Source organism: Vreelandella zhuhanensis (assembly GCF_009793355.1).
GTDB classification, from domain to species: domain Bacteria; phylum Pseudomonadota; class Gammaproteobacteria; order Pseudomonadales; family Halomonadaceae; genus Vreelandella; species Vreelandella zhuhanensis.
In genome coordinates this window covers 55,376-112,397 of record NZ_WTKP01000005.1, presented here as the reverse complement: position 1 = coordinate 112,397, position 57,022 = coordinate 55,376, and the positions used below count along the sequence as shown (strand labels likewise).

The 57,022-nt window shown below is 55.1% G+C and carries 55 protein-coding genes (2 of these 55 cut by a window edge); 43 read left to right on the top strand and 12 right to left on the bottom strand.

Translation table 11 applies throughout. The features are described 5' to 3' along the window. Together GPM19_RS08425 and GPM19_RS08420 are read left to right on the top strand one after the other, a co-directional pair. A protein-coding gene (locus GPM19_RS08425; protein WP_160418601.1) for a peptide chain release factor 3 crosses the window boundary here: on the top strand, window positions 1–950 show its 3' portion. It extends 640 nt beyond the left edge of the window; the window shows 950 of its 1,590 coding nt (coding positions 641–1,590); its start codon lies beyond the left edge, outside the window; it ends in the stop codon at window positions 948–950. A gap of 49 nt (window positions 951–999) precedes the next feature. Beyond that, a complete protein-coding gene (locus GPM19_RS08420) occupies window positions 1,000–1,785 on the top strand; it encodes a TatD family hydrolase (protein ID WP_160418600.1) in 786 nt (261 codons plus the stop codon). 20 nt (window positions 1,786–1,805) lie between these two features. On the opposite strand, the gene GPM19_RS08415 is transcribed toward GPM19_RS08420, so the two are convergent. The 3 genes from GPM19_RS08415 to ygfZ all read right to left on the bottom strand — a co-directional run bounded on the left by GPM19_RS08415 (window position 1,806) and on the right by ygfZ (window position 3,963). Further along, window positions 1,806–2,486 carry an RES family NAD+ phosphorylase gene (locus GPM19_RS08415; RefSeq protein ID WP_160418599.1) on the bottom strand — a complete coding sequence of 227 codons (681 nt, stop codon included), beginning with the start codon at window positions 2,484–2,486 and terminating at the stop codon, window positions 1,806–1,808. After that, a complete protein-coding gene (locus GPM19_RS08410) occupies window positions 2,483–2,884 on the bottom strand; it encodes an MbcA/ParS/Xre antitoxin family protein (protein ID WP_160418598.1) in 402 nt (133 codons plus the stop codon). Before GPM19_RS08410 ends, GPM19_RS08415 begins: the two co-directional genes overlap by 4 nt. A 107-nt stretch (window positions 2,885–2,991) precedes the next feature. Beyond that, window positions 2,992–3,963 (bottom strand): CAF17-like 4Fe-4S cluster assembly/insertion protein YgfZ, encoded by a 972-nt coding sequence (gene ygfZ / locus GPM19_RS08405; RefSeq protein WP_160418597.1) that lies wholly within the window; start codon window positions 3,961–3,963, stop codon window positions 2,992–2,994. Window positions 3,964–4,132: 169 nt separating this feature from the next. On the opposite strand from ygfZ, the gene GPM19_RS08400 reads away from it, so the two are divergent. The 6 genes from GPM19_RS08400 (at window position 4,133) to GPM19_RS08375 (ending at window position 11,087) form a co-directional block, all read left to right on the top strand. Continuing rightward, window positions 4,133–4,330 carry a hypothetical protein gene (locus GPM19_RS08400; RefSeq protein ID WP_160418596.1) on the top strand — a complete coding sequence of 66 codons (198 nt, stop codon included), beginning with the start codon at window positions 4,133–4,135 and terminating at the stop codon, window positions 4,328–4,330. Further along, on the top strand, window positions 4,330–4,737 hold the full coding sequence (locus tag GPM19_RS08395) for an OsmC family protein (protein ID WP_160418595.1): 408 nt from the start codon (window positions 4,330–4,332) through the stop codon (window positions 4,735–4,737). Before GPM19_RS08400 ends, GPM19_RS08395 begins: the two co-directional genes overlap by 1 nt. Window positions 4,738–4,789: 52 nt before the next feature. Further along, window positions 4,790–6,811: an excinuclease ABC subunit UvrB gene (gene uvrB / locus GPM19_RS08390; protein ID WP_160418594.1), complete on the top strand. Its 2,022-nt coding sequence runs from the start codon at window positions 4,790–4,792 to the stop codon at window positions 6,809–6,811. A gap of 196 nt (window positions 6,812–7,007) precedes the next feature. Further along, window positions 7,008–8,513, top strand: a complete 1,506-nt coding sequence (locus GPM19_RS08385) for a fumarate hydratase (RefSeq protein WP_160418593.1) — start codon at window positions 7,008–7,010, stop codon at window positions 8,511–8,513. 157 nt (window positions 8,514–8,670) lie between these two features. Further along, window positions 8,671–10,092, top strand: a complete 1,422-nt coding sequence (gene cls / locus GPM19_RS08380) for a cardiolipin synthase (protein ID WP_160418592.1) — start codon at window positions 8,671–8,673, stop codon at window positions 10,090–10,092. A gap of 77 nt (window positions 10,093–10,169) precedes the next feature. After that, window positions 10,170–11,087, top strand: a complete 918-nt coding sequence (locus GPM19_RS08375; protein ID WP_160418591.1) for a LysR substrate-binding domain-containing protein — start codon at window positions 10,170–10,172, stop codon at window positions 11,085–11,087. 21 nt (window positions 11,088–11,108) lie between these two features. Here GPM19_RS08375 and GPM19_RS08370 read toward each other — a convergent pair whose 3' ends face one another. After that, the gene (locus tag GPM19_RS08370; RefSeq protein ID WP_160418590.1) at window positions 11,109–12,203 is read right to left on the bottom strand and encodes a bifunctional nicotinamide-nucleotide adenylyltransferase/Nudix hydroxylase; all 1,095 of its coding nucleotides are present in this window, start codon (window positions 12,201–12,203) and stop codon (window positions 11,109–11,111) included. Window positions 12,204–12,320: 117 nt separating this feature from the next. On the opposite strand from GPM19_RS08370, the gene GPM19_RS08365 reads away from it, so the two are divergent. Both GPM19_RS08365 and yccX read left to right on the top strand, forming a co-directional pair. Then, window positions 12,321–13,220 (top strand): YihY/virulence factor BrkB family protein, encoded by a 900-nt coding sequence (locus tag GPM19_RS08365; protein WP_160418589.1) that lies wholly within the window; start codon window positions 12,321–12,323, stop codon window positions 13,218–13,220. 50 nt (window positions 13,221–13,270) lie between these two features. Beyond that, window positions 13,271–13,576, top strand: coding sequence for an acylphosphatase (gene yccX, locus GPM19_RS08360; RefSeq protein WP_160418588.1), 306 nt, complete (start codon window positions 13,271–13,273; stop codon window positions 13,574–13,576). Here yccX and GPM19_RS08355 read toward each other — a convergent pair. Further along, window positions 13,573–14,517, bottom strand: a complete 945-nt coding sequence (locus tag GPM19_RS08355) for a D-2-hydroxyacid dehydrogenase (protein WP_160418587.1) — start codon at window positions 14,515–14,517, stop codon at window positions 13,573–13,575. The two genes, yccX and GPM19_RS08355, sit on opposite strands and share 4 nt — an antisense overlap. 184 nt (window positions 14,518–14,701) lie before the next feature. Here GPM19_RS08355 and GPM19_RS08350 point away from each other — a divergent pair, with 184 nt between their 5' ends. The 13 genes from GPM19_RS08350 to GPM19_RS08290 all read left to right on the top strand — a co-directional run bounded on the left by GPM19_RS08350 (window position 14,702) and on the right by GPM19_RS08290 (window position 25,664). Next, complete coding sequence (locus GPM19_RS08350; RefSeq protein WP_160418586.1) at window positions 14,702–15,031, top strand: FmdB family zinc ribbon protein; 330 nt, start codon at window positions 14,702–14,704, stop codon at window positions 15,029–15,031. Between the two features lie 65 nt (window positions 15,032–15,096). Continuing rightward, window positions 15,097–16,878, top strand: coding sequence for an aspartate--tRNA ligase (gene aspS / locus GPM19_RS08345; RefSeq protein ID WP_160418585.1), 1,782 nt, complete (start codon window positions 15,097–15,099; stop codon window positions 16,876–16,878). 100 nt (window positions 16,879–16,978) lie between these two features. Next, a complete protein-coding gene (gene ruvC, locus GPM19_RS08340) occupies window positions 16,979–17,509 on the top strand; it encodes a crossover junction endodeoxyribonuclease RuvC (RefSeq protein ID WP_114486679.1) in 531 nt (176 codons plus the stop codon). A gap of 90 nt (window positions 17,510–17,599) precedes the next feature. Beyond that, window positions 17,600–18,208 (top strand): Holliday junction branch migration protein RuvA, encoded by a 609-nt coding sequence (gene ruvA / locus GPM19_RS08335; RefSeq protein ID WP_160418584.1) that lies wholly within the window; start codon window positions 17,600–17,602, stop codon window positions 18,206–18,208. A 31-nt stretch (window positions 18,209–18,239) separates the two neighbouring features. Continuing rightward, window positions 18,240–19,277 (top strand): Holliday junction branch migration DNA helicase RuvB, encoded by a 1,038-nt coding sequence (ruvB, locus tag GPM19_RS08330; RefSeq protein ID WP_160418583.1) that lies wholly within the window; start codon window positions 18,240–18,242, stop codon window positions 19,275–19,277. Further along, window positions 19,274–19,690: a tol-pal system-associated acyl-CoA thioesterase gene (ybgC, locus tag GPM19_RS08325; RefSeq protein ID WP_160418582.1), complete on the top strand. Its 417-nt coding sequence runs from the start codon at window positions 19,274–19,276 to the stop codon at window positions 19,688–19,690. Before ruvB ends, ybgC begins: the two co-directional genes overlap by 4 nt. A gap of 112 nt (window positions 19,691–19,802) precedes the next feature. After that, on the top strand, window positions 19,803–20,492 hold the full coding sequence (gene tolQ, locus GPM19_RS08320) for a protein TolQ (RefSeq protein ID WP_160418581.1): 690 nt from the start codon (window positions 19,803–19,805) through the stop codon (window positions 20,490–20,492). Window positions 20,493–20,504: 12 nt separating this feature from the next. Beyond that, window positions 20,505–20,942 carry a protein TolR gene (tolR, locus tag GPM19_RS08315; protein WP_160418580.1) on the top strand — a complete coding sequence of 146 codons (438 nt, stop codon included), beginning with the start codon at window positions 20,505–20,507 and terminating at the stop codon, window positions 20,940–20,942. Continuing rightward, window positions 20,935–22,083 carry a cell envelope integrity protein TolA gene (tolA, locus tag GPM19_RS08310; protein ID WP_160418579.1) on the top strand — a complete coding sequence of 383 codons (1,149 nt, stop codon included), beginning with the start codon at window positions 20,935–20,937 and terminating at the stop codon, window positions 22,081–22,083. Before tolR ends, tolA begins: the two co-directional genes overlap by 8 nt. 101 nt (window positions 22,084–22,184) lie before the next feature. Further along, window positions 22,185–23,426 (top strand): Tol-Pal system beta propeller repeat protein TolB, encoded by a 1,242-nt coding sequence (gene tolB / locus GPM19_RS08305; protein ID WP_227842287.1) that lies wholly within the window; start codon window positions 22,185–22,187, stop codon window positions 23,424–23,426. A gap of 40 nt (window positions 23,427–23,466) precedes the next feature. After that, the gene (gene pal, locus GPM19_RS08300) at window positions 23,467–24,024 is read left to right on the top strand and encodes a peptidoglycan-associated lipoprotein Pal (RefSeq protein ID WP_160418578.1); all 558 of its coding nucleotides are present in this window, start codon (window positions 23,467–23,469) and stop codon (window positions 24,022–24,024) included. Between the two features lie 11 nt (window positions 24,025–24,035). Beyond that, entirely contained in the window at window positions 24,036–24,836 is an 801-nt protein-coding gene (ybgF, locus tag GPM19_RS08295; protein ID WP_160418577.1) for a tol-pal system protein YbgF, read from the top strand. Window positions 24,837–24,905: 69 nt separating this feature from the next. Continuing rightward, on the top strand, window positions 24,906–25,664 hold the full coding sequence (locus GPM19_RS08290; RefSeq protein ID WP_160418576.1) for a YciK family oxidoreductase: 759 nt from the start codon (window positions 24,906–24,908) through the stop codon (window positions 25,662–25,664). A gap of 13 nt (window positions 25,665–25,677) precedes the next feature. Here the strand turns inward: GPM19_RS08290 and GPM19_RS08285 are convergent, their stop codons facing one another. After that, window positions 25,678–26,361, bottom strand: a complete 684-nt coding sequence (locus tag GPM19_RS08285; protein WP_160418575.1) for an HAD-IA family hydrolase — start codon at window positions 26,359–26,361, stop codon at window positions 25,678–25,680. Further along, window positions 26,358–27,110, bottom strand: a complete 753-nt coding sequence (gene ubiG / locus GPM19_RS08280; RefSeq protein ID WP_160418574.1) for a bifunctional 2-polyprenyl-6-hydroxyphenol methylase/3-demethylubiquinol 3-O-methyltransferase UbiG — start codon at window positions 27,108–27,110, stop codon at window positions 26,358–26,360. Before ubiG ends, GPM19_RS08285 begins: the two co-directional genes overlap by 4 nt. Before the next feature lie 126 nt (window positions 27,111–27,236). Between ubiG and galU the strand changes: the two genes are divergently transcribed. The 6 genes from galU to msrA all read left to right on the top strand — a co-directional run bounded on the left by galU (window position 27,237) and on the right by msrA (window position 36,916). Further along, complete coding sequence (gene galU / locus GPM19_RS08275) at window positions 27,237–28,127, top strand: UTP--glucose-1-phosphate uridylyltransferase GalU (protein WP_160418573.1); 891 nt, start codon at window positions 27,237–27,239, stop codon at window positions 28,125–28,127. A 3-nt stretch (window positions 28,128–28,130) separates the two neighbouring features. Further along, window positions 28,131–29,420, top strand: a complete 1,290-nt coding sequence (locus GPM19_RS08270; protein WP_160418572.1) for a nucleotide sugar dehydrogenase — start codon at window positions 28,131–28,133, stop codon at window positions 29,418–29,420. Window positions 29,421–29,435: 15 nt separating this feature from the next. Then, complete coding sequence (locus GPM19_RS08265; protein WP_160418571.1) at window positions 29,436–30,233, top strand: hypothetical protein; 798 nt, start codon at window positions 29,436–29,438, stop codon at window positions 30,231–30,233. A gap of 51 nt (window positions 30,234–30,284) precedes the next feature. Continuing rightward, window positions 30,285–32,135, top strand: coding sequence for an autotransporter assembly complex protein TamA (tamA, locus tag GPM19_RS08260; protein ID WP_160418570.1), 1,851 nt, complete (start codon window positions 30,285–30,287; stop codon window positions 32,133–32,135). Window positions 32,136–32,216: 81 nt separating this feature from the next. Next, window positions 32,217–36,269, top strand: coding sequence for an autotransporter assembly complex protein TamB (gene tamB / locus GPM19_RS08255; protein WP_319928105.1), 4,053 nt, complete (start codon window positions 32,217–32,219; stop codon window positions 36,267–36,269). 77 nt (window positions 36,270–36,346) lie between these two features. Then, a complete protein-coding gene (msrA, locus tag GPM19_RS08250) occupies window positions 36,347–36,916 on the top strand; it encodes a peptide-methionine (S)-S-oxide reductase MsrA (RefSeq protein WP_160418569.1) in 570 nt (189 codons plus the stop codon). A 22-nt stretch (window positions 36,917–36,938) separates the two neighbouring features. Here msrA and GPM19_RS08245 read toward each other — a convergent pair whose 3' ends face one another. After that, window positions 36,939–37,475 (bottom strand): YaeQ family protein, encoded by a 537-nt coding sequence (locus GPM19_RS08245; protein ID WP_160418568.1) that lies wholly within the window; start codon window positions 37,473–37,475, stop codon window positions 36,939–36,941. Window positions 37,476–37,547: 72 nt separating this feature from the next. After that, complete coding sequence (gene can, locus GPM19_RS08240) at window positions 37,548–38,195, bottom strand: carbonate dehydratase (protein WP_160418567.1); 648 nt, start codon at window positions 38,193–38,195, stop codon at window positions 37,548–37,550. 150 nt (window positions 38,196–38,345) lie between these two features. Here can and gorA point away from each other — a divergent pair, with 150 nt between their 5' ends. The 10 genes from gorA to yidD all read left to right on the top strand — a co-directional run bounded on the left by gorA (window position 38,346) and on the right by yidD (window position 47,270). Continuing rightward, window positions 38,346–39,722 (top strand): glutathione-disulfide reductase, encoded by a 1,377-nt coding sequence (gene gorA, locus GPM19_RS08235; RefSeq protein WP_160418566.1) that lies wholly within the window; start codon window positions 38,346–38,348, stop codon window positions 39,720–39,722. A 173-nt stretch (window positions 39,723–39,895) separates the two neighbouring features. Then, window positions 39,896–40,474, top strand: coding sequence for a diaminobutyrate acetyltransferase (gene ectA / locus GPM19_RS08230; protein WP_114486700.1), 579 nt, complete (start codon window positions 39,896–39,898; stop codon window positions 40,472–40,474). Window positions 40,475–40,555: 81 nt separating this feature from the next. Beyond that, a complete protein-coding gene (gene ectB / locus GPM19_RS08225; RefSeq protein ID WP_160418565.1) occupies window positions 40,556–41,824 on the top strand; it encodes a diaminobutyrate--2-oxoglutarate transaminase in 1,269 nt (422 codons plus the stop codon). Window positions 41,825–41,909: 85 nt separating this feature from the next. Then, the gene (locus GPM19_RS08220; RefSeq protein WP_114486702.1) at window positions 41,910–42,320 is read left to right on the top strand and encodes an ectoine synthase; all 411 of its coding nucleotides are present in this window, start codon (window positions 41,910–41,912) and stop codon (window positions 42,318–42,320) included. Between the two features lie 295 nt (window positions 42,321–42,615). Then, window positions 42,616–43,455: an ATP-dependent zinc protease family protein gene (locus GPM19_RS08215; RefSeq protein ID WP_160418564.1), complete on the top strand. Its 840-nt coding sequence runs from the start codon at window positions 42,616–42,618 to the stop codon at window positions 43,453–43,455. Between the two features lie 37 nt (window positions 43,456–43,492). Next, complete coding sequence (locus tag GPM19_RS08210) at window positions 43,493–45,016, top strand: inactive transglutaminase family protein (protein ID WP_160418563.1); 1,524 nt, start codon at window positions 43,493–43,495, stop codon at window positions 45,014–45,016. Beyond that, window positions 45,013–46,008 (top strand): alpha-L-glutamate ligase-like protein, encoded by a 996-nt coding sequence (locus tag GPM19_RS08205; RefSeq protein ID WP_160418562.1) that lies wholly within the window; start codon window positions 45,013–45,015, stop codon window positions 46,006–46,008. The genes GPM19_RS08210 and GPM19_RS08205 overlap by 4 nt, the downstream gene beginning before the upstream one ends. 31 nt (window positions 46,009–46,039) lie before the next feature. Then, entirely contained in the window at window positions 46,040–46,495 is a 456-nt protein-coding gene (locus tag GPM19_RS08200) for a transcriptional repressor (RefSeq protein ID WP_160418561.1), read from the top strand. After that, window positions 46,492–46,959: a phosphoribosyl-AMP cyclohydrolase gene (gene hisI / locus GPM19_RS08195; protein ID WP_160418560.1), complete on the top strand. Its 468-nt coding sequence runs from the start codon at window positions 46,492–46,494 to the stop codon at window positions 46,957–46,959. Before GPM19_RS08200 ends, hisI begins: the two co-directional genes overlap by 4 nt. A 65-nt stretch (window positions 46,960–47,024) precedes the next feature. Next, entirely contained in the window at window positions 47,025–47,270 is a 246-nt protein-coding gene (gene yidD / locus GPM19_RS08190; protein ID WP_227842305.1) for a membrane protein insertion efficiency factor YidD, read from the top strand. Between the two features lie 17 nt (window positions 47,271–47,287). On the opposite strand, the gene GPM19_RS08185 is transcribed toward yidD, so the two are convergent. Together GPM19_RS08185 and GPM19_RS08180 are read right to left on the bottom strand one after the other, a co-directional pair. After that, window positions 47,288–47,707: a SufE family protein gene (locus GPM19_RS08185; RefSeq protein WP_160418558.1), complete on the bottom strand. Its 420-nt coding sequence runs from the start codon at window positions 47,705–47,707 to the stop codon at window positions 47,288–47,290. 88 nt (window positions 47,708–47,795) lie between these two features. Then, on the bottom strand, window positions 47,796–48,947 hold the full coding sequence (locus tag GPM19_RS08180) for a tyrosine-type recombinase/integrase (RefSeq protein WP_160418557.1): 1,152 nt from the start codon (window positions 48,945–48,947) through the stop codon (window positions 47,796–47,798). 197 nt (window positions 48,948–49,144) lie between these two features. Here GPM19_RS08180 and GPM19_RS08175 point away from each other — a divergent pair, with 197 nt between their 5' ends. Further along, window positions 49,145–50,212, top strand: a complete 1,068-nt coding sequence (locus GPM19_RS08175) for a DNA-binding protein (protein ID WP_160418556.1) — start codon at window positions 49,145–49,147, stop codon at window positions 50,210–50,212. Between the two features lie 45 nt (window positions 50,213–50,257). Here the strand turns inward: GPM19_RS08175 and nfuA are convergent, their stop codons facing one another. Further along, on the bottom strand, window positions 50,258–50,863 hold the full coding sequence (gene nfuA, locus GPM19_RS08170; RefSeq protein ID WP_160418555.1) for a Fe-S biogenesis protein NfuA: 606 nt from the start codon (window positions 50,861–50,863) through the stop codon (window positions 50,258–50,260). 331 nt (window positions 50,864–51,194) lie between these two features. Between nfuA and metH the strand changes: the two genes are divergently transcribed. The 3 genes from metH to GPM19_RS08155 form a co-directional block, all read left to right on the top strand. Continuing rightward, window positions 51,195–54,878: a methionine synthase gene (gene metH / locus GPM19_RS08165; protein ID WP_160418554.1), complete on the top strand. Its 3,684-nt coding sequence runs from the start codon at window positions 51,195–51,197 to the stop codon at window positions 54,876–54,878. Window positions 54,879–54,880: 2 nt separating this feature from the next. Continuing rightward, on the top strand, window positions 54,881–56,236 hold the full coding sequence (locus GPM19_RS08160) for an MATE family efflux transporter (protein WP_319928109.1): 1,356 nt from the start codon (window positions 54,881–54,883) through the stop codon (window positions 56,234–56,236). A 114-nt stretch (window positions 56,237–56,350) separates the two neighbouring features. Further along, on the top strand, window positions 56,351–57,022 hold the beginning of the coding sequence (locus GPM19_RS08155; RefSeq protein WP_160418553.1) for a nitrite/sulfite reductase. The gene runs 981 nt beyond the window's last position; the window shows 672 of its 1,653 coding nt (coding positions 1–672); its start codon is at window positions 56,351–56,353; the stop codon falls past the right edge of the window.

Sequence of the window (57,022 nt, the reverse complement as noted above, 5' to 3'; positions counted from 1 at the left end):
AGGTGGATGCCGTGCTCGGCGAAGACCAGGCGGAAGAGCTGCGCATAGAAGTGGAACTGGTGCGTGGCGCCGCTCATCGCTTCGATCACGATGCCTACCTGCGTGGCGACCTGAGCCCAGTGTATTTCGGTACCGCCATGGGTAACTTCGGGGTGCGTGAAATGCTCGATGGCTTTGTCGAGTATGCACCGGCACCTCAGCCCCATAAGACCGATGTGCGTGTCGTCGAGCCCGATGATGAGCGCTTCACCGGGTTTGTGTTCAAGATTCAGGCCAACATGGATCCCAATCACCGCGACCGCATTGCCTTCCTACGGGTCTGCTCGGGCAAGTACGACAAGAACATGAAGATGCGCCATGTGCGAATCAAGAAGGACGTCAAGATCGCCGATGCTCTGACGTTCATGGCGTCCGATCGTGCCCATGTGGAAGAAGCCTGGCCCGGCGATATTATCGGCCTGCATAACCATGGCACGATCCAGATCGGCGATACCTTTACCGTCGGCGAAGACATGCGCTTTACCGGTATTCCGCACTTTGCCCCTGAATTGTTCAAGCGTGTGCGGTTGAAAGATCCGCTCAAGATGAAAGCGCTGCACAAGGGCCTGCAACAGCTTTCCGAAGAAGGGGCGACGCAGGTCTTCATGCCGATAGATAATAACGACCTGATACTGGGCGCGGTCGGTACGCTGCAGTTCGATGTGGTGGCCCATCGGCTGAAAGAAGAATACAAGGTCGATTGTTTGTATGAAGGCATCAACGTCAATACTGCTCGTTGGGTGTATAGCGAGGATGCCAAGAAGCTTGAGGAATTCAAGCGCAAGGCGAGCACCAACCTGGCCATCGACGGTGGCGGCTACCTGACCTACATTGCCCCTACAAGGGTCAATCTGCAGATGACCCAGGAACGCTGGCCGGAAATACGCTTCCAGCCGACGCGGGAGCATTAAGCAAGCGTAAGCCAGAGAGCAACGCCAGAGAAAACAGAGGAGCGCGGAAATGATCGATGCCCACTGCCACCTGGATTTTCCCGATTTCGATAGCGACCGTGAGGCGATGTTCAAAAGGGCGAAAGCGGTGGGAGTAGTGCATTTCATGGTGCCTGGCACCACCAAGGCGCGCTGGGAGAAAGTGCTGGCATTGGGCAAGCGAGACGATGTCAGCATAAGTCTCGGATTACATCCTTATTTCATGGAGGAACACCGGAATGAGGATATCAAGGCGCTGGAACATGCTTTGGATGAGCATCTCGAAGGTCTGGCGCCTGAGGTTGTCGCGATAGGTGAGTGCGGAATCGATGCGCGTTTCAAGGAGAGCTGGGACGCGCAATGGGAGTATTTCAATGCCCAGTTACGCATCGCCAAGGACCGTGACCTGCCGATTGTGATTCACTGCGTGCATGCCAATGACCAAGTGGGAAAACGCCTGCGCGAGCTGAAACTCCCCGCCGGAGGGCTGATTCATGCCTTTGCCGGGTCGCCCGAGCAGGCAGCCAAGTTTGTGGACCTGGGATTTGTGCTGGGGTTAGGGGGTGCTACCACCTATGAACGCGCCAAACGCCTGCATCGAGCAGTGAAATCGCTTCCCGACGACGCCTATGTGCTGGAAACCGATAGCCCCGATATGCCGCTTTGCGGCTATCAAGGTAAGCGTAACGAGCCGGCACGGGTGGCCAAGGTGTGTCGGGCCGTCGCCGAGCTCAGAGGCCAGACGGTAGAGGAAGTGGCCAGTACTGCCACGACGACCACGAAAAAACTGTTTCGCCTTCAGGGACTCGCTGTTTGAGCGCTCTTGCTTTTGCTCGGTCAGCCAAGAATTGTCAGCTCGAAAACATTGCGTATGCATTCTCCATCCCACTCGTAGCCCAGATGCCGGCCCTGCCAGGTGGCGGAAAGAATCGGGGGTCGTAGCACGGCAGTACAGGTCCCGCCTGTGTCTCGCACACTCGGGTAGAGAATCCCGTCATGCCGGTCTTCCCGTGCCTGGCGGCCGAATGCCTGTGCAGCTGACCAGTCGTCGGGAGCCAACAGCGATTGAGCGTCTACTGCTTCATGCAGGTCGAGCAAATTGCCTGACAGGTTGGAAAGATAGACACGCTGCTGCAGCATCATGGGAGGCTCGCAAGATTCCCGCATGAAATGCTCGGCGTGATAACGGGTTTCCGCAATGGCCGTGGTTTCCGTCGAGGCACAGTAATAAGCCCCGAAAGTACCATCCGTGAACCGCGAGCCAGTCATGGGGAAATGACAAAATGCCGCCATCACCGGTGTCCAACCCTGGCCGTAGCGACGGTCTTTTTCGCGTACTAGGTGGATGGCTCCAGCTTCTTCGCGCAGTCGCGCTGAGGTCTCGCCTTCCAGCTCGTTGAGCAATACCCAGTCGTCAGGCGAGTCGTTGACCGACTCGAACAAGTCGATGGGAGGGAAGCGTGAGGCAATGATGCGGTAGCTGGGATGCCACTTGACCGCTCTCAGCGCAAAGCTCATGCATGGCCCCCACCGCGCGCTGCATCCAGGTGCTGGCGCACGATGTAAAGATCGGATACCTGGCCATTGAGCAAACGTTCGATAGGTGAGTGGTCCGCAAAGAGGGGATTGTGGTTGGGACGCTGTAGCCAGGTGTCGGCAGCTTGTTGATTGGGCAGCAAGATGTGCAGTGCTTTGTAAATACCCAGAATCAGCGACACGCGTTCAAGATGATTGACATCGAGCCGTGCGCTTTGAGGGTCGTTTTTCCAACGGCGGTAAGTGGAGTCAGGGACACCTAACAGAATGGCTGCCTCGTGCTCCTTGAGCCCCCAAGCCTTGGAAATGCCGGGGTAGGTGCGCATGGCCGCCGCCGCCATTCCCTTGCGTTTATCTGTGCTCATTTGTTGTAGAGACATGACCGAACCCTCCTCATCCATGAGGAAAGAATAGTTCAAATGAGCGACGATGTAAAAGTTACGTTCATTTGGTGGTTTTTAAAAGTACTTGTCAGGGTGAAGAGTAGTTATTCGTGAGCCACCAGCGTTTCCGGGTCGAGGCGTTCGATCGGGTAGGGCAAGGCAAGCAAGCTAACTGGATAGCCTTCAACGTTCAGAGAAAGCTCTTCTATCGCATTGGTGGCCAGTACGGCCAGGAACTCGATATTACCTTGAGCATCCGCTGCCGTGACCACAGCCTCGCCACGTGATTTACCTGCTTCATCGTATACAGGCGTACCCGGCTCGATAGAGGTGTTCGTGGTCACTTTGGCCCGGGCCAAGCGTTTTTTGACCTGACCACGAAAGTGCGCTCGAGCGACTACTTCCTGGCCCATGTAGCAGCCTTTCTTGAAACTGATGCCCCCAAGAGCTTCCCAATTGAGCATTTGTGGCAGGAACTGATCCTGCTGTGCTGAGGTGACCCAGGCAATACCGGCCTGGATATCCAGTAGCTTCCAAGGACTTTCATCTTGGGAAACACTCGCTTGGGGGATGGCGTCCAAAGTGGCGATACCCGTTTGAGGGATACAGGCCAGCCAGCGCGGTTGGGGACCAGGGTGGCGTAGCAATTGAGCATCCTGTGAAGCGGACTGCGCCTGATGCCAGGAAATGTCAGGTAGCGACACTTCGAGTGCTTGAGCCATTTGATGTCCGGCATGTTCACCGATCACGCCGATAAGAGAAATTTCTTGCGCAATGCGTAACTCCACTTTGTAGAAAGCGGCGAATTTCTTTAAATGGGCGAGTAAAGAATCCAGCAAATCATGGGAAAGCATCAGGCGATAATGATCTTCTGCCACTTTCCATAGCTGCGCATTTGCCAGTACACGGCCCTTGGCGGTGCAAAAGCAGGTCAGGGGAGCGAAGTTACCGTTGGCATGAGCCACTTGGGCACTTGTCTGCCCTTGGAGCAGCGTTTCGGCGCCCTTTCCTTTGAGCTCCAGAATGCCCAGATGGGAAAGGGAGACAAAGTCAGGCGGTGCGAGGGGATCAGACATGTACAAAAACTCCGAGTGATCATTGGCCATTCATCAGCACCTGAAAGGCAATCAAAAGGCGGCGAAATAGGCTGTTATCTCTCAAATGAGGGCGTGAGCGGCTAATTGCAAGGCATTGGACCCGTGCTAGACTCGGCGGTGCTTTTGCCAGTCTTGCACAGGAGGCGTGATGACGCATTACTCGTTGAGTTTTAACGGCGTAGAAACAACCGAGCAGGTCAACCGTATTACCACGGTATTGATGATGCTCGATGGGGTGGAGAGCGTCGAAGTTGGCCGTCATGGTGCAGAAGTAGAAGGCCGGGTGAATCCTCAGGCACTGATTGAGGCGATCAAATCTCTCAAACTAGGAATAGAGGTAACCTAATGCGCATGCCGATTGAAATCATCAGCGAACGTAACCATGTTTTTCGCCAACGTGTGGAACTTGAGGGCCTGGAAGACCTCTATGCGGATGTGCCTCAAGCATTCGGTGGTGAGGGAAGCGCCCCCGATCCGCATGATTACTTCGATATTGCCCTGGGGACCTGTAAGGCAATCACCGTGCAAATGTATGCCAAGCGCAAACGATGGCCGCTTGAAGGCATTAGCGTCAAGGTCAAACGTGATGACAGCCAGGAAACCAAGGGGCTTTATAAGCTGGATGTGGAGCTTTTCTTGCATGGCATTGAAGACCCGGATCAGCGCGCCAAGCTGGAAGACATCAGCCATCGCTGTCCCATTCAACGCCTGATGACACAAGCTGCCGTAGAAATAACCACTCGAGCAGTCTAGAGTTTTATACCGTTATTTTAATACCAAACACACTTTTCATAAAGGAGCCGGAATGAGCAAAGCGTTTCGTCTGCAATCGAAATTCCAGCCTGCGGGTGATCAGCCCAATGCTATCAGCAGCCTGGTCAGCGGGTTGGAGGCGGGGCTTGCCCACCAGACGTTGCTGGGGGTAACCGGCTCGGGCAAAACCTTTACCATGGCCAATGTCGTCGAACGCTTGCAGCGTCCGACCATTGTCATGGCGCCTAACAAGACGCTTGCCGCTCAACTGTACGGTGAGTTCAAGTCGTTTTTCCCGGATAACGCCGTAGAGTATTTCGTCTCTTACTACGACTACTATCAGCCTGAAGCCTATGTGCCTTCCTCGGATACTTTTATCGAAAAGGACGCTTCGATCAATGATCACATCGAGCAGATGCGCCTTTCCGCCACCAAGGCACTGTTGGAGCGGCGGGATGCGTTGATCGTGGTGTCGGTCTCGGCAATCTATGGGCTGGGTGACCCCGATCAGTACCTGAAGATGCGCTTGCATTTCAGCCGGGGTGAGTTGATTGATCAGCGCGCCTTCCTGCGCCGCTTGGCGGAATTGCAGTACACCCGCAATGACATGGATTTTCGCCGAGGCACCTACCGGGTGCGTGGCGATGTAATTGATATCTTCCCCGCTGATGCCGAGGAAGAAGCTGTGCGGGTAGAGCTTTTCGATAATGAAATCGACTCGATCCGGTTATTCGATCCCCTGACCGGCGAAGTACGGGGCCATGTGCCACGCATGACCGTCTATCCGAAATCTCACTACGTTACGCCGCGCGAAACCATTCTCGAGGCTATCGAGTCGATCAAGGCCGAGTTGGTGGAACGGCTCGACTGGCTGCGCAACCATGACCGTCTGGTGGAAGCTCAGCGGCTTGAGCAACGCACTCTGTACGATATCGAAATGATGCTGGAATTGGGCTATTGCAACGGCATTGAAAACTACTCACGCTATCTTTCCGGGCGCACGCCGGGCGATCCGCCACCCACCTTTTTCGACTATCTGCCGGATGATGCGCTGCTATTCATCGATGAATCGCATGTCAGCGTTCCCCAGGTAGGCGGGATGTACAAGGGCGATCGTTCGCGCAAGGAAACCCTAGTCGAGTATGGCTTTCGCTTACCTTCGGCACTGGATAACCGCCCGATGAAGTTCGAGGAATGGGAGTCGATCTGTCCTCAGGCAATATTCGTCTCGGCGACGCCGGGTAAATATGAAGCGGAACACGCAGGCCAAGTGGTTGAGCAGGTAGTGCGTCCCACCGGTTTGCTCGACCCGGAAATCGAAGTACGGCCGGCCAGCACCCAAGTGGATGACCTCTTGTCCCAGATAGGGTTGCGCACGGCGGTAGGCGAGCGCGTACTGGTGACCACCCTGACCAAGCGTATGTCGGAAGACCTGACCGAATACCTGGACGAGCATGGTATACGGGTACGCTATCTGCATTCGGACATCGATACCGTGGAGCGGGTCGAAATCATTCGAGACTTGCGTCTGGGCAAGTTCGATGTGCTGGTAGGCATCAACTTGTTGCGGGAAGGCCTGGATATCCCCGAAGTTTCACTGGTGGCGATTCTGGATGCCGACAAGGAAGGGTTTCTGCGCTCGGAACGCTCTTTGATCCAGACCATCGGTCGGGCAGCGCGGAATTCTCAAGGAAAAGCAATTCTGTACGGTGATCGGATCACCGATTCCATGCGCCGAGCGATGGACGAAACCGAGCGCCGGCGTGCCAAGCAGATCGAACATAACCTGGAACATGGCATTACGCCCACCACGGTGACGCGTTCGGTGGCCGACATCCTGGAATCGGCGCAAACACCGGGCAAGAAGGGGAGTCGGCGTAAAGGTGAGCGCAAAGTGGCGGAAAAAGCAGGGGCTTACGATATTGCCTCGATGCATGCGCCTGAGCTTAAAACTGCGATCAGCAAACTCGAAGATGAGATGTTCGAAGCGGCGCATAACCTGGAGTTCGAGGAAGCGGCACGTCTACGTGATCAGCTGAATCAACTCAAGGAGCGCCAGCTGGCGTTGGGCTGATGGACGACAAAAAGAGCAGCTTGTCCTGAATATTTATACCGTTATATTAATCATTAACTTCGACTAAAGGTAATCTTCATGAACAGGGACGAAGCTGCCGTCCAATCGGGTGATACGTTATACTCATCACCACGATTATAACGCTTGTGCTAGTTGATATTGGAGCACAGGACGATAACCCGGGAGCTTCTTGTTCATGACCGTGATCCACCAGGACGACTTGATTCAAAGTGTCGCCGACGCCTTGCAGTATATTTCCTATTACCATCCCAAAGACTTCATTGATGCCATGGCGGCTGCCTATGAGCGGGAAGAAAACCCGGCGGCTAAAGATGCCATCGCGCAGATCCTGATCAACTCGCGGATGTGCGCGATGGGGCACCGGCCGATTTGCCAGGACACCGGCATCGTCACCGTCTTCGTGCATGTGGGCATGAATGTGCGTTGGGAAACGCAAATGAGCCTGGACGACATGATCAACGAGGGCGTGCGCCGCGCCTACAAGTTACCGGATAACGTCCTGCGTGCCTCCGTTCTCGCCGACCCGGACGGCAAGCGCGAGAATACCAAGGACAATACGCCGGCCATCATTCATCACAAGATTGTACCGGGCGACACCGTCGAGGTTCATGTGGCCGCCAAGGGCGGTGGCAGTGAGGCCAAGTCCAAGTTCGCGATGCTCAATCCTTCAGATAGCGTGGTTGATTGGGTCATGGAACAGTTGCCCAAGATGGGCGCCGGCTGGTGTCCACCGGGTATGCTGGGTATCGGCATTGGCGGCACTGCCGAAAAAGCCATGCAGATCGCCAAGGAAGCGCTACTCGACCCGATCGACATTCAAGACCTTCAAGCCCGGGGGGCGAGCAATCGTACCGAAGAGCTACGTCTCGAGCTGTTCGACAAGGTTAACAAGAGTGGTATTGGCGCGCAGGGCCTGGGGGGCTTGACCACAGTGCTGGATATCAAGGTCAGGGACTACCCGACCCATGCGGCCAACAAGCCGGTAGCGATCATTCCCAATTGCGCGGCCACTCGACACGCCCATTTCACTCTGGACGGTTCCGGTGCCGCTTCATTGCCGGTGCCCAAACTGGAAGACTGGCCGGAAATTACCCGAGAAGCAGGAGAGAACGTCAAGCGCGTCAATCTGGACAGCGTGACACCGGAAGAGGTCAAGACCTGGCAGCCCGGCGATACCCTCCTGCTTAACGGTAAGCTGCTCACCGGGCGCGATGCGGCGCACAAGCGCATGGTCGACATGATCGCCAAGGGCGAACCCTTGCCGGTCGACATGAAAGGGCGTTTCATCTATTACGTGGGTCCGGTGGACCCCGTGAGAGATGAAGTGGTCGGCCCCGCAGGCCCCACTACGGCCACTCGCATGGACAAGTTCACCCGTACCATGCTGGAAGAAACCGGCTTGCTGGGCATGGTCGGCAAGGCGGAGCGCGGCCAGACGGCAATTGATGCCATTCGCGACAATGAAGCCGTCTATCTGATGGCGGTAGGCGGCTCCGCGTACCTGGTCGCCCAAGCGATCAAGAAATCTCGAGTAGTCGGATTTGAAGACTTGGGCATGGAGGCAATTTATGAGTTCGAGGTCGAAGACATGCCGGTGACCGTGGCGGTAGATAGCCAAGGCACCTCCGTGCACCAGACCGGCCCGGCCAAATGGAAGGAAATCATTGCACAGACCGCCTGAGGCAATAAACTCTGTTTATTAACCCGCCCTAATAACCAGAATGAATGACAAAGGCCCCGCCAAGAGCGGGGCCTTTGTGTAACTAAAGCTGATATAATCGAGCCTCGATTGTTCGAGGCATGACGCCTTATATTTTGAACGTTTACGTGGAGTTGCCATGACATCCTGGTTATTGGGGATGGGCATCATGCTGGTCTACCTGCTGGGCATTTTTTCCGCCTTGCTGGCCTTGATGTCGAGCCGCACGTCTCAAGGTGCTATTGCCTGGATTATTTCCTTGCTGACCATTCCTTACGTGGCAGTACCGGCATATTGGTTTTTTGGACGACCGCGTTTTTATGGCTATGTATCGGCACGCGGTGAGCGCGATACCATCCTGCGCCGTGTCCTGACACGCTACCGCAAGCATTCGACTCCCTACTTGGGATCTTCTACACATAGTCCTGCCATAAGCGTCGTTGAGCAATTGGCAATGATGCCTCTGACACGCGGCAACCGGGCGGAGTTGTTGATTGATGGAGATGCAACCTTCGCCAGCCTGTTCAGTGGTATCGATAATGCTCAGGATTATGTCTTGTTGCAGTTTTTTATCGTGCGTGATGATGCTTTGGGGCTCAAGCTCAAGCGCCATTTACAGAAAGCTGCCGAGCGTGGCGTGAGAGTTTATTTTCTCTACGACGAGGTCGGTAGTCATAAACTCAACGAAAGCTATCTGCGTGACCTGTCAGCCGCCGGAGTGGAAGTTAGTTCATTCCGGTCATCGCGGGGCTTCAAGCACCGTTTTCAGCTGAATTTTCGCAACCACCGCAAGATTGCCGTCATGGATGGCCGGCAGGGGTGGCTGGGAGGTTTCAATGTGGGCGTCGAATACCTGGGACAACATCACCGCCATGGAGCCTGGCGTGACACTCACCTTAAGCTGGAAGGGCCCAGTGTGCTCGGCTTGCAAGAAGCCTTCTGGGAGGATTGGCATTGGGCGAGAGGTGAGGTCATCAGCCTGGCTTGGCAGCCTAAATCGACCTGTGCAGAGAACCAGGACGTGGTGATCGTCCCCTCAGGGCCGGCGGACCCGCAGGAAACCGCCAGTCTGCTGGTACAGCATGCTATTCATAGCGCGCGAACTAGCTTCTGGGTGACAAGTCCCTATTTTGTTCCTGACCAAGGCGTGCAGGATGCGTTACGTCTTGCCGCCATGCGAGGTGTCGATGTTCGAGTAATGATGCCGGAACGCCCAGATCATCTACTGATATTTCTGTCTGCCTTCGCCTTTCTCCCGGATATGTTACGTGCAGGTGTAAAAGTATACCGTTATCTTCCAGGATTTATGCATCAAAAAGTTATGTTAATTGATAATGAAATTGCCACAATAGGCACAATTAATCTGGATAATCGTTCATTCAGACTTAATTTTGAAATTACGGCTTTTATTCCCGATTCAAAATTTGCAAGCCAGGTACATTTAATGCTGGAAGAAGATTTTGCTCAATGCCGTGAGGTAAAAATCGAAGAGATGAATGCAAGACCCTTGTGGAAACACTTGATTTCACGAGCTGCTTATCTATTGGCTCCAGTTTTATGAAAACATTTTTCTAGCCGGCATTGAAGCGCAGCATTGACGGTAATACTTATTAAACATATAGGTGGCAGGAGTCTACGTTGAATCTTGAAACAAAATGGCTGGAAGATTTCGTCACATTAGCCAGTACCCGAAGCTTTTCGGCATCCGCTCGTCAACGTCATGTTACCCAGCCGGCTTTCAGTCGGCGTATTCGAGCCCTAGAACAGGCGGTAGGCGTAACCTTGGTAGATCGTTCCACTACGCCGGTAGATTTAACCTCCGAAGGCCAATTGTTTCTGGTAACAGCTCGCAATCTGGTGGAGCAGCTCAATGAATCACTGGGCCATTTGCGTGGGCTATCCATCGCCAACGAAGCCCTGGATATCGTGGCGGCACATTCATTGGCATTGAGCTTCTATCCCCCCTGGATTTCACGTTTACAAAAAGGGCTAGGGGAGTTACCGACACGCCTTGCTGCCATGAATGTGGGTGAGGCCATCCATGTATTACGTGAGGGCAATTGCGATCTCATGCTGGCATATTACGACCCTTTTGCCACCATGCAGCTAGATGCAGAGGTTTTCCCCTCATTTTCAATCGGTAAAGTGAATATGTTGCCGGTCACCTTGCCGGATTCCGAAGGCAAACCTCTTTTTGCCTTTAATCAAGACGAGTCTTTGCCGTACCTGTCTTATACGCAAGGCGCTTTCCTGGGGCGCAGTGTACGTATGTTGTTGAAAAATGACCCATTGCGCATGAAGTTACGTACTGTGTATGAAACTGCCATGGCTGAAGGATTGAAAGGCATGGTACTTCAAGGGATTGGCGTAGCTTGGATCCCCGATTTCTGTATTCGAGAAGAATTGAACAGCGGGCGACTTGTCCGTGCCGGTGATGAAAAATGGGATATTCCCCTGGAAATCCGTCTATATCGCTGTTCTTTGGTGCATAAACCCGGCGTGGAAAAATTATGGCGGCAAATGATGCGTTTACCACGTGATTTTCTCGAAGCTTGATAGCCAGTTCCTGATAACCAGTTATGGGCTGCCAAGATCGGCCGGCAGGCCAAGAAAGTTTTGAATAATGAAAAAGTGATCTTCGAACAGACTGTCTGGCTCAAGATCTGCCAAAGCCACCCAGCGAGCATGGTCGCCTCCCTTGACGGGTTTTAGTCGGGGAAGTTGTTGTTCAGGACGAAGTGCGAAGTAAAAGGCTTCTGCCAGGGTCCGGCCCCGCCAACTACGATGCGGTTCATCAAAAAGACGCTGGCCACGCAAGGAGCCTTTCAGCACTGGCTCAGGCACTTTCAAGCGTAAACGCTCCCGTAACTCTCTCAGGCATGCATCCAACAGGCGCTCATGAGGGTTGATAAATCCTCCGGGAAGAGCAAACAAGCCTTTGCCGGGTGCAGCTGTGCGGCGCACCAGCAACACATGACCGGATTGCACTACAACGGCGTTCACGGTAACGAAAATAGGTGGGTAGGGTGCTTGTGCCCAAGCTTTCCTATACTGGTCGAGCAACTGCTGTTCTTCGAGTAACTGATGGTATACCTCGCCTTGACAGAACTGTGCCACGCGATCGACAACGCCCGGCGGTAAATCATGCGAAGCACCGGTGCTCAAGTAGTCGTTTGATGCATCCGGTGAGCGGAACAGTCGCTCGCGGATCTGGCTCGCCGAAATACCGTCAACCAGCGGCACACTAACCGATTCCCACTGCGGAAACAGCGATAAATAGTAACTGGACTGTCCACGGCTGGCCCCGATGAGTCCTATGCGAGGCAAGCGTGCATGGGTCGGGGAGGCGATATCGCGCACCTTACGCTGAACATCCCTTACCCACACGTCATCATTGTAAAGGGCGTCCAGCAGAGGGGCGATTTCAAGACGTTCGTTTTCAGCTTCATCAAAGCCGGTGCGCAACATTGCCTGCCGCTCCTCGAATCGCCATGGATTGCGCAATGAGCGAGCCTGCCAGGCAGAGCCCACCAGTACGATTACCTGGCGAGCCTGTTTCAATGCTTCGCGTATCACTGCCAAGTGTCCCAGATGAGGAGGCTGAAAGCGTCCAATGAATACCAGGCAATCGAATTCAGGGGCCGCGGGCAATGTGAGTGACTCTAGAGGCATCCTGGCTTCCCTATGAATACTGAGTGGACGAATAGTAAATGGACGAACTCGCAACGGATAAGTAGTGTATCGAAAATAATTGCTACCAGCAGAATGTCTTTAGGGAGTGAAGCAAAAATGATCAAGGATACCGTCAAATTCTGGAGTCAAGTCTTTCAAGATGCTGTCTCTTTGTGGCTCGAGCGTAATGCATTCAGTTACGCCGGTTCTTTGGCCTTCTACACCTTATTCTCGTTGGCCCCCACAATAATTATTGCCGTCACGGTAATTGGTGTTGTCTTGGGCGAAGACGCCGCTCAAGGACAAATTGTCTCCCAGTTACAGGGAACATTAGGGACTGATGCTGCCATGGCTATCGAACAGGCCGTGGCACAATCCAGAATCGAGGAATCAGGACTATTGCCCACTTTACTAGGGGTTCTCGCCTTGTTGGTAGGGGCGACCACAGTATTTGCTCAGATGCAGTTTTCATTGAATACCATCTGGGGAGTGACCGCCAAACCCACTTCTAATAGTTTGTTCATCTTTCTCAAGACTCGGTTGTTGTCATTGACGGTGGTTTTGTCTATCGGTTTTATCTTGCTGGTATCGCTTGTGGTAGGGGTGATGTTACGCGGCATGTTAAACGTCGCCGACAACCTTTTGCCCTATGCGGGCCTGCTGACAACGGCGTTGGAGTCGCTTATTTCATTGGCCATGGTGACGTTGCTTTTCGCTGCTATTTTCAAGGTGTTGCCGGATGTCGTGCTGAGCTGGCAGGATGTCTTTATAGGGGCGTTAGTGACCGCAGTGCTCTTCACTATCGGCAGAAACCTGATTGCAGTTTATCTTGCCTATACTGCTACCGCTTCTACTTATGGGGCGGCAGGTTCTGTGGTCATGATTTTGCTGTGGGTTTATTACTCGTCGCTTATTCTGCTTTTCGGAGCTGCATTCACCCGTTCATTGCTGTTGCGACGCGGGCGTAAATTGATCCCACGCAATACTGCCGTGGCGGTGAGGCGGGAATTTCTTTAAACGCTTTACCACTACTTGATCTTCACAAGGACCAGAAAAGGAAGTCATTCATGAGTCAGTCAAGTGCCAATTCGTCAAGAACAGAACAGTGCTGTACCCGTGCTTGGGTGACGGGCAAGGTGCAGGGCGTCTGGTTTCGCAATGCGACACAGGAACAAGCACTGCAACGTGGCATTACGGGTTACGCCAAGAACCTGCCCGATGGTCGAGTTGAAGTACTGATGTGTGGCCAACCCGGGGCAGTGCGTGAACTGAGTGAATGGCTATGGCAAGGGCCGGAAAAAGCCCATGTGACTCATGTGGAATTCGAGGTTCTTGAAGCCACTCATGTGCCGGATCATTTTTCGACCCGTTAAGTTGTTTGCGTTTGCCAGGCGTGAATATTGTCAGCGGTCAGATTGACAATATTCTGACGGGCTTCTGGGGTGATCCAGGCGTTATGCGGGGTCACCACCAGATTAAGCGATTCATGCAAGGCATCCAGCAGCGGATGGCCCTCTTTGGGGGGTTCGGTTGGGAGCACATCGACCCCGAGCCCACCCAGCTTGCCTGCGCGCAAGGCATCCAGTGCAGCCAATTCATCAATGACGCCGCCTCGGGCACAGTTGATCAGCAGTAGTTCGGGTTTGGCCTTGGCCAATCGCTCGGCATTGATCAGGTGGCGTGTATCCTCATTCAGTGGACAGTGCAGGCTGATGACATCCGCCTCGGGCAGCAAATCATCCAACGATGAACGTGAGTCGCCGGTTTCATTGCCGGGCCGAGCCGCAAAAGTGACTTTCATGCCAAAAGCTTCGGCAAGGCGCGCCACCTCAGATCCCAGCTCACCTTGGCCGACAATGACCAGCTGTTTACCCGCCAGCTGCAGGGTGGGGTGGTCCTGAAGACAGAAGAACGGACTTGTTTGCCATTTGCCCTGGACGAGGTCTTGCTGGTAGCGCGGCAAGCGATTGGCCAGCGTCAATATCAGCATCAAGGTATGTTGGGACACGCTGGCGGTGCCATAAGCAGCGACGTTCATGACCTGAATGCCTTGTTGTCGGGCGGCATTGAGATCAATGTTGTTAAGGCCTGTGGCTAATACGCAAATCAGCTTGAGGCGTGGCAGCATCGCCAAGGTTTTCGCATCGAGAACTACCTTGTTGACGAGCGCGATGTCTACACTTTTTAGCCGCTCCTTGGCCTGCTCGGAGGTGCTTTGTTCGTGCACGTCCAGATGATCGACACAACGCTCTATAACCGACAGGTCGATTCCCGGTCCCAGGCTTTGAGCATCCAGCAAAACGGCATTAGGCATCAGATATCTCCATTTCGTGCCGACAAGCTGACGGGCCTTGCTCGGCAGGGGTCACAAAAGGGTATAATGTCCGGCTTTGACGGCAGGCTTGGAGTTTTGGTCCCGGCCCGCCACCTAAGGCATTTGGATTGGGCTTATGCCCACCATTGTCCTGTATGGGGTGAGCTTTTCAGGAGTGATCAACATGCCCATCTATGAATATGAGTGCAAGGCCTGTGGTCAGCGGTTGGAAAAACTACAGAAGATCAGCGCGGACCCTTTGACCGAATGTCCTGCCTGCGCGCGTGAAGAGCTTGTACGCTTGGTATCGGCGGCAGGGTTTCGCCTGGCTGGCGGTGGCTGGTATGAAACCGATTTCAAGACCGGCAGCAAGAAAAATCTTGTCGCAGGTGGAGAGGGCGATAAAAAGGCGCCGGCTACCCAAAGCAGTGATGTAACAAGTGATGCCAAGACAAGCGCCACACAGAAAAGCGATACCAGCGGTAACCCCAAACACAAGGGCAGCGCGGCCTGACCGCGAATGCCAGGGCCGTAAGGCCCGTTACTCACTTATAGCCACGCAACAGAACAGGATTTGACATGCGCAGCCATTATTGCGGCCAGCTGAACGAGACTCTGGTGGACCAGACGGTCACCGTATGCGGATGGGTACATCGCCGCCGTGACCACGGTGGGGTGATTTTCCTCGATATGCGCGACCGTGATGGTATCGCCCAGTTCGTGGTCGACCCGGACACCGCCGAGGCTTTCGCTAATGCCGACCGCGCACGTAATGAATACGTGCTGCGCATTACCGGGCACGTACGCCTGCGTCCGGAAGGCACCCAGAATGACACCATGGCCACCGGGTTGATCGAGGTGCTGGCCAAGGAAGTGGAAGTACTCAATACCGCCGCCACCCCGCCGTTCCAGCTTGATGAACATGGCAAGGTGGGCGAAGAAGTCCGCTTGAAGTATCGCTATATCGATCTGCGCCGCCCGGAGATGATCGAAAAACTGCGCCTGCGTTCACGCATTTCTCACAATGTGCGGGCGTTTCTGGAAAACCAGGGTTTTCTGGATATTGAAACACCGGTATTGACCCGTGCCACTCCCGAAGGGGCACGTGATTATCTGGTGCCGAGCCGTACCCATGCAGGCAGCTTCTTTGCTTTGCCGCAATCTCCTCAGCTGTTCAAGCAACTGCTGATGGTGGCGGGGTTTGATCGCTACTACCAGATTGCCAAGTGTTTTCGTGACGAAGATCTGCGTGCCGACCGTCAGCCGGAATTCACCCAGATCGACATCGAAGCATCGTTTGTGGAAGAAAACGATATCATGGGCATCACCGAAGCCATGATTCGTCAGCTGTTCCAGGATGTTCTCAGTGTCGAGCTGCCGGAATTTCCGCGCATGACATGGGCGGAAGCGATGAACCGTTTCGGCTCCGACAAGCCGGACCTGCGCATTCCGCTCGAGTTGACCGATGTCGACGACCTGATGCAACAGGTGGATTTCAAGGTCTTTTCCGGCCCGGCAAAGGCGGAAGACGGCCGTGTGGCGGCATTGAAAGTCACTGGCGGCGCCAAGCTTTCACGCAAGGAAATCGACGAATATACCAAGTTCGTGGGTATCTATGGCGCCAAGGGCCTGGCCTGGATCAAGGTCAATGAACGTGCCAAGGGCCTGGACGGCTTGCAGTCACCCATCGTCAAGTTCATGGAAAATGTGGTCGAAGAACTGCTCGACCGCGTCGATGCTGAAGACGGCGACATCATCTTCTTCGGTGCCGACAAGGCACGCATCGTCAATGAAGCAATCGGTGCGCTACGGGTCAAGCTGGGTGCCGACCTTGAGCTTTACACCCAGGAATGGGCGCCGCTGTGGGTGGTTGATTTCCCCATGTTCGAAGCCGATAACACGGGTCGCCTGAGCCCCTTGCATCACCCCTTTACCGCGCCTTCCTGTAGCCCGGAAGCCCTGAAGACCGACCCTGCCAGTGCTCTGTCTCGCGCCTACGACATGGTACTCAATGGTACGGAGTTGGGTGGTGGTTCGATCCGTATCCACGACCAGACCATGCAAAACACGGTTTTCGAGATTCTAGGCATCGGCGAAGAAGAAGCCCAAGAGAAATTCGGCTTCCTGCTGGATGCATTGCAGTATGGTGCGCCCCCGCATGGTGGTTTGGCCTTCGGTCTGGATCGCTTGGTGATGCTGATGGCCGGCGCACGTACCATTCGTGAAGTCATCGCTTTCCCCAAGACCCAGAGTGCGGCGTGCCTGATGACGGATGCGCCGGGCGAGGTCAGTGGCGACCAGCTCAAGGAGCTCAGCATTCGTTTGCGCCAGAAAGCCAAGGCTGAAGCCGTCAGCGAATGATAACCTGTTAGGTACGGGTTGGATGAATGATGAATGACGTAACACCGACGCCCTAGGGCGTCGGTGTTTTTGATTGAGAAAGAAAAAACCGGGGAACCACATGCGGATTCTGGGAATTGACCCGGGTTCTAGAATTACCGGCTACGGCGTCATTGACCTGGTTCAGGTCAAGCCGCATTACGTGGCCAGCGGCTGTGTACGCACCCGTGATGAGGTGCTTGAACAACGCTTGGCGCAGATTTACGCGGGAATCAGTGAGTTGATTGCCTTGCATCGTCCCGATGTCGTGGCGGTAGAGCGCGTTTTTATGTCAAAAAACGCCGATTCAGCGCTCAAACTCGGACAGGCGCGGGGAGCAGCCATAGTGTGCATTGCCAACCATGGCTTGCCGATGGCGGAATATGCACCTCGCCAGATCAAGCAGGCGGTTACCGGTCAGGGAGGTGCCGCCAAGGTGCAGGTGCAGCATATGGTCACCGCCGTATTGCGCTTGAGCGCCACGCCTCAGGAAGATGCTGCCGATGCGTTAGCGGCAGCGCTGACCTATGCCTATTCGCAAAGTGGTTATGTGAGTGTCGAGGCCGTCGGGAGTCGTCGAAAAACCAGCAGTTGGCGCCAATTCACGCCTTGAGAAGACGATGATCGAATACTGGTCACTTGTACATGGGCGCTTTATAGTAAGCCCTCGGATTCTTCTTTTTCTGCCTGTAGCGAGTTTGTCATGATTGGACGTCTACGCGGCCATTTACTGGAAAAACACCCTCCCTGGTTGGTAGTGGATGTCGACGGTGTGGGTTACGAGGTGGAAGCCTCGATGACTACGCTGGTGGCACTGCCGGTCGTGGGAGACCCCGTTTCCTTGTATACCCATTTGACGGTAAGAGACGACGCCCATTTGCTTTACGGTTTCCTGCGCGAGCAAGAGCGAGCACTGTTTCGTGCCTTGATAAAGGTCAATGGTGTCGGTCCCAAGCTGGCCCTGGCCATTCTTTCAGGAATGGATGAAGACGCCTTCATGCGCTGCGTACGTGACGACGACAGCAAGGCATTGACCCGCTTGCCGGGCGTCGGCAAGAAAACCGCCGAGCGACTGGTCATCGAGATGCGTGACCGCTTCCCGCACTGGCAGGTATCCAACGACGGCAGCTTGCCGCTGGAAGCCACCGCCGGGGTACATGCAACACGAGACGGCCTTGCCGATGCTGAAGCGGCGTTGATAAGCCTGGGTTACAAGCCTACCGAAGCGGCGAAAATGCTTGCAGACCTTGACCGCCATCAGTCCACCGAAGCCTTGATCAAGGCGGCGCTAAGTAACCGCATGGCCGGCTAGGCGATGCCTCGCCGCAAACCGAGATGGAATTATGTTGGAACACGACCGGCTGATCGCCGCGGAAAGAGAGCCGGGGGAAGGGCGTTTCGATCATGCGATTCGTCCCAAGCGCCTGGTGGATTACATCGGCCAGCCTCGCGTGCGCGAGCAATTGGAAATTTTTATCGGGGCCGCGCGTAAACGTCAGGAAAGCCTCGACCACACCCTGGTGTTCGGTCCTCCTGGGTTGGGCAAGACCACCTTGGCTAATATCATTGCCGCCGAAATGGGGGTGGGTCTCAAGTCCACTTCTGGACCGGTACTGGAACGGGCCGGGGATCTGGCGGCAATGCTGACCAACCTGGAGCCCGGTGATGTGTTATTCATTGATGAAATTCACCGCCTTTCCCCCGTGGTGGAAGAAGTATTGTACCCCGCCATGGAGGATTTCCAACTCGATATCATGATCGGTGAAGGCCCTGCGGCACGCTCGATTAAACTGGATTTACCCCAGTTTACCTTGGTGGGGGCCACCACCCGAGCAGGGCTTTTGACCTCACCGCTGCGTGATCGCTTCGGTATCGTTCAACGGCTGGAATTCTATAATCTGGAGGAGCTTACCGAGATTGTGGGGCGCTCGGCACGTTTGCTTGAGGTTGAAACCAGCCATCAGGGAGGCATAGAAATAGCGCGGCGCTCTCGTGGTACGCCGCGGATTGCCAATCGTCTGCTCCGTCGGGTACGTGATTATGCCCAGATCAAAGGCAGCGGCCATATTGATACGGCAATTGCCGATGCAGCCCTGAACATGCTCAATGTGGATCATCATGGTCTGGATCACATGGATCGTCGGTTACTGCTGGCAATGATCGAAAAATTCGATGGTGGGCCGGTGGGCGTTGATTCCCTGTCGGCGGCTATCGGTGAAGAGCGCGATACCATCGAGGATGTCATCGAACCGTACCTGATTCAGCAAGGAATGATGATGCGAACGGCGCGTGGGCGAGTCGTGACTCGGCAGGCATGGCAACATTTCCAGCTGACGCCTCATGAAGATGCCGCTGATGTTGAAGGGGAAGTGCGGCCATGAGTCAGTCAGCGCACCATTTCCACTTTCCTGTTCGGGTGTATATCGAAGATACTGACGCCGGTGGTATCGTCTACTACGTTAATTACCTGAAATTCATGGAGCGCGCTCGTAGCGAATGGCTTCGCCATCACGGTCTCAATCAATGTGTTCTTCTCGAGAACGACACTCAACTGGTGGTACACCAATTGAATTGCCAGTATCGTCGTCCGGCAAGGCTGGATGATGCATTGACGATCACGGCAAGAATTGAAAATCATCAGCCCTGTCGGATGACGTTTCAGCAGGAAGTGTTACGTGGCGAGGAACTTTTGTGCGTTGCAACAGTCGAGATAGCCTGCTTGAGCGCCAAACGATTGCGCCCCAAGGCATGGCCTTCCACCATGCAGGCTGTGTTGTCCAGCAATGTTGTTTAATGACGATATTGTACAATGACGCTGCCAACCAACTGTCGTAGCTGAGCATTAGTGCCCAAGCATATTTTCCACGCCGGCGGAACTGCCGGCGCTTTGATTGATGAGGATATTCGTGAACGATAACGGCATGTCGATACCCCACCTGATCATGAGCGCAAGCACCGTTGTGCAAGTTGTCATGCTGCTGCTACTGGTGGGGTCAGTTCTTTCCTGGGTGGTAATTTTTCAGCGCAGCCTGGCGTTAAGCAAAGCCAAGCGCGAATACGCCGACTTCGAAGAAACCTTTTGGTCCGGAGTCGATCTCAATGAACTCTACCGTGATATTCCCGACGAAGAGCCGCGTAGTGGTGCCGAGCATATTTTCAAGGCCGGTTTTCGAGAGTTCAATCGCCTGTTACCCAAGACACGCAACCCGCAGGCCGTGCTTGAAGGGGTTCAACGCAGCATGCGAGTTGCCTGGTCACGGGAAGAGGATCGACTGAGCCGGCACCTTGTTTTCCTGGCAACGGTAGCATCCGCCAGTCCCTATATAGGTCTATTCGGTACCGTATGGGGAATCATGGGTGCATTCCAGTCGCTTTCACTTTCCCAGCAGGCCACGCTGGCCACTGTCGCTCCTTGGATCGCCGAAGCGCTTATCGCCACCGCCATGGGGCTTTTTGCCGCTATTCCTGCGGTTATTTTCTATAACCGACTGTCCAGTGAAGCCACTCGCCTGTTGGGAAGATACGAGGCCTTTGCCGAAGAATTCTACGCCATACTGCATCGTAACGTGCAGGGGCGTGACACCACGTCGGGCTAAGGGAGTCATATCATGCAAGGACCCTTCAATCGTAACCATCGGCGCAAACCGATGGCGGAAATCAACGTAGTTCCGTTCATTGATGTCATGCTGGTATTGCTGGTGATTTTCATGATTACCGCGCCCATGTTGACCCAAGGTGTCCAGGTTGATCTACCTCAAGTTTCCTCGGAACCTATCGAAGCACTGGAAGACAACGAGCCGATTCTCATTTCCGTTGATCGGGAGGGAAATTACCACCTCTCCTTGGGAGACGAGTCCTCGGAGGTGTCGCTGGATGAGATGGCTCAGCGTGTGATGGCGATACTCCAGCGTCGTCCTGGAGCACCGGTCATGCTTCGCGGAGACCGCAACGTGGCCTATGGGGAAATTGTGGTGTTGATGAGCACACTGCAGCGTTCGGGTGTCGCCAATGTGGGGTTGATTTCCGAGCCACCTCAGGATGGCTGAAGAGGTTGAAAACAGCGTGAAAAAAGGCTTCAAACCACATGATAATCAAGATGTCGGCTATGTCCTCCCTACGCTTTTGGCGGTGGGGGTACATTTGCTGGTGTTGGCGATAAGTATGATCAGTTTGCCTGCTTCGAACCCTGAATCCGAAACGTCTTCGGTGGTTCAGGCGACGCTGGTGAGTACTGAAACTTTCACTGACCAAGCACAGCAAGTCTCTGAGCAGCAGGCAGCGCTTAACGCCCAGCAAGCAACCGAACAAGAGGCCGAGACTCAAGCGGAACAGCAGCGCCAACGTGCTCAGGCCGAAGAAGCGGCCGCCCAGGAAGCCGAGCAACAAGCCGCGCAAGATAGTCAGCGTGAAGTGGAGCGAGAGGCGGCTCTCCTGGCAGCCGAGCAAGAAGCTCAACGTCGAGCTGAGCAGGCACAGCAACAAGCGCAACAACGTGAAGAAGAAGCGGCCGTGCGTGCCGAGGAAGTCGAAGCTCAGCGCCAGCGCGAAGCCGAGGCTCAACAGCAACGCGAAGCCGAAGCTAAGCAGGAACGAGAAGCTGTAGAACAGCGGCGCCGGGAGGAAGAAGCTCAGCGCCAACGGGAAGCCGAGGCCCAACAGCAGCGCGAAGCCGAAGAACAGCGACGCAAAGAGGAGGAGGCCGAGCGTCAGCGTGAAGCCGAGGCCCAGCAGCAGCGTGAAGCTGAAGCACAGCAACGCCGGGAAGAAGAAGCTCAGCAACAGCGCGAAGCTGAAGAACAGCGTCGGCGTGAAGCGGCTGAAGCCGCCGAGCAGGCCATGCAGCGCCAGTTGGCAGGAGAGGCGGAAGCTGCCGCCAATGCCCAACAGGCGCAGCAGGCGGCCAACAGTTTCACTACCATTGTTCGTCGAGCGGTGGAACAGGCTTGGTTGATTCCGCCCGGAGCGAGCGATTCGCTGGATGCTATGCTGGAAATCAGACTTGGCCCATCGGGTGAGATCCTGAATATTTCCATCGTGCGTTCCAGTGGCGATACGACGTTTGATCGTTCTGCGATACAGGCGGTCGAACATGCAGCACCTTTTGGCGAGTTGCGTGATATGCCTAGCGAATATCAACGCGACTTGCGACAGTTCAATTTGCGGTTTACCCCGGGGGATGTTCGCTGATGCAAATGTTGACTAAAACAGGCTTGTGGAAGGGGACATGGTCAGCACTATGGTTGGCTTCGTTACTTTCGAAGAGCACCATCCTGATAAGTGCCCTCCTGATGAGTTCTATGGCGCATGCCAATCTGACTATCGAGATTACACGTGGCAGCGACCAAGCTCTACCGATTGCTGTGGTGCCCTTTGCCACGGAAGGAGCGCCTTCAGAAGACGTGGCGCAAATTATTCAAGACAACCTTGAGCGCAGCGGTTTTTTCTCACCACTTGAGCGCAACGCCATTTTTGAAAGTCCTGACCAGGCAGAAGATGTACAGTTCGGGACTTGGCGTTCGCTGGATGTGCGTTACCTAGTGGTAGGACGAGTCACTGAAACCGGAGGTGGCTATCGTATTGAATATGATCTCATGGATGTCAGCGGACAGCGGCAGATGCTAGGTGAAACCATCACCGCCGAGAGTGGCAATCTGCGTGGCGCCGCCCATCTCGCCAGCGATCAGATATTTGAAGCCATTACCGATATTCGGGGCGCATTTTCCACCCGCATTGCCTATGTCACTGCGGAAGGCGTGGGCAATGCCATGCAATTTGGATTGTACGTTGCCGATGCCGATGGACGTAACAGCCAACAGGTGTTGACCTCCGATGAGCCGATACTTTCACCAGACTGGTCGCCGGACGGGCGTAAGCTCGCCTATGTATCGTTTGAAACCGAGCGACCGGCGATTTATATCCAGGAAGTGGATAGCGGTCGTCGTGTTAGAGCCACTTCGTTCGAAGGACTCAATAGCGCTCCGGCCTGGTCGCCGGATGGACGTAAATTGGCCATGTCGCTCTCCAAGGATGGCCAGCCTGACATCTACGTCATGGACATAGCCAACCGTTCATTCGAGCGTCTTACTCAAAGCAACAGTATCGACACCGAACCTGACTGGGCGCCGGACGGCCGTAGCCTGCTATTTACTTCCGACCGCAGTGGTGCGCCCCAGATTTATCGCTATACCCTAGGTAGCGGCGAGACACAGCGACTGACGTTTACCGGCGACTATAACGCTCGTGGCCGCTTTTCTCCTGATGGTGAAGAACTGTTCTTGATTCATCGTTCAAAACAAGGATTCCAAGTGGCGCGCCAGAACCTGGAAAGTGGTCGTCTGGTGGTCATCAGTGAAACACAGCGTGATGAATCTCCTAGTGTTGCACCGAATGGGACCATGGTAATCTTCGCTACCCAACAGGGTGGCAATGGGGTGCTGAGTGCGGTTTCCGCTGATGGGCGCTCCTCATTCAGGCTTCCCTCCCCACAAGGTGATATACGTGAACCGGCGTGGTCACCGTTTTTGAATTGATGTTGGCATCACACCTATTTTTCAGGCAAGGAGTCTGACTATGCAACTCAAGCCGTTTGCCCGTTCCTTGGCAATTGCGCTGTCCTTGGTGGTTATCGCGGGCTGTTCCAGCACGGGGGGCACTCAGGACGGGGATTCTTACGGTACTCAGGGTGCCGCCGGTACGGGCACAAGTTCCGGTTCAACCACAGGTGCCGGCGCGGGTGGCCAGTATGGCTCCACTTCCGGCACCAGCGGCACGAGTGCCGGACAACAAGCAGATTCGCGGATTCCCGAAGTACGTACCATCCATTTCGATTACGACCGTGACAGCATCAAGAGTGAGTACGAATCGGTCGTCATGGCGCATGCCCGTTACTTGCGCAGCAATCCCAATGCTCAAGTGGTCCTGCATGGACATACCGATGAGCGCGGAACGCGTGAATACAACATGGCGTTGGGCGAGCGTCGTGCCAATGCCGTTCAACGTTTCTTGAACATTCAAGGCGTATCACCATCACAAATGAGTGTCGTGAGTTATGGCGAAGAACGGCCGGCAGCCAGAGGACAAGCCGAACAGGCGTACTCCCAGAACCGTCGTGTGGTGTTCAATTACTGAGGAAGATCTTCATGAATCACAGTCTCAAGTATTGTCTTGTGAGGCTGTGCGGCGCGGGAGCCTTAGTGCTCCCGCTATCCGTATTGCCTTTGCACGCCCAAGCGCAGCGCCCCGTGGTGGAAGACCTTTCCTCGCAACAGGGCGGCAGCAGCAACTTCTATCAACACGCACAAACCAATCAAGCTTCCTCAGGCAATCTGGTGCTGTTCAACCAGGTAGAAGAGCACCAGCAAGAAATCCAGCAATTGCGTGGACAAATCGAAGAGCTGCGCCATCAATTGGAGCAGTTGCGTCGCCAGTCACAACAGCAGTACCTGGACATTGAAGACCGGCTGATGAGCAGTGGGCCAACCCAGCTTGAAGAAGTCACCCCTGAGGTAGAGCCCGAAGCTGCCGAAAAAGTGACAAGTACGCCTTCAGTGAGTGGCGCCAGCGCCGAAGCACAAGGTGACTATCAAGCCGCTTTTGCTCACGTACAGGCACGTCGTTTTGATGATGCCATCCAGGCATTCGATGCCTTTGTCGAGAGCTATCCGGATACCGCCCTGACCGCCAACGGGTATTATTGGCTAGGGGAACTGCATGCCGCCGAAGGTGATCTGGACGCAGCTGATCAAGCATTCAACCGTGTGATCACTGATTACAGCGCCAGCAGTAAACTACCGGATGCACTTTATAAACTGGGGTTGGTAAAAGCGCGCCAAGGGGAGCCGGAGGCGAGCCGTGAGCTGCTGGAAAAAGTTCGCGATGATTACCCACAAAGCAGTGCGGCCGGGCTTGCCAATGACTTCTTGCGTCAAGGCAATGATTAACAGGCTGGCTTTGCTGCTTCTTTATCTCAAGGCCTGTGTTTTCAAGGACATCGCTTTCAAGGAATCACTATGATTTGCAAGATCGACTATCAGGCCGCACCGAATATTCTGGAAAATCGGGTGATACTGGTGACCGGCGCAGGTGACGGTATCGGACGTGCTGCCGCATTACATTATGCTCGCCATGGGGCTACCGTGATTCTGTTAGGGCGCACCATCGCCAAACTTGAAAGCGTGTATGACGAAATAGAAAACCAGGGCGGTCCCCAACCGGCTATTTTTCCACTGAACCTGGAAGGCGCTACGCTGAAAGATTTTCATGACATGGCAGAAACCTTGGACAAGGAATTCGGCCGGCTGGATGGCATTCTTCACAACGCCGGCATACTGGGCAGAATCACGCCCTTTGAGCAGTATAATCCCGAGCTCTGGGAGCAAGTCATGCAGGTCAATATCAACGGACCTATCTGGATGACCCAGGCATTGCTGCCACTGCTCCAAGCCTCCAAGGATGCCTCGGTGATCTTTACCTCGTCAGGCGTCGGGCGCAAAGGGCGAGCCTATTGGGGTGCCTATGCGGTCTCCAAGTTCGCCACAGAAGGGTTCATGGAAGTGCTGGCCGACGAGCTTGAAAACCAGGCCAACATCCGGATCAACAGTCTCAACCCCGGCGCAACCCGGACCCAAATGCGGCGTAGTGCCTTCCCTGGCGAAGACGTTGCTACCTTGCGCACCCCAGACGAGATCATGCCCACCTATCTCTGGCTGATGGGTCCGGACAGCCAGGGCACCAACGGCGAGAAAATCGACGCCCAGCCAGCGCGTTGATCCCAGCAGCCCTTCAGGCCGGGTGTCGCTTGATGATCGGCTCAAGGGCTTCAACCAGCGCTTCACAACCATCGAACCATAAGTCGGCCGGCCAGCGGCGGTAGTCTTCCCCTTCGGCGATATAGCCATAACCTACCGCCACCGCGGTCATTCCGGCGGCGCGTGCCGCCTGGATATCGCGCAGGTGATCTCCTACATACCAACAGTTGCCAGGAGAGACACCCAGCTGCTCGGCTGCCGCCCAGAGGGGTTGTGGTGCAGGCTTTTTCACCGGCAGATCATCGGCACATAAAAGTGCGTGCGGGTATAAGGCCAGCGCGTCGAGCAAGGCTACCGTGAAGCGCCGGGGTTTGTTGGTCACGATTCCCCAGGGCAGCCCAGCTGCTTGCCAATTTTTCAGCCAGCGATCCAATGGGGTAAACACCCGGCTATGGGTGGCTACCGCCTGATCATAAGCTTGCAAAAGAAAATCACGCGCCTCTTGATGCCCCGGTGCATCTATTTCCAATGCCAGCGCCAAGGTAACCAAGGCGCTGCCTCCATTGGATACCTGGCCGCGAATCACGTCGAACGGCAAGGCCTCAAGGCCGTGATGCCTTCGCAGCATATTGGTGGCATTGGCTAGATCCGGGGCGGTATCCACCAGCGTGCCGTCAAGATCAAATAATACGGCTTGCGGCAAGGGCGCGGTACTCATGCAGCCTGTTCCCCCACCTTGCGGCAATACATCAAATAATTGACCGAAACATCATTGGCTTCCAGGCGGTATCGGCGGGTCAGCGGATTGTAGGTCATGCCACTTTGTTCACGTACTTCCAGACCACTTTCCCGACTCCAGGTCGCCATTTCAGAAGGACGAATGAACTTGGCGTAATCGTGGGTTCCCCGGGGTAATAGCCGGAGCACGTATTCTGCGCCCAGAATGGCAAACGCATACGACTTGGGTGTGCGGTTGAGTGTCGAGAAAAACACGAAGCCGCCCGGGCGCACCAAGGTGCTGCAGGCACGAATCACGGAGCTGGGATCGGGAACGTGCTCCAGCATTTCCATACAGGTGACGACATCGAATTCACCCGGTTGCTGAGTAGCCAATGTTTCGACACTGATGCATTGATAGTCGATCGTCACGCTGCTGGCCTGGGCATGCAGCCGTGCTACAGCAAGGGGGGCTTCACCTAGATCTATTCCGGTGACCTCCGCCCCGCGGTGAGCCATGGACTCACTGAGAATGCCTCCACCACAGCCGACATCCAACACCCTTTTCCCCGCGAGCCCGGCACGAGCGTCAATGAAATCAAGGCGCAAGGGGTTGATGTCGTGCAGTGGCTTGAATTCGCTGTCTGGGTCCCACCAGCGGCTGGCTAAGGCTTCGAATTTGGCGATTTCCGCTGCATCCACGTTATCGGAATGGGGCGCAGCAGTGCTATCCTGAGGTATCGCTTGCATGGCAAGGCTCCATGGTCGGTGAGAGTCAGCGCAAGGAGCAAGGTGGCATCCCTCAGCGCCTTCAGTATCATGGCATTCTAACCACTCCTGAGGCGGAACGCGCAATTTGATGAAAAGGACATCCATATGATTCGTAAGGCTGTACTTCCCGTGGCGGGCTTAGGTACTCGTTGTTTGCCTGCCTCCAAAGCCATTCCCAAGGAAATGATCACGATTGTCGATAGGCCTGTGATTCAATATGTGGTGGAAGAAGCGGTAGCAGCAGGTATCCGCGACATCATATTAGTGACTCACTCAAGTAAAGCCGCTATCGAGAATCACTTCGATACACATGTGGAGCTGGAGGCGAGCCTCGAACAAAAAGGCAAGCATGAATTACTCTCTTCACTGCGCTCGATCGTGCCGGATGACGTCAATATTATCAGCATTCGCCAAGGTGAACCTTTGGGCCTAGGGCATGCGGTGCTCTGTGCGCGCCCGATCATCGGCGACGACGAACCTTTTACCGTCTTGTTGCCGGATGTGCTGGTAAACAATAATTCCCGTACAGGTGCGGATCTGGCCGGTATGCTGGAAGCCTTTGATGCCACCGGCAGTGCTCAGCTGATGGTCGAGGAAGTGCCTTGGGAGCAGGTGGAAAAATATGGCATCGTCGAACCTGTCGACAAGATTCCTTCACCGGGTCAATCCGGTCCTTTGAAAGGAATGGTGGAAAAACCCGGCCGCGACCAGGCACCTTCCAATCTCGCGGTAATCGGCCGCTATGCATTGCCTGGGAGTATCTTTGCGCTATTGGCAGACACTCCACCGGGCGCGGGTGGCGAAATACAATTGACTGACGCACTGGAAACCCTGCGTAGCCATCAAGGGGTACAGGCCTATCGCATGGTAGGCAAAACCTACGATTGCGGACATCCCTTGGGGTATCTGGAAGCCATCATGGCTTACGGACGTGCTCACCCCCAGCTCGGCGACGGGTTCAAAGAATTGCTGGCACGCTATCATCAGGGAGAATGATCGATGCGGGTTTTGATTCATGGAAGCGAACTTACCGCCGCCACTGCCGCCGCCGCGCTTTCCTGGGTGGGTCACCAGGTGCAATGGCTACCTCATGCCGATATGCCATGGACCAACTTGCGGGAAGTTGACTGGCTAAAGCGTGAACCGCACCTTCTGGACCAAATCCACCGGAGCTGTCACGACGGCACCCTGGAAATTTGTAGCGACGTTGGCCCGGCCGCGGTGCCGGACGTACTCTGGCTGTCGTTATCCCCCTCCCAACGCAATGCCGCAGACAGCTTGGTCCATGAAGTGGAGCGCAACCATCCGGGGGGACTGGTGTTGGTGAACAACTCCACCTTTCCGGTAGGAGAAACCGAGCGCTTGGCATCTCTGGTAGGGACAAATACCCATTACAGTGTTGCATTGCCAGATATGCTGGAAGAAGGCCGTGCCTGGGATATGTTTACGCGTCCTAACCGCTGGCTGTTAGGTTGCGACGAGGCCACCGGAGAAAGCACGGTGCGCGAGCTTCTGCGTGCCTTCAACCGGCGCAGTGAAGTGTTCCAGCGCATGCCGCGCCGTGCTGCGGAACTGACCAAGTTGGCAATCAACGGCATGCTGGCGACACGTATCAGCTATATGAACGAAGTAGCCGGCCTGGCTGATACATTGGGGGTGGATGTCGAATACGTTCGCCAAGGCATGGGGGCGGATACCCGTATCGGGTTTGAATACCTCTATCCCGGCTGTGGTTTCGGCGGGCCCAATTTTTCGCGTGACCTGATGCGCCTCGCCGACGTTCAGTCGTCCAGCGGGCGCTATTCCGAACTGCTCAAGCAAGTACTGGATATCAATGAAAAGAAAAAGGAAACCCTATTCCGCAAATTGTGGGCGCATTTCCAGGGTGATCTGAACGGTCGTACCGTCGCCATCTGGGGAGCGGCCTTTAAACCGGGTACCGCACGCATCGAGCATGCGCCGGTGCTGACTTTGCTGAAAGCGCTCTGGGCGCAAGGGGTTAACGTACGGCTGCATGACCCGGCGGCTATTCCCGCATTGCTTGAAGAAGTAGGTCAGCGGGATGACCTGCTCACCTTTAGTGAGGACCCTTATCAGGCATGTGAAGGTGCGGATGCATTAATGCTGGTCACCGAATGGAAGCTTTACTGGAACCCGGATTGGGCCCGGTTAGCCGGCTTGCTCAAGGAAAACCTCCTTCTGGATGGGCGTAATATCTACGATCCGAGCTTTGTGGCTGGCTGTGGCTTACATTACCGCGGCATTGGGCGTCGTGCCGACCCGTCTTAACCTTGAGGAAGCATAATGTCCGACTCAGCTACGTCATCGCGTATCGTTCCGGATGTGGATCAAAGTCTGACAGGTCGGCATCTACGGCCTCGCCGTGGTCCGAGCTTATGGCCAATATGGCTGATGATATGTCTGCTGCTGGTGGCGGTAGCCGGTGCGGGAGCGGTGGCGTGGTATGAGCGGGAGCGTTTGTTACAGGAAATGAACCGCTTGAGTGGAGAGGTTTCCAACATGCATGCCCGACTTGATTCGGGCGATGCAGATATCGAGGACACCTTGAGCTTTCTTCAGGCCCAAGTGGTTACGCTATTCCAAGAACAGGAACAGTTGGCTCAGACGATATCGAGTACTCGTCAGGAGCTGTATGGGTTTCTGACCGACAACGATGAGCGGGTATCGACCGAATCACTGGATACGCTAGACCAGCAGGTCGAGCGTTTACGTGAGAATGCCCAGGTACGGGATAGCCAGCTGGCAGCCATCCATGTATCACTCGATGCGCTCGAACGTGCAGGTATCGAAGGCAGACAAAGCTTGATGGAGGAGGTGACGCACCTGGAGCAGTTGCTGGAAAGCCGATCTCAGCTCATCGAAGAAGAAATGGCTGCCCTGCAGGAGTCGTTGACGAGAAGGCAAACAGCGCTCGAAGAGGACATGACGCAACGTCTGGATGAACTCGACCAGGCGTTAGCTGAAATGGATACCGGCTTGGATGAAGAGCTGGAGCAACGCATCGATGCGCTGGAATCCGAAGTACGGCAGGTGCGGCAGGCACAGCTGGCCTTTAGCGCTCAACTGGAAATGCTACGTTGAGCTAGCTTGTTTAGAGATAGGCTTCAATCCTTGCTTCGGGAAAATGACACTATGCCAACACAACGTCAGCGATTATCACGTTGGGGGAAAGCCTTCCTTCTACTGATAAGTGCCGTCCTGATAAGCCTTCCGGTATGGGCGCTGAATGCTCGGATTGAAGGCGTCGAAGGCGACGTGAAAAAAAATGTGCGGCTGTATCTCAGTGACTTGGATGCGGAGCAATATACCGCGGCCCGGCTGAAAGGCGAGATTCAGCGCCGTGTCCGTGAAGCCATGCGAGTATACGGGTATTACGAGCCGCAAATCGCCATCGAACAGCTGGAAGAAGAACGCGTTCAGGTCGATATTACTTCAGGCCCCAGGGTGACCATCGAAGTATTGGATATCAATTTACGGGGTGAAGCCGCCGATGACCCGCCCTTCAACGAAGCTGTCGATGAGTTCCCGCTCGAGGTAGGCGATCCTCTTTTTCATTCGCCCTGGGATCGGCTGCGTAATCAGTTATCCGGCTTGGCACTGGAGCGTGGCTATTTCGATTGGGAGTTCACCGACCGCCGTATGGAAGTGCGCCCCTTCGAGCAAAGTGCCCGCCTGTACATGGACTTTGATAGCGGTTCGCGCTACCAATTCGGCAATGTACGTATTATTGGCAGCCATATCGAACCGGAAAGACTGCAGCGAATGCAGCCATTTACCACGGGAGAGCCCTATGAAGCTCAGGCGTTGGCACGCTATAACCAACGGTTAGCGCAAACCGGCTGGTTTGAATCGGTCATGGTCCGGCCCAGACTACAAACGGCACAGGAACTGCTTGTCTTCGAGCCTGACCCCGACCCCTGGTTTATTGAGGCGACCGGCGAGATGGAGCGACGGCCACGGCTGAGTATGGTAGCGCTCACCAGTGCCATGACCTTGTACCAACCGAAAGATAATCGCTTGCCTCTGGATGTCACCGTCGAACCTGCCGATCGCCATCAGTTTGAAGTGGGCATCGGCTATGCCACGGATGTGGGGCCCCGGCTAGGCCTCGGTTGGAGACAACCCTGGATCAATCGGTTAGGCCATAGCCTTGATCATGAACTCTACATTTCCGCGCCGGAGCAACGTTTTACCGGCACCTACAATATTCCCTTGGAAGATCCAGTACGCGACAATTACCGTTTGCAGTATGGTATTCGTCATGAAGATGACAATGACACCCGCACCTTGGAAAGCACCGTGGAAGTAGCGCGGCGGTGGGAATTCGAAAACCGCTGGGTACAGACCCTGTATTTCCGTGCCACCTTCGAAGACTTTACCCAAGGTGGAGAAGCAGATCAGGTCTGGATTTTTTATCCCGGCATCCAATGGTCGCGTACACGTACACGCAATCAGCGTTTCCCCAGTTGGGGTGATCGCCAGCAGTTATCACTGGAATACTCGGATACAGCCTGGGGTTCCGATGCTCAATTTGGCCGTCTGACCGCCGATACTCAATGGATACGGATGCTGGGGAACGACAACCGATTTGTCGGGCGTGCAAGCCTTGGTGCCATTGCCACCGATGATTTTGATCAATTACCGCCGTCACTGCGTTTTTTCGCGGGTGGTGACCGCAGTGTGCGCGGTTATTCATTTGAAAGTTTATCTCCTGTCAATGAGGAAGGCCGCCTGCGTGGTGGGCAACAAAAACTCACCGCTAGTGTCGAATATCAGCGTCGTGTTACCGGTGACTGGTGGGGTGCAGGCTTTGTCGATGCTGGCGATGCCTTTGATGACTGGACGCCTGATTCACTTAATACAGGCGCGGGTCTCGGTGTACGCTGGGTCTCTCCGGTCGGGCCTATTCGGCTTGATGTCGCCCATCCTTTCGATCATGAAGATGATTGGCGGCTGCACTTTTCCATCGGGCCGGAATTCTAGCGCTGATGTCAGGTACTGCATGCGCTCGCTCTGGCCGACTTTCCTCACCGATTTCTCATACAGAACCCAGGAGACTCTCTGTTGACGCAAGCCTCACAAAGCACCACGACTCGTCACTCCCTCTCGCCGTCGCGTCGCTGGGTGTTATTTGGATGGAGCCTTTTACGCCTGATCATTGTTTTTCCGCTGTGGTTGATCGGACTAGTCATGCTTCTGTCGGGCCTTGCATTATCTCCATGGGGTACGGGCTTTTTATTGTCTCAAGGTGAGCAAAGAGGGTTTTATAACCTGGAACACCATGAAGGGGATTTATTGAGCCACCTAGTGCTGGAAGGGTTTTCTCTGGAAGCCGGCAGTGCCCAGGTGGATGTGTCCCGGTTTGAACTAAAGTGGGCTGACGACTGCCTGCTTTCTGGGCGGCTGTGTATTGATCGGTTGCATATAGAGGGTGCGGATGTACGGTTGCTACCCACCGATGATGCTGAGGAAGCGCCTCAAGAAGAAACTGGCAATATTGTGCTTCCCGACATTGAATTTCCCTTTCGCATCGAGCTGCGCTCCCTTGAGCTTGAAGACATTGCGTTGCATTTAGCGGATGGCAAGCGCTTTCACTGGAAGCGTTTTTCTTCCGGCGCCATCGCTGAAGCCAACCAGCTTCAGTTGCTAGCCACCAAACTCGTCGAACCCCGGCTTTACTTGCCGCCATCCCCGGGCGTGTTGCTGACGGAAAATACCGACACGCCCCTTGACGCCCAAGCCATCAATACCGCTATCGCGCTGCATCAGCCTGAAGAGGTAAGCGTCGCTGAAGAACCGCCTCTTCAAGAAGTCGAAGATACGTTGGAAAAGCGTGCCCGCCTGGCGTTGCCCGAGGTTACCTTGCCCCTGGAAGTCCAGATTCCACAACTCAGTATCGATGACTTCCAGGTGGAAGGGGCCGTGGCGTATACGGTGGAGCATCTAGCGCTCAGCGCAGTGGCACGACGCCATGAAATAGAAGTGCAACGCCTGAATGTCGTGACGCCCGATGCCGAAGCCACGCTGGAAACGTCCGCGATCCTGAGTGAAGACTACCCGCTGAATGCCACCCTCAACGTGCGACTCAACAATGAGGGAGGGCTGCTTGATGACTATCCAGCCTTGGTAGGCCAGCAGATTGAGTTACACCTGGATGGCTCCTTGTCGGCACTGCAAGTAGCACTGAACATCAGAGGAGCACTGAATGCCACCTTGCGTGGAGAGGTGGATGTTCTCGCCCCCGAGATGCCGTTCCAACTGAACATTGCAAGCGAACGCCTGCAATGGCCATTGCAACAAGACGAAGCAACAGCTGAAAGTGCACCTTATGTAGTGGAAAATCTGGTGGCCAATCTGGACGGCAGTTTGACCGATTATCGGGTCGGGTTATCACTGGTTACCGAAGGACCGCAAGTGCCTCGTACCCGTGTGGCCTTAACCGGCGAAGGCGATCTCGAGCATTTTCGCTGGACGCCTCTGTCACTCACGCTCGGCGAAGGCTCGCTGGTCAGCCATGGACGTATGGACTGGCTCGATACCCTGCAGGTGCAAGCCCGGCTGCGCCTGGATCAACTCGACCCTTCTCTTTTCATCGAGGAATTGGAAGGTCGGTTGAACGGTGACCTGGAGCTGGCTTTCGCGCAGCAGGATAACGACTGGACGGTTTCAATTCCTACCCTTTCCATTGATGGACGCTTACAGGATTACCCTCTTTCCCTGCAGGCCGCTCTTGAAGCGGACAGTGACTTACGGGTGCAACTCGAGCGTTTCGACTTTGCGCAGGGCGAGAATCGCTTACAGGCCTCCGGGCTGGTCAGTGAGCAACAAATGGATGTGGATGCCGATATTGACCTGCGCCAGCTGGAAAGTCTTCATCCCGAGCTTGCCGGGCTGCTATCCGGCAACGTACAGGCGCAAGGTAGCCTGTCACAGCCCAATGTAATGGTGGACCTGCGCGGCAGTGACTTGCGCTTTGCCGAAAACAATCTGGAAACACTGGCTTTGGAAGGCCGAATGCAGGGAGTGGACGATCCGGACATTGATCTGCAGCTGGATATCCAGAACTTGAATGCTGCCGGCCAGCGCCTGGAAATGCTTGCCTTGAGCCTGCAAGGCAGGGTTTCGGATCACCGCCTGCGTCTGGAGGCGCAAGGTGGCCCCAATGCCGCGTTTTCAAGGGCTCAACTCGCCTTGGATGGGCGTTTCAATCAGCAGGCCGGACGTTATCAAGGTGACTTGAACTCGCTTGAAGTCGATGCCGAGATTGGTGATATCCGACTGAATCGTGAAGTAGCGGTGAATTACGACCTCAATACCGGCCAGGCTCAGCTGTCGCCATTTTGTCTACGCCGGCAACAGGGTGGCGTGCTGTGTCTCGACCAGCCGCTCCAGGCTTCTGCCGAGCAAGGTCAGGCCAGCCTGACGCTACGCGACGTGCCCATGGAAATGCTGGAAATGGGGTTGCCCGAAGGCTGGCAGCTCGAGGGCGATACCACAGCGGATGTGCTGGCGACCTGGGGTCAGGGTGGGGCGCAGTGGCAAGCGGATCTGCGCCTGATAAGCGAATTGGCGATTACCGCTTTGAATGACTTTGGCCAACCAGTTTCATTACCCCGCACGCGGCTTGACACACGGGTGGAAGCCACACAAACCCAGGCCAGGGTGGAGGCCACGCTAACCTTGGCAGACGCTGGTGAAGTAGGTCTGGATCTCACCATTGACGAACCTATCGGTGAAGGTCGGTTGAACGGCGTGATCAGCGCTGACGACATATCCTTACGGCCTTATCGTAGCCTGGTCGTTGGCATGGATGTTCTCGAAGGCAACCTGGGTGGCGAAATTCAGCTCAGTGGTACCACCACAGCGCCTGATTTACAGGGACGTCTACGCTTGCAGGGCATCCAGGCAAGTGGCATGGATATTCCGGTAGAAGTCGAGGATGGCAATATTGAAGTACGTCTGGAAGGCGATCGAGGCGATATCAACGGATTTTTGGCTGCCGAACGCGGACGCCTGGAAATTACCGGTGATGCATACTGGCCGGGGGGCGATGAATGGCGCATCGGGGTGGACCTGAGTGCAGTGGAATCTCCGCTCTTGGTGGTACTACCTGAGTTCGGTCGCCTTGAAGCCGCTCCCGACCTGCGTATTCGGGTTACCTCTGACCTGCTTCAAGTTCGAGGCAATGTGGATATTCCCTGGGCACGCTTGGAGGTGGGTGATATTCCCGCCTCGGCGATTTCTCCTAGCCAGGATGAGATCATTATTACTCAACGTGATGAACGCGAAGCCGAGTTGGCAGCGGAGCGTGCGGCAGCTGCGGCAACACGCAATGAGGGTCCCGACACCTCCGAGGAACTGGCACAGACAGGTATCATGGTGGATGTATTGATTACATTGAGCCTGGGGCCGGATATGATGATTTCAGCCTACGGGCTTGAGTCCGGCTTGTCGGGGACCTTGGAAGTTCGTCAGGAGGGAGGAGCACTTCAGCTGTTCGGTGATGTCAATCTTGTCGATGGTCGCTTCAAGGCGTTTGGTCAAGACCTTCTGATTCGCCGCGGAACCTTGTTGTTCAGTGGCCCACCGGATCTTCCCATACTGGATTTCGAGGCGATTCGCAACCCGGATACCACTCAGGATGATGTCATCGCAGGGCTGCGTGTTTCCGGAAGTGCGGAAGAACCGAACGTTTCGATTTTCTCTGAGCCGGCCATGAATGAAACGCGAGCGCTTTCCTACCTGCTTCGGGGGCGCCCCCCGGAAGGTGATGGCGGCAGTGTAGAAGGCGCGTTGGTGACAGGACTGATTGGCATGTCGCTGGGCCGCACAGGCAGTGCCATCGGGTCGATTGGCGAGTCTTTCGGGGTGGATGATTTGACCTTGGAAACTACCGGTGCCGGAGAAGAAAGCCAGATCGCAGTCAGCGGCCAATTGACCGATGACTTGAGTATTAGCTACGGGGTGGGAATCTTCTCGCCGATTGCCGAGCTGACACTACGTTATACGCTCTGGCGTAATTTATATGTTCAGGTAGTTTCCGGCGCCAATCAGGCAGTGGATCTGGTCTACACCTTCTCCCGCTCGGGAGACCCCGAGATTCTCGAGCAACGTTAACTGATGACGACACTTCACCACCCGACGTACTTGAAAAATTCATTTGAAAAAACGTTTCTGAAAAAGAGAGGCTCCTTATGACTACCAGTGCCATGCATACCGTCAACGGACACTCCTTGATGCCACCGTTCCCTGCCGGGCACGAAGAAATCGTCCTGGGCATGGGCTGCTTTTGGGGGGCTGAACGGCTGTTCTGGCAGTTGCCCGGCGTTTACGTCACTGCCGTGGGCTATGCTGGTGGGGTGACACCCAACCCCACTTATCAAGAAACCTGCAGCGGACGTACCGGCCATGCTGAAGTCGTGCTGGTGGTATTTGATCCTCAACGTCTGGATATTGATACTTTATTACAGGTATTTTGGGAAAATCATGACCCCACCCAAGGCAATCGTCAGGGCAACGATATTGGCTCTCAGTATCGCTCCGTCATTTATGCGACCACACCGGCCCAGCTGGAAGCGGCCGAAGCCAGCCGGCTAGCTTATCAAGACGCCTTGAGAAAAGCCGGAAAGGGTGACATTACCACTGAAATAGGCATGCTGGACCGCTTCTACTACGCCGAGGGATACCATCAGCAATACCTCGATAAAAATCCCGGCGGTTATTGTGGTTTGAAAGGCACGGGGATCAGCTGTCCGCTCTCTTGATCCTGTTTCATCCGCCTATTCTTCAACAAAGAAGCCTAAGCTCCAGCGGGACACTGGTGCTGCCATCTGACAGCCATATCTGCTGTTCATTGATGGTGCACTGTAACTGCATGCTACGACTCGTCAATTGGGTCATTTCCTTGAGTGCAGCTTCAGGGATTTCCCAGACTTGCAGGTTCTTGTAGCGCTTCAGGGCTTTTTCATTTTGCTGCCACCAGATGGGTACGCTGCGTTCACCATAGGCATACACCTTCACCTGCTTGGCTTTTTGGCTGGCTTTACGCAGCCATTTTTCATCACCTTGTCCAAAAGCCACCCACAATTCGATGTCTCCATGCAGATTCTTTTCAGAAAGCTCAGGCTCGCCTTCATCGCTGAGATTGCTGGAGAAAGCCAAGTTCTCCGAGGCGTTCAAGGCAAAAGCGAGCAGGCGTACTAGCAAGCGCTCGTCGGTTTCGGAAGGGTGCTGCGCCAAGGTCAGGTTATGGTCCTGATAGTAATGGCGATCCATATCCGCGATCTGTAGCTGTACCCTGATGACACGGGCTTTTTGCGCCATGAATATACCAACGTTAGTTTTAGATGAATGCTGGGTATTGAGCAATCTCTCGCTCGACAAGCATAGAAAGGCTCAACCGTCTGGATGCAAACGGTCAATGCGGTAGAGAGTGGCGACTTGATCAAGCCCGCTGACGGTACATTTGAGATCCTTGACGCGGCCATCGTCCAAACCATACACCCAGCCATGAACTGAAATACTCTGGCCGCGCTGCCAAGCAAGCTGAAGGATCTTGGTACGGCACAGGCTATTGACCTGAGCTTTGACATTGAGCTCACACATCCGGTCGATCTGATCATGAAAGGAGAGGTGAGCCAGAGACTCGCGATGCCGGTTGTAAAGCTCGCGCACGGAGTGCAACCAATAGTCCACAACACCGCATTCACCGCCGGTGACGGCGGCTCTGATGCCCCCGCAGCCATAATGGCCCACAATCATGATATGGCTGACCTTGAGCACATCCACTGCATACTGGACCACGGACAGCGCGTTCATGTCGGTGTGGTGCAAGAGATTGGCGACATTGCGGTGAACGAATACTTCACCGGGAGGCAGGGCAATGATCTGATTGGCGGGAACGCGGCTATCCGAACAACCGATCCACAGATAATCGGGGTTCTGTTGGCGTGAGAGCCGGGCAAAATAGTCCGGGTCTTCCTCACACATACGCTCAGCCCAGCTGCGGTTGTTCTCCAGCAGCGTGGCAATAGGGTCGGTCATAATGCTCCATGAGTCAGGGAGATAAAAAATAGTCAGGCTTTTTTAACCTTCTGCGTGGACGGGGTCAATATTGCATGCTTGACGGAAGGGAAACAGCGGTAGATAAAATCAACTCAATAGATGCAATGAATAAAGATAGAGGAGAATGGTGTGGCAGAATTTGAGTATGACCTTTTTGTGATTGGGGCAGGTTCGGGAGGCGTACGTGCAGCACGCACTGCCGCCGCGGCAGGTGCTAATGTGGCAATAGCGGAGGATCTCTACTTGGGAGGAACCTGCGTCAATGTGGGTTGCGTTCCCAAAAAGCTATATTCATATGCTGCACATTTTCATGACGCCTTCGATGATGCCGCTGGTTTTGGCTGGCATCTGCCCGAGCCGCCACGTTTTGAATGGGCCACACTACGAGATAATAAGAGCGGGGAAATCAAACGCCTCAACGAGATCTATCGGCGCATGCTGGAAAATGCCGATGTCACTTTATTTGATGCTCGCGCCAGCTTGAAAGACCCGCATACCGTCCTGTTGAAAACAGCCGAAGGAAATACCCAAGAGGTGAGCGCTGAAAAGATACTCTTGGCCACTGGCGGCTGGCCTTGGGTGCCTGATTTTCCAGGACATCAGCACACGCTGGATTCCAATCAGGTTTTCGATCTGGAATGCTTCCCTGAGCGTTTCATGGTGCTGGGCGGCGGGTATATTTCAGTGGAATTTGCCAGTATCTTCAACGGACTGGGCAGTGAAACCCACTTAATATATCGCGGCAACCTATTCTTGAGAGGCTTCGATGATGAAGTGCGCGACTTCACGCGGACGGAAATGACCCGTAAGGGGGTCAACTTGCACTTCAATACCAACATTGAAACTATCGAGCCTGTGGGAAACGCCTACTCGGTAACCCTGACCGACGGGCGAAAAATGGAAGTGGATGCCATTCTTTCCGCGACAGGCCGTAAGGCCAATGTGGCCGGATTAGGGCTTGAGGCATTGGGTATTTCGCTGGATAAGGTAGGCAAGATTCCGGTCAACGAGCGCTTTGAAACCCAAGTGCCTTCGATTTTGGCTTTGGGCGACCTGATTGCCGGGCCGGAATTGACGCCGGTGGCCTTGGCTGAAGCCATGCAGCTGGTAGCCCATCATTTCAGTCCGGACGAGCCGGCACCTCTGGATTACGCAGCTATTCCCACCGCGGTGTTCTGTCATCCCAATATCGGCACGGTAGGGCTTTCGGAAGAAGAGGCCAGAGAGAAATATGCGGCGATTCGCGTTTATCGCACCGACTTCAAGGCCATGAAACATACGCTTTCCGCCAGCCAGGAACGTACCTTGATGAAACTGGTGGTGGATGATGCCACGGACATCGTTGTCGGCGCCCATATGGTAGGCGATGATGCCGGTGAAGTAATCCAAGGGATTGCCATCGCGGTGCGTGCGGGGCTCACCAAAAAGGATTTCGATTCGACCTTAGGCATACATCCCACCGGCGCCGAAGAATTCGTGACATTACGTACCCCAACCCGCAAATAGCCAATGACGTTAGCCGCTATTACAAGCGGCTAACGGCTAGTCATTCACCAATGCTAAATATAATTGATATAACAAAATATTATGAAAAAAAGTCGCTAAGATAACCAAACTTTTGAATTGCTAATGAGCCACTGGTATAATCGCAGGTAAATTCGCTACAGCGAAGCAAAAATATGAGTACCCCTATCCAGCCTTTTACGCCTTCCGCCGATCTGGCACGTCCTTCCGTCGCCGATGCAGTCGTCGGACATGCTGAAACACCTTTATTCATACGTAAACCTAACGCCGACGATGGCTGGGGTGTTTATGAGCTGATCAAGTCCTGTCCTCCACTGGATGTGAACTCGGCTTATGCATACCTCCTGCTGGCGACACAGTTTCGCGAAACCTGTGCCGTGGCGACCAATGAAGAAGGTGAGGTGGTCGGTTTCGTGTCCGGTTATGTCAAGGACAATGCGCCTGATACCTACTTTCTGTGGCAAGTAGCGGTAGGGGAGAAAGCCCGTGGTACCGGCCTGGCCCGGCGTTTGGTGGAAGCCATCATGTCGCGTCCCGAACTTGCCGATGTGCATCATCTGGAAACCACCATCACGCCTGACAACCTTGCGTCCTGGGGCTTGTTCCGCCGCCTTGCAGCACGCTGGCATGCACCGCTCAATAGTCGTGAATATTTTTCCACCGAACAACTCGGAGGCGAGCACGACCCCGAGAATCTGGTGCGCATTGGTCCGTTTCAAACGGATCGGATCTAATGTTTCACTGAGCTTGATCTGATTTCCAAGATTTAGATTTAACCAATCATCAAAAAAGTAATTGTTAAAGGAGTTCGCTGAATGCAGACCCAGTCGATGGAACGCATGGAATCCAACGTTCGTACTTATTCACGTTCGTTTCCGGTAGTTTTCACTAAGGCAAAAAATGCGCGCCTTACTGACGAAGACGGTCGCGAATATATCGACTTTCTGGCCGGCGCGGGAACTCTGAACTACGGTCACAATAACGACCATATCAAACAGGCCATGATCGATTATCTAGCGACCGATGGGGTTATCCATGGCCTGGACATGTGGACGGCCGCCAAGCGTGACTACCTGGAAACACTGGAAGAGCTGATCCTCAAACCACGAGGACTCGATTACAAGGTCCACCTTCCTGGTCCTACCGGCACCAATGCAGTGGAAGCCGCTATTCGTCTGGCACGCGTCGTCAAAGGGCGGCATAACATCGTCACCTTCACCAATGGTTTTCATGGCGTGACCATGGGGGCGCTTGCCACTACCGGTAACCGCAAGTTCCGCGAAGCCACGGGCGGCATTCCCACCCAGGGCGCAAGTTTTCTGCCGTATGATGGTTACCTGGGCGAAAGTACCGACACCCTGGATTACTTCGAAAAGCTGCTAGGCGACAAATCCGGTGGCCTGGATGTTCCCGCCGGCGTTATTGTGGAAACCGTACAAGGCGAGGGCGGTATCAACGTGGCCGGCCTCGAATGGCTCAGGCGGCTCGAAAAAATCTGTCATGCCAATGACATTCTATTGATCGTTGACGATATCCAGACGGGTTGCGGACGTACCGGCAAGTTCTTCAGCTTCGAGCACGCTGATATCAAGCCGGACATTGTCACCAACTCCAAATCACTTTCCGGTCTTGGCTTGCCCTTCGCCCATGTGCTGATGCGTCCTGAGCTCGACAAATGGAAGCCGGGACAATACAACGGTACCTTCCGTGGCTTCAATCTGGCCATGGTCACGGCTACCGCTGCCATGCGTAAATACTGGAGCAACGATACCTTCGAGCGCGATGTGCAGCGCAAGGGGCGGATCGTCGAAGAACGCTTCCAGAAACTCGCCGCACTGCTCAGCGAAAACGGCATGCCTGCCACGGAGCGTGGCCGTGGGTTGATGCGCGGCATTGATGTCGTCGATGGTGACCTCGCTGACAAGATCACTGCAAAAGCCTTCGAGCATGGGCTTATCATTGAAACCAGTGGTCAGGCCGGGGAGGTCGTTAAATGCTTGTGTCCGTTGACCATCACGGACGAGGACCTGCTTGAAGGTCTGGACATTCTTGAAGCTTCTGTCAAGACTGTTATAGGTCAGTGAGAAAGCACTTGAGAAAGCAGCACTGAGGCACCTCACGGCAGTCGGCCCGGGCCGACTGTCACTTGCCATTTGAAGGAGTCATTCCATGATTGTTCGCAATATTGAAGAAGCTCGCCAGACAGATCGCTTGGTTACCGCGGAAAATGGCAACTGGGATAGCACGCGCTTAGTGCTGGCCAACGACGGTGGAAATTTCTCGTTTCATATCACACGCATTTTCGAGGGAACCGAGACACATATCCACTACAAGCATCATTACGAGTCGGTGTATTGCATCGAAGGCGAAGGCGAAGTCGAAACATTGGCCGATGGCAAGATCTGGCCGATCAAGCCAGGTGATATCTACATTCTGGATCAGCATGACGAACACTTGCTGCGGGCTTCCAAGACCATGCATCTGGCATGTGTTTTCACGCCGCCGATCACCGGCAACGAAGTGCATCGCCAAGATGGTTCTTATGCGCCGCCTGAAACAAGTGACGATAAGCCGTTGTAAGTTGTTGTTGCTGTTGAACGCTGCAGTATCACCAGTGAAAATCACGGCGTAGCGGTAAAAAGAACCCCGATGATAATTCATCGGGGTTCTTTTCAATTCAGCCGCGAATCTTACCGCTCAAGTGGGCCATGTTACCTTTCAACCATGAGTTCGCATAATATATATTATGTTAAATGAGTGGTGGTTTGAAAAAGCCATTTGAAAGTGAAAGCATGACATGCCGTCCGGAACCAGAATGGACAATGCCCTAACCGACTCCGTATCATTCCTCTCCCATTTTTCAGGATACCGTGTCATGCGCCAAGGTTCTTTGTGGCTTGCTATGGGCCTTATTGTTTCCCTGACAGGCTGTACCGTTGTTTCACCCGATCCTTCCGAGCAATTACAGCCTTTGGAGGCCTCTCAATTCGAGACACGAATCAATCAGCTGGAAACTAGTCTGGCATCACAGTGTTCCCGAGCCCCTGCCTGGCATCAGGCGCAGCTGAATCAACAGCAAGCGCTGAACGCCGACGTTCGAGAAGTAGGCAGTCTATTGCGCAATCTTCGCCAGGATGTACAGCGGCTGGAACAGCGTGAAGGAACGCCCGTTATCATTCGCGAAGAATGCCAGACGAATGACATTCTGGATACCAAGACGATCGTGGGCCGCAGCGAATGGATCGGATTGCCAGGCATCGGCACCTATTTAAAGGCCCGTGTGGATTCCGGTGCCAATACCTCGTCGCTTTCCGCGAGAGAAATAAGCCGCTTCGAACGGGATGGTGAAAACTGGGTGCGTTTCAAATTGGCACTTACCGAAGAAGATGTGGTCGTAGACAGTCGGCGTGACGAATGGATTGAAGCACCCGTGGAAAGACGGGTACGTGTTGTTCAAGCGTCCGGTGATGACTCCAGGCCTGTCATTAGCTTATTGATGACATTAGGTCCAATTCGCGAAAACGTTGAGTTCACCCTTACGGACCGTACTCACCTGGATTATCCCGTGCTTCTAGGACGGCGTTTCATGATGGATATTGTTCTTATTGACGTTGCCGAAACCTATCGTCATCCCCGCCCTGAATACCCAGGCGGCAAGCCGGCCGATCAAGCGCAAGAAGATGAGCTTGATGATCAACTCGATAACGACGAATGAGACGTCTTGCTCGTCGTCATTTACCTGAAGGATTTTCATGTCACGGTTACCTTTTTACCTGATTGTCGGCGTGCTCATGCTGGCGGGTATCGCCATGAGCGTTCAGCGCCATGTTCAATTTGAAATTCCTTGGGTGCCCGGCGAGCAGCGTAAAGTCTGGGAAATAGAGGCACTGGTCAATTTCAATGCTCAGGACGGACCGGTAATGGTCGACATGGCCCTGCCATCGCACCAGGCGGGTTTTCGAGTCTTGACTGAAAATACCGCCTCCTCCGGCTATGGTCTTGCTTTTAAAGCGGATGATTTCGGCCGTCGCGCGGAATGGTCGATTCGTGATGCCGCAGGCAGTCAGCAGCTGTATTATTCCGTACAAATGCTGGTCTCGCCGGACTCTCAAGCGCCCGATCTCACTCCCCCACCCCCGCTTGTCGATATTGTCTGGGAGCGCCCCTATGACACCGCAGCCAATCATATTGTCGAGCGCGCCTGGTCTCGCAGCGCCGATAATTATACATTTGCCCGTGAGCTGATGCTGGACATGGGCGGCGAGCGTCAAGGCGAAAATGCCCGGTTACTGCTTACTCAATATGAGTTGGTGCCCTTGACGGTTCGCTTGCTGAACCATGCCGGTGTCAATGCACGAGAAGTCAGTGGCTTGTTGTTGGAGGATGGGCGCCGTCGCCAAAGTTTGACTCAGTGGATTCAAGTCTTTGATGAAAGTGAGGAACAATGGGCGCTGTTCAATCCCCTTAGCGGCGAACAAGGCAAACCCGATAATCTCTTGTTATGGGAGGCCGGCGGTCAGGCCGTATTGGAAGTGGCAGGTGGCACCAATTCTCGGGTCAATTTTTCCATGATGACCCACTCGCAACCCGCCTCCGCTGCGGTGCGTAACCATATTTCCGAAGATACTTTGCTGAATTTCTCGATTCACAGCCTGCCCTTGGAAGAACAGGCACTATTCCAGACCATCCTGTTGATTCCGATTGGCGCCCTGATGGTGGTCTTCTTGCGTGTTCTGGTCGGCTTCAAGACGTCCGGTACCTTCATGCCGGTACTGATTGCCCTGGCGTTCATTCAAACCACGCTGATGACTGGCTTGATCGGTTTTCTGCTGGTAGTGGCGGTCGGCCTGGTCATCCGCAACTACCTTTCCTATTTGAATCTATTGTTGGTCGCCAGAGTGTCGGCGGTGATCATCACCGTGATTGCGATCATCTCAATATTTTCGGTAGTGGCTTACAAGCTGGGACTCAATGCCGGCCTTACCATTACTTTCTTTCCCATGATTATTCTCGCCTGGACCATCGAGCGGATGTCGATATTGTGGGAGGAAGAAGGCCCCAAGGAAGTCTTGATTCAGGGGGGGGGTAGCCTGGTTACCGCCGTGCTGGCCTATCTCGCCATGAATAATCCTTGGGTACGCCATATCACGTTCAACTTCCTGGGGGTGCAGTTGATCTTGATGGCACTGATTCTGTTGCTGGGCAATTACACCGGCTACCGGCTCCTGGAATTACGTCGCTTTCAGCCGATCACCGATGAGGAGAAAAGTCCATGAAGTGGCTTTCCTGGACCACCCCTGGAAAGCTGCGAAGCAAGGGTATTATCGGCATGAACCGGCGTAATATTCGCTATATCGGCCGTTACAACAATCGCCGGCTGTTCCCTTTGGTAGACGACAAGCTAAAAACCAAGCTGCTGGCTCAGCAGCACGGTATCACCAGTCCTGCGCTTATCGGCACGGTGACCACTCAGTTCGGAGTAAAGCATATTCTCGACATGCTCACCGGTCATGCAGGCTTTGTCATCAAGCCGGCCAAGGGGAGCGGCGGCAAAGGCATTCTAGTGATTGAGCAGAGCAAGGACGGGGCCTATGTCAAACCCAGCGGGGCTGCACTGAACCTGACCGATATCGAACGGCATGTATCCAATATCCTGTCGGGGCTTTACTCTCTGGGGGGGTCGCCGGATGTGGCCATGATCGAAAACTTGATTCATTTCGATGAAAGTCTTATGGCTTACACCTATGAAGGTGTGCCCGATATAAGGGTGATCATCTTCAAAGGTTACCCGGTAATGGCCATGATGCGCCTGTCCACCGCCGCCTCGGATGGCAAGGCGAACCTGCATCAGGGCGCAGTGGGTGTGGGGTTGGATATTGCGACGGGTACCGCGCTTCGTGGCGTGCAATTCGACCGCCCTTGCTATGCCCACCCCGATACCGGGCATGACTTAGCTAGCCTGGCAGTACCTGATTGGAAAACCTTGCTACTGTTGGCTGCCGGCTGCTATGAAATGACCGGGCTTGGTTACCTGGGAACAGATATGGTGTTGGACCGTCGGCATGGTCCCATGTTGCTTGAGTTGAATGCCAGGCCCGGGCTTGCCATTCAGATGACCAACGGTGAGGGGCTCAGGCCGCGTCTGGACATGATAGAAGCTCAACCCGAAGACCAGAGCCCAGCGGCTCGGGTGGCGTTCGCTCAGCAGCATTTTGCGCGGCATAGCGAACTCGTGTTCCCCGCTGACATGCCTACGTCTACCGCGTAGACTATGGGCTATCTTCTTGAGTGAGTGACCCATGCCGCATGCCCCAACCCTGCTCAAGCAGGCGGAACACCAATGTCAGGAACGCGGGGTTCGCTTTACCCCGATGCGTCGCCGTGTGCTCGAGCTTATCGCCGAAAATGGCGGTGGACTCAAGGCTTATGACCTTCTCGACCAGTTGACCACCGAACATGCTGCGGCGCGCCCGCCTACGGTATATCGCGCTCTCGAGTTTCTGATCGGGCAAGGGCTTGTGCACCGCATTGAGTCACAGAATGCTTACGTGGCCTGCGCCTGCCCCGAGCATGCTCATGGTTTTCAGTTTCTCATCTGTCGGTTTTGTGGCCATGTCGAAGAGCTGCACTTGGATGACGTTACCCGAAAACTAAGTAAGCACGCCACAAGCCAAGGCTTTCGTGTGGAGCGTCAAACCATAGAGCTTCTGGGCCTTTGCGAAGCCTGCATCCCTACCACGAGCGAGCCTTTATGAGCCAAACTAATGACTCCCAAAACCTATTCAAGCAATTGGAAGGTGCTGAACAAGGCCACCAACTGGCATTGACCGAGCTGCTCGATGCAGTGCGCTTCAATGCCGACGGCCTATTGCCGGCCATTGCCCAACAGCATGACAGCGGCGAAGTGCTGATGATGGCCTGGATGAATCAGGAAGCGCTCAAGGAAACCTTGCATACCGGGCGGGTGTGCTACTACTCGCGTTCACGAGGTAAATTGTGGCGCAAGGGAGAGTCCTCAGGACAGCAACAACATTTGAAAAGTGCCGCCCTGGATTGTGACGGCGACACCCTGTTGCTCCAGGTAGAACAAACTGGGCCGGCCTGTCATAGCGGTCGGCGCAGTTGTTTTTATGTGGCGCTGGAGCCAGGATCGCAGCGTGCGCGCATCACCAGCACGCCGTTGATCGCCCCGGCCGAGCTGTACGCCAAGGGGCGCTGATGTTTTGTCTGTCACGCTGGATTCATGTGGTAGCGCATTTTCTGGCTCGCCTGGCAAGCGGGATTATGATTGCGCTGCTCAAGGTCTACCAGTATGTAATCAGCCCCCTGCTGGGTCCACGTTGTCGCTTCTGGCCGAGCTGTTCTAACTACGCGGTGGAAGCGATCCAGGTTCATGGGCCGCTGAAAGGCGCGTGGCTGGCCACCAAGCGGATCGTCAAGTGCAACCCTGCTCATTCGGGTGGCATGGATCCGGTACCCGGCGGCCCCAGTGAAGTTCTTTGTCGAGAAGACCCGGAATGTTCGCCTTGAGCCGATATCGTGTCAGATTACTGCTTGCCCGCTACCTGAAAGATCCGCTGCAACATGGCATGCAGGCCGTTGCTACGCGTCGGTGACAGGTGGTTGTCCAGCCCTAGATCAGCGAGAAAATGCGGCTCGGTATTACGGATCTCTTCCGCTGGGCGATCGTTGTAAATGCGCAGCAGTACGGCAATCAAGCCGGACACAATCGCCGCATCGGAGGTCGCCTCGAAATGCAAACGCTCGCCCTCGACCTCGTGATGCATCCAGACATTGGATTGGCAGCCCTTGATTTTATGCTCGTCGGTTTTCCAAGTGTCGGGGAAATCCGGTAATTGCTTGCCCATATCAATGATGTACTGATAACGATCCATCCAGTTATCGAACATCTCGAATTCTTCCACCAGCTCTTGCTGGGCCTGTTCGGCGGTTAACTCTGCGCTCATGATACCTCCTCAATAAACTGCCTCTATTATACCTTTTGCACCCCGTCACGTCTGTCCTCCCTGCTCACAAGACCCTACTCACGAGACTTTACTGATGGGACAAAGTATGGCTGGTCAATTGACGGTGCCATTCCTCATCCTCGGTATGCAGATAGCGCGCCGTGGTATCCAGGCGCGAATGACGCGCGCTTTCCGCCAGGTAGCGAAGTTCCACTCCCGACTGAGCCTGATGGGTGATAGCGGTGTGGCGCAACCAATGGGGAGTCGCCCGCCTTAATGCCTCTATATGGCGACGCTCACCCTCGACATCTTCAAGCGCCTGGGCCGCCTGTTGAAAGGTGGCTCGAATCACACGATAAAGCTGATTTTCCCCCACCTCACGCCTTCCATCCAAGGCGCGCAACAGCGGTGTGTCATCGTCGTGCTCGGGGAACGGCGCCAAGCCGAGTGCTGCGCGCCAATGCTTCAAGAAGTACAGCATGTCATCCGGCACAGGAATGCGGGCGGTCTTAGCCCCCTTTCCAACCACGTGCCACCACCAGCGCCCTTCTGTTCGCTGGAAATCCTGCATGCGAGCGTTGGCCATTTCGCTTATACGCGGGGCAAGCAGGTAGGCAAAGCCGAACAGAAATACCCGTCGAGCTTGTTGGTAGCGTTCGCGCGGCGTCGCCTGCTCTAACAAAGGCTCATTCAGCCATTGCCACAACCATTGCCACAGCTCGCGCTCCAGGTAGCGCTCGATACCGGGCGCCTGATTGTTCAGGCGGCGTGCTTTGTCGCGCATCAAGCGAAAGGGATTGTGAGCCAACCACCCTGCTTCCACCAGCCAGCTGAACAGACCCTGCAGAATAACCAGGCTCTGGCGTCGGCTGGCCGCCCCCAGCGAACCTCGAAAAGGCCGCCATTCGGAGTGCGGGCGTGGCCTTGAAGGCCCCACCCATTGCGAGCGGGGCTGAGGGTCGCTGAGAAACCCTTCGAAGTGCGACAAGACCTCTCGATTCATGTCCGCAAGCACCATCTTCTGGGCATGTAGCCACAACAGCAAGCGCTCCGCTTCACGCCGATAACTGCGCAGGGTCTGCGGGCTGGCGCGGTATTCTTCCAGCCATTGCATCACCGCCTCGGTATCACTGGCCGCGCGGATATGCAGGTTAGACGGCTGACTCGGCAACGCGGACAGTGCCGACGGTCGGGACGCTGGTTGCGGAAACTCAGGTAATACCAAGGGAAATTCAGCCATGACAGCACTCGTTGAATTCAACTTGCCTAGTTTGGCCTGTAGTGGCTAGAAACTCAAGATAAGGCGGGTAATCTTGAATTTATTAGTCATTTGATAAATAAAATTACGTATTACGTTTTACGTAATTATTGCCTATTTCCAGCAAAAGCCCGAAAATAGCCTTCTTCATCTCAGGATTAACCAAGGAGCTCCGCCGCATGGCACGCAACGGCATTCAATATCCCGATGTACAAGAAGCCATCGATACCCTGCTTGTACGCGGTGACACCCCAAGCGTGCAGCGCATCCGCGAAGTGTTGGGCACCGGCAGTTTCACCACTATCAGCGAGCATTTACGCCACTGGCGCAGCGAGCGAGAACTGAATCGTGATGTGCCGCCGCCCAAGGGCGTGCCAGAGGTCATTGTGGAGCTGGCCACGGGGATGTGGCGCGAAGCACAGCAGACGGCCAATGACACCCTTGCCCACTATCGGCAAGATGCCAATCAGCAAGTGGAAAAGGCCCAACGACAGGCGCAGGAAGCTAGCCGACAAGCAGCCGACGCTGAACAGCGCGAGCGCGCCTTGGTGGAACATCTGCGCCATACCGAACAGCGCCTTGAAGCGCTGAGTAGCGAACTTGCGCAAAGTGAAACCCAGCGTCGCCAGGAACAAACCGAAGCGGAGGCGGATAAACGCAAACTCGCCGCCCTTGCCCAGCAACGAGACGAAGCACTCCAGAAACTTGAATACCAGGCGGAGCAACACCACCAGATTCAAACGGTGCAACAGCAGGAATACCAGCAACGCCTGGAGCAGGAGGAAAAACGCCATGAAGCGGCGGAAGCGCGATTGATGGGCTTGCTGGATACCACACGCCAGGAACAGCTCAGCGCACAAAAAAGCTTCCAGGCCCGCTACCAGCAGCTTGAAAAGCGAGCGTCTTCCTTGCAGGCAGTCCTATCTCAACAACAGGCTCAGCAACAAGTGGCCATCAACGAAGAGCAAACTCAGCACCGTGAGGCACGCCTGGCGCTTGCTCGTCAGGAGGAAAAGCACGGTGCACTGATGCGTGAAAACCAACAACTCATCACGCAACTGGAATCTCAGGCATGCGAACTTGACGCGCGAGAAAAGCGCCTGACGGCAATTGAAGAGCGGTGGGAAGCCAAGCTCTGGCATAGCCTGGAAGGCTTGCAAGCTAGAATGGAGGAAAGGATTCTGGAAAAGAGTACGGGCGAGAAAAACTCAGACGAGGAAAACGGCCCGGAAAATAAACTTACTTAGAAATAAACAGGGCCCTGCCGATGCAGAGCCCTGAGAATAAAACGCTTAACGGTAGTAGGCGTTCGTGGTGTCGGTGTGGTCGGTAACATCACGGATGCCACCCAGTTCAGGGATGCGTTCCATCAGGGTTTTCTCGACCCCGTCTTTCAAGGTGAGATCCACGGCGGCACAGCCCTGGCAACCCCCGCCAAACGCCAGAATGGCGTGCTTGTCTTCGGTGAGTTCGATCAGCTTGATTTCGCCACCATGGGAGGCGAGCCCCGGGTTGATCTCGCTGTAGAGGATATAGTTGACGCGATCCTCCAGCGGGCTATCGGCGTTGACCTTGGGCATCTTGGCGTTAGGCGCCTTGATGGTCAGCTGGCCGCCCATGCGGTCGGCATTGAAGTCGACCACTGCATCCTCGAGAAACGCCAGGCTGTTCTTGTCGAGAAACACATTGAGCTTTTCCAGCGTCAGCTGCTCATCGGTCGGCTCTTCCTCGCCGGGCCGACAATAGGCCAGGCAGGTTTCCGCATAAGGCGTACCCGGCTGGGTAATGAAGATGCGCACGGCAATGCCTTCGACACTCTGTTTCTCCAGCAGCTCTGCCAGATACTCCTGGGCACTGTCGGTGATGTTGATTTCGTTGCGTTCTGTAGTGGTGCTCATGAGGTATTGTTCCTCCCCGTGTCAGTGGCGATGCCACTTCACATGACATTAATGCCCCTATGGTAAGCAAAACCGAGGGCTGACACAATCCTGAGTAATTTAGTAGACTATTCTTTTGCTGTTTTATTGCTGTTTTATTGCTGTTTTATTGCTGTTTTATTGCTGTTTTATTGCATTTTTTACAGCCGGAGCATCGAGCCTCGCCGGATAGACCTGCCCCCGCGTAGCGGGCTTTGCTATCATGAGCGCTGCTCGAACGTATGAAGATGTTAAACGACGAATTAAAAAAGCCCCTTGATGTTCCCTTTCATGCTGGAGATCTACCCTCACCATGGCTGCTAGTGCTCTGACCCAACGCCTCACTCAACGCATCCTGATCCTGGATGGCGGCATGGGCACCATGCTGCAGAACGCTCAGCTCGACGAAGCCGATTTCCGCGGTGAGCGCTTCCAGGACTGGCCATCGGATCTCAAGGGTAATAATGATCTCTTGGCGCTGACCTGCCCCGACCTGGTCCGCGAGATACATCGCGACTACCTCGAAGCCGGTGCCGACATCATCGAAACCAACACCTTCAACAGCACTCAGCTGTCTCAATCCGATTACGGCATGGAAGCGTTGGTGGTGGAGCTCAATCGCGAGTCGGCGCGCCTGGCCCGCCAGGTGTGCGATGACGTCGCCGAAGAGACCGGCATTCCCCGTTATGTCGCTGGGGTGCTGGGACCCACCTCTCGCACCGCCTCGCTCTCGCCGGATGTCAACGACCCGGCCAAGCGTAACGTTACTTTCGACGAGTTGCGCGACAATTATTACCAGGCCGCCGAAGCACTGATCGACGGTGGCTCCGATTTGATAATGATCGAGACCATTTTCGATACGCTCAACGCCAAGGCAGCCATCTACGCCCTTGAAGAGCTGTTCGAGGATCGCGGCGAACGCTTGCCGGTCATGATTTCCGGCACCATCACCGATGCCTCCGGGCGTACCCTTTCGGGTCAGACCACCGAAGCGTTTTGGAACTCGGTGCGTCATGCGCGGCCGTTGTCGGTTGGTTTGAACTGCGCCTTGGGCGCTGAAGAGCTGCGCCCTTACCTCGAAGAGCTTTCCGTCAAGGCCGACACCTTCGTCTCGGCGCACCCCAATGCCGGTCTGCCCAACGAATTCGGCGAATACGACCAGACGCCTGAAGAAATGGCCGAGATCGTTGCCGAATTCGCCTCGAGCGGCTTGGTCAATATCATTGGCGGTTGTTGTGGCAGTACCCCTGAACACATTCGGGCGATTGCCGAAGCAGTGAAGGAAATGCCACCCCGTGAGGTGCCCGAGCGAGCGCGTGCCTGCCGCCTCTCGGGCCTTGAGCCGTTCAATATTCAAGCCGACTCGCTGTTCGTCAATGTTGGCGAGCGCACCAACGTCACCGGCTCGGCGCGCTTCAAGCGCTTGATCGTCGAAGAAGATTTCACCACGGCGCTGGAAGTGGCCCTGGAACAGGTCGAGAACGGCGCCCAGGTGATCGACATCAACATGGACGAGGGCATGCTCGAGTCCCAGGAAGCCATGGTGCGCTTTCTGAACCTGATCGCCGGTGAACCGGATATTTGCCGGGTGCCGATCATGATCGATTCCTCCAAGTGGGAGATCATCGAAGCCGGTCTGAAGTGCGTTCAGGGCAAGGCGGTGGTCAATTCCATCTCGATGAAGGAAGGCGAAGCCGCCTTTCGTGAACAGGCCACCAAATGTCGCCGCTTCGGCGCTGCGATTATCGTCATGGCTTTCGATGAACAGGGTCAGGCCGACACCTTTGCGCGCAAGACCGAGATCTGTGAACGTGCCTATCGCCTGCTGGTCGACGAGATCGGTTTCCCACCGGAAGACATCATTTTCGACCCCAACATCTTCGCCATCGGTACCGGGATCGAGGAGCACAACAACTACGCGGTGGACTTCATCGAAGCCACTCAATGGATTCGCGAAAATCTGCCTCACGCCATGATCTCGGGTGGCGTCTCCAATGTGTCGTTTTCGTTTCGTGGCAACAATGTGGTACGTGAAGCGATCCACTCGGTATTTCTCTACTACGCCATCCGCGCCGGCCTGACCATGGGCATCGTCAACGCCGGCCAACTGGCGGTGTATGACGACCTACCCAGCGAATTACGCGAGGCGGTCGAGGATGTGGTGCTCAACCGGCGCGAGGACAGCACCGAACGCTTGCTGGACCTGGCCGAGAAGTACAAGGGCGACGGCAGCAGCGGCCCCAAGAAGGAAGACCTGGAGTGGCGCTCCTGGGACGTCGACAAGCGTATTCAACACGCCCTGGTCAAAGGCATCACCGTCTATATTGAAGAAGACACCGAAGAGGCTCGTGCCCGCGCACCCCGCCCCATCGAGGTCATCGAAGGGCCGTTGATGGACGGCATGAACGTGGTGGGCGACCTGTTCGGCGACGGCAAGATGTTTCTGCCCCAGGTGGTCAAGTCGGCGCGGGTGATGAAACAGGCCGTTGCCTACCTGATTCCCTATATCGAGGCGGAAAAGAGCGGCGAGACCCAGGCCAAGGGCAAGATCGTCATGGCCACGGTCAAGGGCGACGTCCACGACATCGGCAAGAACATCGTCGGCGTGGTACTTCAGTGCAACAACTACGAAGTGATCGATCTCGGCGTGATGGTGCCCACCGAGAAGATTCTTCAGACGGCAAAAGCCGTCAATGCCGATATCATCGGACTTTCCGGCCTGATCACCCCGTCGCTCGATGAGATGGTGCATGTGGCCAAGGAAATGCAGCGCCAGGGGTTCGAATTGCCCTTGCTGATAGGCGGTGCGACCACCTCCAAAGCGCATACGGCGGTGAAGATCGCCCCGCAATACGAACACCCGGTGATCTACGTCACCGATGCCTCGCGTGCGGTGGGTGTGGCCGGTCGCCTGTTGGCGCCGAATCTCAAGCAAGCCTACGTCGACGAGATTAGCGAAGACTATGCCAAGGTCCGGGAGCGTAACGCCAAGCGTCGTCCCAAGGCGGCGGATCTGGATTACGCCCAGGCTTGCAAGCGGCGCTTTCGTACCGATTGGGCGAACTACACCCCACCGGCGCCCAAGATGACCGGGCTGAAGGTATTCGAAGGTTATCCGCTGGATGAATTGGTCGAGCGCATTGACTGGACGCCGTTTTTCATGAGCTGGCAGCTGGCGGGCAAATACCCCAAGATATTGAATGATGAAAAGGTCGGCGAGGCGGCACGCAACCTTTTCGAAGATGCCCAGCAGATGCTGAAGAAACTGCTCGACGAAAATCTGATCCAGGCGCGTGGCGTCATCGGGTTGTGGCGAGCCAATAGCGTGGACGACGATATCATCGAGGTATATGCCGATGAGTCGCGTAGCGAGATCATTGAGCGTCTCCATCATATTCGTCAACAGACCACCAAGGGGCGGGACGGCATCTGCTACAGCCTTGCGGATTTCGTCGCACCCAAGGCCAGCGGCAAGCCGGACTGGATCGGGGCCTTCGCGGTTACCACCGGCCATGGTGTCGATGAATTGGCCAAGTCCTATGAGGCTGCCGGTGACGACTATAACGCCATCATGGTGCAGGCACTTACCGATCGTCTGGCCGAAGCCTTTGCCGAGCGTATGCATGAGCGGGTACGCAAGGAATACTGGGGCTATGTCCCCGAAGAAACGCTGGATAACGATGCGCTGATCAGCGAGAAATATCAGGGTATCCGCCCCGCTCCCGGTTATCCCGCCTGCCCGGATCACACCGAAAAAGCGGCGCTGTTCCGTTTGCTCGATGCCGAACGCAACACCGGCCTCGCGCTGACCGAAAACTTTGCCATGTGGCCGGCGGCAGCGGTATCGGGCTGGTATTTCTCGCACCCGCAATCGAAGTATTTTTCCACCGGCAAGATCACTCGCGACCAGGTCGAAGTGTTGGCCGGGCGCAAAGGCATGGCCGTGGAGGAGCTGGAGCGCTGGCTGTCACCGGTGCTCTCCTACGATCCGAGTTGAACGTGCTGCCTGCCGCCACCCGCCATCGCAGGATCATCCGCCTGGCCATGCCGATCATCGTCGGCATGCTCTCTCAAAGTGTGCTCAATCTTGTCGACGCCGCCCTGGTGGGGTCATTGGGAGAAGTGGCGCTGGCAGGCGTGGGCGTCGGCGGATACGCCATGTTCATGGTTACCGCCCTGGTGTTCGGCTTGTCTTCCGGTGTGCAATCCCAGACCGCTCAACGTTTCGGGGCGGATAGCCAGTGTGCTGATCAACGTGATGCTCGTGCCCTGCCTCTCAATGCCGGCTTGCTGCTGGCGGTGGGCATGGCACTACCGCTGACCATTCTGGGCATATGGCAGGCACAGGCGTTGCTGGGGTTGATCAATCAAACGCCCGAGGTTCAGGCGATAGCGGTGGAGTATTTTCGCTGGCGGATGCTTTCCTTGATCGCGATCGCCATGACATTGTGCTTTCGCGGTTACTGGAATGGCGTGCAGCAAACCGGCGTCTACCTGCGCATCATCATTGTGGTTCATGCTTTCAATGTACTGGCCAGTATCGGGCTGATCTTCGGCCATGCCGGTTTACCCGAGATGGGAGCGGCAGGTGCTGGCGCGGGTACTACTCTTTCCTTACTGCTGGGACTTATCTTGTGGGTTCGGGTAAGTTCGCGTGGTGCTCGCCAGGATGGCTTTCTTTCGAACTTACCCTCACCAGCCAGCTTAAGGAAAACGCTTTCGCTGGCCGTGCCGCATTCCTTTCAGCAGCTGTGCTTCGCGGGTGGGTATGCGGTGTTGTTCTGGTTGCTCGGGAAACTCGACACCGCAAGCGTTGCGGTGGGCCATATACTGGTAAATCTTTCTTTGCTGCTGATCCTGCCAGGCGTCGGGCTAGGCATTGCCGCCATGAGCCTGGTGGGCGAAGCCCTGGGACGCGATGCCGGGGAAGACGCTCACCGTTGGGGGTGGGATGCGCTGCGCGTTGCCTGGATGAGCCTTGCGGCGATGGCATTGCCCATGTTGCTGATCCCGGAATGGGTACTGGGGTTGTTTCTCGATTCCGCCGCGCTGATCGAAATGGGGCGCCTGCCCTTGCAGTTGACCGGCATCATGATCGTGCTCGATGCAGCCGCCCTGGTACTGGCCCAAGCCCTTCTGGGTGCCGGCGCTCAACGCACCGTGATGCTGCTGACGTTGGGAATGCAGTGGCTGATCTTTCTGCCCTTGGCCTGGTGGGTAGGCGTTGTACTGGGCTATGGCTTGTTGGGTATCTGGTGGGTTCAGCTAGCCTATCGAATATTGAACTCTAGCGGTTTTATATGGGTCTGGCAGAGTCAGCGATGGATGAGCAATTCTGCCCTAAAGACAAATTAGAAATAAAAAGATAATTATATATTCTTTTGTAGAATATAGGCCCCGCGTTACAGTAATGGGAACCTCGATGTCCCATTTGGACGCGATCACTTCGTTTTTGCAGGACCGTGCCTAATGTACCGTTACGACAATCACGATCAAACCTTGGTTGATGAACGCGTTGCCCAGTTTCGCGATCAGATGGCGCGTTATCGTGCCGGGCGCCTGGGTGAAGAAGAATTCCGGCCACTGCGTTTGCAAAACGGTCTGTACATTCAAAAGCATGCGCCCATGCTGCGTATTGCGATCCCCTACGGGATGTTAGCCGGTTACCAGTTGCGCGCCTTGGCCGAAATCACCCAGCGCTACGACCGTGGTTATGGTCATTTTACGACACGTCAGAATCTGCAGCTCAACTGGCCGGAACTCGACGACGTACCGGAAATTCTGGCCGACCTGGCCAAGGTGCAGATGCATGCGATCCAGACCAGCGGCAACTGCATTCGCAATACCACCAGCGACCAGTTTGCCGGCATCGCCCAGGATGAAGTGGAAGACCCGCGTCCCTGGTGTGAGCTGATTCGCCAGTGGTCGACCTTGCACCCGGAATTCGCTTATCTGCCACGCAAATTCAAGATTGCGGTGAGCGGTGCAGCGCAAGACCGTGCGGCAATCCAGGTTCACGATATCGGACTGCGCCTGTGGCATAACGCCCAAGGCGAGTTGCGCATCAAGGTACTCGCCGGTGGCGGCCTGGGTCGCACACCCATGATTGGCGATGTCGTCAAGGAAGACTTGCCCTGGCAG

Excerpts from the sequence above, each read along its gene's own strand:
- GPM19_RS08420 (WP_160418600.1), top strand. The coding sequence starts at position 1,000 with ATGATCGATGCCCACTGCCACCTGGATTTTCCCGATTTCGATAGCGAC.
- GPM19_RS08415 (WP_160418599.1), bottom strand. The coding sequence starts at position 2,486 with ATGAGCTTTGCGCTGAGAGCGGTCAAGTGGCATCCCAGCTACCGCATC.
- GPM19_RS08410 (WP_160418598.1), bottom strand. The coding sequence starts at position 2,884 with ATGTCTCTACAACAAATGAGCACAGATAAACGCAAGGGAATGGCGGCG.
- ygfZ (WP_160418597.1), bottom strand. The coding sequence starts at position 3,963 with ATGTCTGATCCCCTCGCACCGCCTGACTTTGTCTCCCTTTCCCATCTG.
- GPM19_RS08400 (WP_160418596.1), top strand. The coding sequence starts at position 4,133 with ATGACGCATTACTCGTTGAGTTTTAACGGCGTAGAAACAACCGAGCAG.
- GPM19_RS08395 (WP_160418595.1), top strand. The coding sequence starts at position 4,330 with ATGCGCATGCCGATTGAAATCATCAGCGAACGTAACCATGTTTTTCGC.
- uvrB (WP_160418594.1), top strand. The coding sequence starts at position 4,790 with ATGAGCAAAGCGTTTCGTCTGCAATCGAAATTCCAGCCTGCGGGTGAT.
- GPM19_RS08385 (WP_160418593.1), top strand. The coding sequence starts at position 7,008 with ATGACCGTGATCCACCAGGACGACTTGATTCAAAGTGTCGCCGACGCC.
- cls (WP_160418592.1), top strand. The coding sequence starts at position 8,671 with ATGACATCCTGGTTATTGGGGATGGGCATCATGCTGGTCTACCTGCTG.
- GPM19_RS08370 (WP_160418590.1), bottom strand. The coding sequence starts at position 12,203 with ATGCCTCTAGAGTCACTCACATTGCCCGCGGCCCCTGAATTCGATTGC.
- GPM19_RS08365 (WP_160418589.1), top strand. The coding sequence starts at position 12,321 with ATGATCAAGGATACCGTCAAATTCTGGAGTCAAGTCTTTCAAGATGCT.
- yccX (WP_160418588.1), top strand. The coding sequence starts at position 13,271 with ATGAGTCAGTCAAGTGCCAATTCGTCAAGAACAGAACAGTGCTGTACC.
- GPM19_RS08355 (WP_160418587.1), bottom strand. The coding sequence starts at position 14,517 with ATGCCTAATGCCGTTTTGCTGGATGCTCAAAGCCTGGGACCGGGAATC.
- GPM19_RS08350 (WP_160418586.1), top strand. The coding sequence starts at position 14,702 with ATGCCCATCTATGAATATGAGTGCAAGGCCTGTGGTCAGCGGTTGGAA.
- aspS (WP_160418585.1), top strand. The coding sequence starts at position 15,097 with ATGCGCAGCCATTATTGCGGCCAGCTGAACGAGACTCTGGTGGACCAG.
- ruvC (WP_114486679.1), top strand. The coding sequence starts at position 16,979 with ATGCGGATTCTGGGAATTGACCCGGGTTCTAGAATTACCGGCTACGGC.
- ruvA (WP_160418584.1), top strand. The coding sequence starts at position 17,600 with ATGATTGGACGTCTACGCGGCCATTTACTGGAAAAACACCCTCCCTGG.
- ruvB (WP_160418583.1), top strand. The coding sequence starts at position 18,240 with ATGTTGGAACACGACCGGCTGATCGCCGCGGAAAGAGAGCCGGGGGAA.
- ybgC (WP_160418582.1), top strand. The coding sequence starts at position 19,274 with ATGAGTCAGTCAGCGCACCATTTCCACTTTCCTGTTCGGGTGTATATC.
- tolR (WP_160418580.1), top strand. The coding sequence starts at position 20,505 with ATGCAAGGACCCTTCAATCGTAACCATCGGCGCAAACCGATGGCGGAA.
- tolA (WP_160418579.1), top strand. The coding sequence starts at position 20,935 with ATGGCTGAAGAGGTTGAAAACAGCGTGAAAAAAGGCTTCAAACCACAT.
- tolB (WP_227842287.1), top strand. The coding sequence starts at position 22,185 with ATGAGTTCTATGGCGCATGCCAATCTGACTATCGAGATTACACGTGGC.
- pal (WP_160418578.1), top strand. The coding sequence starts at position 23,467 with ATGCAACTCAAGCCGTTTGCCCGTTCCTTGGCAATTGCGCTGTCCTTG.
- ybgF (WP_160418577.1), top strand. The coding sequence starts at position 24,036 with ATGAATCACAGTCTCAAGTATTGTCTTGTGAGGCTGTGCGGCGCGGGA.
- GPM19_RS08290 (WP_160418576.1), top strand. The coding sequence starts at position 24,906 with ATGATTTGCAAGATCGACTATCAGGCCGCACCGAATATTCTGGAAAAT.
- GPM19_RS08285 (WP_160418575.1), bottom strand. The coding sequence starts at position 26,361 with ATGAGTACCGCGCCCTTGCCGCAAGCCGTATTATTTGATCTTGACGGC.
- ubiG (WP_160418574.1), bottom strand. The coding sequence starts at position 27,110 with ATGCAAGCGATACCTCAGGATAGCACTGCTGCGCCCCATTCCGATAAC.
- galU (WP_160418573.1), top strand. The coding sequence starts at position 27,237 with ATGATTCGTAAGGCTGTACTTCCCGTGGCGGGCTTAGGTACTCGTTGT.
- GPM19_RS08270 (WP_160418572.1), top strand. The coding sequence starts at position 28,131 with ATGCGGGTTTTGATTCATGGAAGCGAACTTACCGCCGCCACTGCCGCC.
- GPM19_RS08265 (WP_160418571.1), top strand. The coding sequence starts at position 29,436 with ATGTCCGACTCAGCTACGTCATCGCGTATCGTTCCGGATGTGGATCAA.
- tamA (WP_160418570.1), top strand. The coding sequence starts at position 30,285 with ATGCCAACACAACGTCAGCGATTATCACGTTGGGGGAAAGCCTTCCTT.
- msrA (WP_160418569.1), top strand. The coding sequence starts at position 36,347 with ATGACTACCAGTGCCATGCATACCGTCAACGGACACTCCTTGATGCCA.
- GPM19_RS08245 (WP_160418568.1), bottom strand. The coding sequence starts at position 37,475 with ATGGCGCAAAAAGCCCGTGTCATCAGGGTACAGCTACAGATCGCGGAT.
- can (WP_160418567.1), bottom strand. The coding sequence starts at position 38,195 with ATGACCGACCCTATTGCCACGCTGCTGGAGAACAACCGCAGCTGGGCT.
- ectA (WP_114486700.1), top strand. The coding sequence starts at position 39,896 with ATGAGTACCCCTATCCAGCCTTTTACGCCTTCCGCCGATCTGGCACGT.
- ectB (WP_160418565.1), top strand. The coding sequence starts at position 40,556 with ATGCAGACCCAGTCGATGGAACGCATGGAATCCAACGTTCGTACTTAT.
- GPM19_RS08220 (WP_114486702.1), top strand. The coding sequence starts at position 41,910 with ATGATTGTTCGCAATATTGAAGAAGCTCGCCAGACAGATCGCTTGGTT.
- GPM19_RS08215 (WP_160418564.1), top strand. The coding sequence starts at position 42,616 with ATGCGCCAAGGTTCTTTGTGGCTTGCTATGGGCCTTATTGTTTCCCTG.
- GPM19_RS08210 (WP_160418563.1), top strand. The coding sequence starts at position 43,493 with ATGTCACGGTTACCTTTTTACCTGATTGTCGGCGTGCTCATGCTGGCG.
- GPM19_RS08205 (WP_160418562.1), top strand. The coding sequence starts at position 45,013 with ATGAAGTGGCTTTCCTGGACCACCCCTGGAAAGCTGCGAAGCAAGGGT.
- GPM19_RS08200 (WP_160418561.1), top strand. The coding sequence starts at position 46,040 with ATGCCGCATGCCCCAACCCTGCTCAAGCAGGCGGAACACCAATGTCAG.
- hisI (WP_160418560.1), top strand. The coding sequence starts at position 46,492 with ATGAGCCAAACTAATGACTCCCAAAACCTATTCAAGCAATTGGAAGGT.
- yidD (WP_227842305.1), top strand. The coding sequence starts at position 47,025 with ATGATTGCGCTGCTCAAGGTCTACCAGTATGTAATCAGCCCCCTGCTG.
- GPM19_RS08185 (WP_160418558.1), bottom strand. The coding sequence starts at position 47,707 with ATGAGCGCAGAGTTAACCGCCGAACAGGCCCAGCAAGAGCTGGTGGAA.
- GPM19_RS08180 (WP_160418557.1), bottom strand. The coding sequence starts at position 48,947 with ATGGCTGAATTTCCCTTGGTATTACCTGAGTTTCCGCAACCAGCGTCC.
- GPM19_RS08175 (WP_160418556.1), top strand. The coding sequence starts at position 49,145 with ATGGCACGCAACGGCATTCAATATCCCGATGTACAAGAAGCCATCGAT.
- nfuA (WP_160418555.1), bottom strand. The coding sequence starts at position 50,863 with ATGAGCACCACTACAGAACGCAACGAAATCAACATCACCGACAGTGCC.
- metH (WP_160418554.1), top strand. The coding sequence starts at position 51,195 with ATGGCTGCTAGTGCTCTGACCCAACGCCTCACTCAACGCATCCTGATC.